Source organism: Sphingobacterium paucimobilis HER1398 (assembly GCF_000416985.1).
GTDB lineage: Bacteria > Bacteroidota > Bacteroidia > Sphingobacteriales > Sphingobacteriaceae > Sphingobacterium > Sphingobacterium paucimobilis.
The window spans coordinates 57,672-111,803 of sequence record NZ_ATDL01000005.1 but is presented as its reverse complement, the minus strand read 5'-3'; the positions used below and the strand labels follow the sequence as shown (position 1 = coordinate 111,803).

51 protein-coding genes and 2 rRNA genes (1 of these 53 cut by a window edge) are annotated in these 54,132 nt (G+C 40.7%); 24 read left to right on the top strand and 29 right to left on the bottom strand.

The genetic code is table 11. From position 1 onward, the window contains the following. The 3 genes from M472_RS28345 to putP form a co-directional block, all read left to right on the top strand. A 23S ribosomal RNA gene (locus M472_RS28345) occupies positions 1 to 266 on the top strand; the annotation flags it as partial. A gap of 96 nt (positions 267 to 362) precedes the next feature. Next, positions 363 to 474, top strand: a 5S ribosomal RNA gene (rrf, locus tag M472_RS28340). Between the two features lie 118 nt (positions 475 to 592). Continuing rightward, positions 593 to 2,089: a sodium/proline symporter PutP gene (gene putP / locus M472_RS28335; protein ID WP_021069227.1), complete on the top strand. Its 1,497-nt coding sequence runs from the start codon at positions 593 to 595 to the stop codon at positions 2,087 to 2,089. A 30-nt stretch (positions 2,090 to 2,119) separates the two neighbouring features. Here putP and M472_RS28330 read toward each other — a convergent pair whose 3' ends face one another. Next, complete coding sequence (locus M472_RS28330; RefSeq protein ID WP_021069226.1) at positions 2,120 to 3,979, bottom strand: CocE/NonD family hydrolase; 1,860 nt, start codon at positions 3,977 to 3,979, stop codon at positions 2,120 to 2,122. An 81-nt stretch (positions 3,980 to 4,060) separates the two neighbouring features. Here M472_RS28330 and M472_RS28325 point away from each other — a divergent pair, with 81 nt between their 5' ends. Continuing rightward, entirely contained in the window at positions 4,061 to 4,561 is a 501-nt protein-coding gene (locus M472_RS28325; protein WP_021069225.1) for a DinB family protein, read from the top strand. 53 nt (positions 4,562 to 4,614) lie between these two features. Here M472_RS28325 and sucD read toward each other — a convergent pair whose 3' ends face one another. Both sucD and M472_RS28315 read right to left on the bottom strand, forming a co-directional pair. After that, positions 4,615 to 5,487: a succinate--CoA ligase subunit alpha gene (sucD, locus tag M472_RS28320; RefSeq protein ID WP_021069224.1), complete on the bottom strand. Its 873-nt coding sequence runs from the start codon at positions 5,485 to 5,487 to the stop codon at positions 4,615 to 4,617. 63 nt (positions 5,488 to 5,550) lie between these two features. Continuing rightward, positions 5,551 to 6,099 (bottom strand): RNA methyltransferase, encoded by a 549-nt coding sequence (locus M472_RS28315; RefSeq protein ID WP_022829278.1) that lies wholly within the window; start codon positions 6,097 to 6,099, stop codon positions 5,551 to 5,553. Positions 6,100 to 6,273: 174 nt separating this feature from the next. Here M472_RS28315 and rpsT point away from each other — a divergent pair, with 174 nt between their 5' ends. Further along, the gene (gene rpsT, locus M472_RS28310) at positions 6,274 to 6,528 is read left to right on the top strand and encodes a 30S ribosomal protein S20 (protein WP_021069222.1); all 255 of its coding nucleotides are present in this window, start codon (positions 6,274 to 6,276) and stop codon (positions 6,526 to 6,528) included. A gap of 67 nt (positions 6,529 to 6,595) precedes the next feature. On the opposite strand, the gene M472_RS28305 is transcribed toward rpsT, so the two are convergent. Both M472_RS28305 and M472_RS28300 read right to left on the bottom strand, forming a co-directional pair. Next, complete coding sequence (locus tag M472_RS28305) at positions 6,596 to 7,471, bottom strand: 3-keto-disaccharide hydrolase (protein ID WP_021069221.1); 876 nt, start codon at positions 7,469 to 7,471, stop codon at positions 6,596 to 6,598. Positions 7,472 to 7,485: 14 nt separating this feature from the next. Then, positions 7,486 to 8,298, bottom strand: a complete 813-nt coding sequence (locus M472_RS28300; protein WP_021069220.1) for a helix-turn-helix transcriptional regulator — start codon at positions 8,296 to 8,298, stop codon at positions 7,486 to 7,488. Between the two features lie 341 nt (positions 8,299 to 8,639). Here M472_RS28300 and M472_RS28295 point away from each other — a divergent pair, with 341 nt between their 5' ends. Then, positions 8,640 to 10,130 carry a succinate CoA transferase gene (locus tag M472_RS28295; RefSeq protein ID WP_021069219.1) on the top strand — a complete coding sequence of 497 codons (1,491 nt, stop codon included), beginning with the start codon at positions 8,640 to 8,642 and terminating at the stop codon, positions 10,128 to 10,130. 42 nt (positions 10,131 to 10,172) lie between these two features. Here the strand turns inward: M472_RS28295 and gldG are convergent, their stop codons facing one another. The 7 genes from gldG to M472_RS28260 all read right to left on the bottom strand — a co-directional run bounded on the left by gldG (position 10,173) and on the right by M472_RS28260 (position 17,287). Continuing rightward, the gene (gldG, locus tag M472_RS28290) at positions 10,173 to 12,575 is read right to left on the bottom strand and encodes a gliding motility-associated ABC transporter substrate-binding protein GldG (protein ID WP_021069218.1); all 2,403 of its coding nucleotides are present in this window, start codon (positions 12,573 to 12,575) and stop codon (positions 10,173 to 10,175) included. A gap of 105 nt (positions 12,576 to 12,680) precedes the next feature. Next, on the bottom strand, positions 12,681 to 13,262 hold the full coding sequence (locus tag M472_RS28285) for a porin family protein (RefSeq protein WP_021069217.1): 582 nt from the start codon (positions 13,260 to 13,262) through the stop codon (positions 12,681 to 12,683). A 63-nt stretch (positions 13,263 to 13,325) separates the two neighbouring features. Further along, positions 13,326 to 14,036, bottom strand: a complete 711-nt coding sequence (locus tag M472_RS28280; RefSeq protein WP_021069216.1) for an ATP-binding cassette domain-containing protein — start codon at positions 14,034 to 14,036, stop codon at positions 13,326 to 13,328. A gap of 3 nt (positions 14,037 to 14,039) precedes the next feature. Continuing rightward, on the bottom strand, positions 14,040 to 15,005 hold the full coding sequence (locus M472_RS28275) for a glycerophosphodiester phosphodiesterase family protein (RefSeq protein WP_021069215.1): 966 nt from the start codon (positions 15,003 to 15,005) through the stop codon (positions 14,040 to 14,042). Continuing rightward, positions 15,005 to 15,529: a shikimate kinase gene (locus M472_RS28270; protein WP_021069214.1), complete on the bottom strand. Its 525-nt coding sequence runs from the start codon at positions 15,527 to 15,529 to the stop codon at positions 15,005 to 15,007. The genes M472_RS28275 and M472_RS28270 overlap by 1 nt, the downstream gene beginning before the upstream one ends. Next, positions 15,529 to 16,737, bottom strand: coding sequence for a BT_3928 family protein (locus M472_RS28265; protein ID WP_021069213.1), 1,209 nt, complete (start codon positions 16,735 to 16,737; stop codon positions 15,529 to 15,531). Before M472_RS28265 ends, M472_RS28270 begins: the two co-directional genes overlap by 1 nt. 1 nt (position 16,738) lies before the next feature. Beyond that, a complete protein-coding gene (locus tag M472_RS28260) occupies positions 16,739 to 17,287 on the bottom strand; it encodes a DUF1599 domain-containing protein (RefSeq protein WP_021069212.1) in 549 nt (182 codons plus the stop codon). Between the two features lie 167 nt (positions 17,288 to 17,454). Here M472_RS28260 and M472_RS28255 point away from each other — a divergent pair, with 167 nt between their 5' ends. From M472_RS28255 to cysM, 4 genes are read left to right on the top strand one after another with little or no spacing between them, the layout of a single operon-like run. Next, positions 17,455 to 18,252, top strand: a complete 798-nt coding sequence (locus M472_RS28255) for a HipA family kinase (protein ID WP_021069211.1) — start codon at positions 17,455 to 17,457, stop codon at positions 18,250 to 18,252. Beyond that, positions 18,230 to 18,613, top strand: coding sequence for a DUF3037 domain-containing protein (locus tag M472_RS28250; protein WP_021069210.1), 384 nt, complete (start codon positions 18,230 to 18,232; stop codon positions 18,611 to 18,613). Before M472_RS28255 ends, M472_RS28250 begins: the two co-directional genes overlap by 23 nt. Positions 18,614 to 18,644: 31 nt before the next feature. Further along, the gene (locus M472_RS28245) at positions 18,645 to 19,469 is read left to right on the top strand and encodes a serine O-acetyltransferase (RefSeq protein WP_021069209.1); all 825 of its coding nucleotides are present in this window, start codon (positions 18,645 to 18,647) and stop codon (positions 19,467 to 19,469) included. After that, positions 19,469 to 20,341: a cysteine synthase CysM gene (gene cysM, locus M472_RS28240; RefSeq protein WP_021069208.1), complete on the top strand. Its 873-nt coding sequence runs from the start codon at positions 19,469 to 19,471 to the stop codon at positions 20,339 to 20,341. The genes M472_RS28245 and cysM overlap by 1 nt, the downstream gene beginning before the upstream one ends. Before the next feature lie 66 nt (positions 20,342 to 20,407). Here cysM and M472_RS28235 read toward each other — a convergent pair whose 3' ends face one another. From M472_RS28235 to M472_RS28200, 8 genes are all read right to left on the bottom strand, one after another. Further along, positions 20,408 to 21,214, bottom strand: a complete 807-nt coding sequence (locus tag M472_RS28235) for an META domain-containing protein (protein ID WP_022829277.1) — start codon at positions 21,212 to 21,214, stop codon at positions 20,408 to 20,410. Between the two features lie 178 nt (positions 21,215 to 21,392). Then, entirely contained in the window at positions 21,393 to 22,574 is a 1,182-nt protein-coding gene (locus M472_RS28230; protein WP_021069206.1) for a C1 family peptidase, read from the bottom strand. A gap of 81 nt (positions 22,575 to 22,655) precedes the next feature. Continuing rightward, positions 22,656 to 26,399, bottom strand: a complete 3,744-nt coding sequence (locus M472_RS28225) for an ATP-binding protein (protein ID WP_021069205.1) — start codon at positions 26,397 to 26,399, stop codon at positions 22,656 to 22,658. 176 nt (positions 26,400 to 26,575) lie between these two features. Beyond that, positions 26,576 to 28,510 carry a 30S ribosomal protein S1 gene (rpsA, locus tag M472_RS28220; RefSeq protein WP_021069204.1) on the bottom strand — a complete coding sequence of 645 codons (1,935 nt, stop codon included), beginning with the start codon at positions 28,508 to 28,510 and terminating at the stop codon, positions 26,576 to 26,578. Positions 28,511 to 28,630: 120 nt separating this feature from the next. Next, positions 28,631 to 29,608 (bottom strand): YihY/virulence factor BrkB family protein, encoded by a 978-nt coding sequence (locus M472_RS28215; RefSeq protein WP_021069203.1) that lies wholly within the window; start codon positions 29,606 to 29,608, stop codon positions 28,631 to 28,633. Positions 29,609 to 29,619: 11 nt separating this feature from the next. Further along, positions 29,620 to 30,027, bottom strand: coding sequence for an acyl-CoA thioesterase (locus tag M472_RS28210; protein ID WP_021069202.1), 408 nt, complete (start codon positions 30,025 to 30,027; stop codon positions 29,620 to 29,622). A gap of 7 nt (positions 30,028 to 30,034) precedes the next feature. Next, positions 30,035 to 31,075, bottom strand: a complete 1,041-nt coding sequence (mltG, locus tag M472_RS28205) for an endolytic transglycosylase MltG (RefSeq protein ID WP_021069201.1) — start codon at positions 31,073 to 31,075, stop codon at positions 30,035 to 30,037. A 2-nt stretch (positions 31,076 to 31,077) separates the two neighbouring features. After that, a complete protein-coding gene (locus tag M472_RS28200) occupies positions 31,078 to 31,830 on the bottom strand; it encodes a PASTA domain-containing protein (protein WP_021069200.1) in 753 nt (250 codons plus the stop codon). A gap of 331 nt (positions 31,831 to 32,161) precedes the next feature. On the opposite strand from M472_RS28200, the gene M472_RS28195 reads away from it, so the two are divergent. Beyond that, positions 32,162 to 33,163 carry a D-alanine--D-alanine ligase family protein gene (locus M472_RS28195; protein WP_021069199.1) on the top strand — a complete coding sequence of 334 codons (1,002 nt, stop codon included), beginning with the start codon at positions 32,162 to 32,164 and terminating at the stop codon, positions 33,161 to 33,163. Positions 33,164 to 33,235: 72 nt separating this feature from the next. On the opposite strand, the gene M472_RS28190 is transcribed toward M472_RS28195, so the two are convergent. The 6 genes from M472_RS28190 to M472_RS28165 form a co-directional block, all read right to left on the bottom strand. Further along, on the bottom strand, positions 33,236 to 34,480 hold the full coding sequence (locus M472_RS28190; protein ID WP_031301417.1) for a serine hydrolase: 1,245 nt from the start codon (positions 34,478 to 34,480) through the stop codon (positions 33,236 to 33,238). 43 nt (positions 34,481 to 34,523) lie between these two features. Beyond that, entirely contained in the window at positions 34,524 to 35,123 is a 600-nt protein-coding gene (locus M472_RS28185; RefSeq protein WP_021069197.1) for an alpha-ketoglutarate-dependent dioxygenase AlkB family protein, read from the bottom strand. 10 nt (positions 35,124 to 35,133) lie between these two features. Continuing rightward, a complete protein-coding gene (locus tag M472_RS28180; protein WP_021069196.1) occupies positions 35,134 to 35,976 on the bottom strand; it encodes a bifunctional transcriptional activator/DNA repair enzyme AdaA in 843 nt (280 codons plus the stop codon). Positions 35,977 to 36,041: 65 nt separating this feature from the next. Next, positions 36,042 to 36,743: a class I SAM-dependent methyltransferase gene (locus M472_RS28175; protein ID WP_021069195.1), complete on the bottom strand. Its 702-nt coding sequence runs from the start codon at positions 36,741 to 36,743 to the stop codon at positions 36,042 to 36,044. Further along, positions 36,736 to 37,914, bottom strand: a complete 1,179-nt coding sequence (gene pncB / locus M472_RS28170; RefSeq protein ID WP_031301416.1) for a nicotinate phosphoribosyltransferase — start codon at positions 37,912 to 37,914, stop codon at positions 36,736 to 36,738. Before pncB ends, M472_RS28175 begins: the two co-directional genes overlap by 8 nt. Before the next feature lie 220 nt (positions 37,915 to 38,134). Next, entirely contained in the window at positions 38,135 to 39,514 is a 1,380-nt protein-coding gene (locus tag M472_RS28165; RefSeq protein ID WP_021069192.1) for a DUF6600 domain-containing protein, read from the bottom strand. Between the two features lie 241 nt (positions 39,515 to 39,755). On the opposite strand from M472_RS28165, the gene M472_RS28160 reads away from it, so the two are divergent. From M472_RS28160 to M472_RS28145, 4 genes are read left to right on the top strand one after another with little or no spacing between them, the layout of a single operon-like run. After that, the gene (locus M472_RS28160; RefSeq protein WP_021069191.1) at positions 39,756 to 40,514 is read left to right on the top strand and encodes an MlaE family ABC transporter permease; all 759 of its coding nucleotides are present in this window, start codon (positions 39,756 to 39,758) and stop codon (positions 40,512 to 40,514) included. Positions 40,515 to 40,517: 3 nt separating this feature from the next. Next, entirely contained in the window at positions 40,518 to 41,291 is a 774-nt protein-coding gene (locus M472_RS28155) for an ABC transporter ATP-binding protein (RefSeq protein ID WP_021069190.1), read from the top strand. Positions 41,292 to 41,301: 10 nt separating this feature from the next. Continuing rightward, positions 41,302 to 42,297 (top strand): MlaD family protein, encoded by a 996-nt coding sequence (locus M472_RS28150; RefSeq protein WP_021069189.1) that lies wholly within the window; start codon positions 41,302 to 41,304, stop codon positions 42,295 to 42,297. Between the two features lie 25 nt (positions 42,298 to 42,322). After that, positions 42,323 to 43,021, top strand: coding sequence for an RluA family pseudouridine synthase (locus M472_RS28145; RefSeq protein WP_021069188.1), 699 nt, complete (start codon positions 42,323 to 42,325; stop codon positions 43,019 to 43,021). Between the two features lie 345 nt (positions 43,022 to 43,366). On the opposite strand, the gene M472_RS28135 is transcribed toward M472_RS28145, so the two are convergent. Then, positions 43,367 to 43,651, bottom strand: coding sequence for a DUF4286 family protein (locus tag M472_RS28135; protein ID WP_021069186.1), 285 nt, complete (start codon positions 43,649 to 43,651; stop codon positions 43,367 to 43,369). 104 nt (positions 43,652 to 43,755) lie between these two features. On the opposite strand from M472_RS28135, the gene M472_RS28130 reads away from it, so the two are divergent. The 9 genes from M472_RS28130 (at position 43,756) to M472_RS28090 (ending at position 52,537) form a co-directional block, all read left to right on the top strand. Then, the gene (locus M472_RS28130; protein ID WP_021069185.1) at positions 43,756 to 45,636 is read left to right on the top strand and encodes a S9 family peptidase; all 1,881 of its coding nucleotides are present in this window, start codon (positions 43,756 to 43,758) and stop codon (positions 45,634 to 45,636) included. Between the two features lie 3 nt (positions 45,637 to 45,639). Beyond that, positions 45,640 to 47,313 (top strand): sensor histidine kinase, encoded by a 1,674-nt coding sequence (locus M472_RS28125; RefSeq protein ID WP_021069184.1) that lies wholly within the window; start codon positions 45,640 to 45,642, stop codon positions 47,311 to 47,313. A gap of 3 nt (positions 47,314 to 47,316) precedes the next feature. Continuing rightward, positions 47,317 to 48,012: a response regulator transcription factor gene (locus M472_RS28120; protein WP_021069183.1), complete on the top strand. Its 696-nt coding sequence runs from the start codon at positions 47,317 to 47,319 to the stop codon at positions 48,010 to 48,012. Between the two features lie 142 nt (positions 48,013 to 48,154). Next, a complete protein-coding gene (greA, locus tag M472_RS28115; protein WP_021069182.1) occupies positions 48,155 to 48,628 on the top strand; it encodes a transcription elongation factor GreA in 474 nt (157 codons plus the stop codon). A gap of 216 nt (positions 48,629 to 48,844) precedes the next feature. Continuing rightward, positions 48,845 to 49,258 carry an HIT family protein gene (locus tag M472_RS28110; protein ID WP_021069181.1) on the top strand — a complete coding sequence of 138 codons (414 nt, stop codon included), beginning with the start codon at positions 48,845 to 48,847 and terminating at the stop codon, positions 49,256 to 49,258. Positions 49,259 to 49,292: 34 nt separating this feature from the next. Continuing rightward, the gene (locus tag M472_RS28105; RefSeq protein ID WP_022829275.1) at positions 49,293 to 49,949 is read left to right on the top strand and encodes a DedA family protein; all 657 of its coding nucleotides are present in this window, start codon (positions 49,293 to 49,295) and stop codon (positions 49,947 to 49,949) included. An 8-nt stretch (positions 49,950 to 49,957) separates the two neighbouring features. Then, positions 49,958 to 50,500 carry an inorganic diphosphatase gene (locus tag M472_RS28100; protein WP_021069179.1) on the top strand — a complete coding sequence of 181 codons (543 nt, stop codon included), beginning with the start codon at positions 49,958 to 49,960 and terminating at the stop codon, positions 50,498 to 50,500. 6 nt (positions 50,501 to 50,506) lie between these two features. Continuing rightward, positions 50,507 to 51,820 (top strand): hemolysin family protein, encoded by a 1,314-nt coding sequence (locus M472_RS28095; RefSeq protein ID WP_021069178.1) that lies wholly within the window; start codon positions 50,507 to 50,509, stop codon positions 51,818 to 51,820. 3 nt (positions 51,821 to 51,823) lie between these two features. Next, positions 51,824 to 52,537: a 16S rRNA (uracil(1498)-N(3))-methyltransferase gene (locus tag M472_RS28090; RefSeq protein ID WP_021069177.1), complete on the top strand. Its 714-nt coding sequence runs from the start codon at positions 51,824 to 51,826 to the stop codon at positions 52,535 to 52,537. Here M472_RS28090 and M472_RS28085 read toward each other — a convergent pair. Both M472_RS28085 and M472_RS28080 read right to left on the bottom strand, forming a co-directional pair. Then, positions 52,534 to 53,016 carry a hypothetical protein gene (locus M472_RS28085; RefSeq protein WP_021069176.1) on the bottom strand — a complete coding sequence of 161 codons (483 nt, stop codon included), beginning with the start codon at positions 53,014 to 53,016 and terminating at the stop codon, positions 52,534 to 52,536. The two genes, M472_RS28090 and M472_RS28085, sit on opposite strands and share 4 nt — an antisense overlap. A 29-nt stretch (positions 53,017 to 53,045) precedes the next feature. After that, positions 53,046 to 54,132 carry the 3' portion of an ABC transporter permease gene (locus M472_RS28080; protein WP_021069175.1) on the bottom strand. Its footprint extends 359 nt past the window's final position, so the window shows 1,087 of its 1,446 coding nt (coding positions 360–1,446); its start codon lies beyond the right edge, outside the window; it ends in the stop codon at positions 53,046 to 53,048.

Below are 54,132 nucleotides of genomic sequence, written 5' to 3'. Positions count from 1 at the left end.
TGTGGGCGTTGGAAGTTTGAGTGGATCTGTCCTTAGTACGAGAGGACCGGGATGGACTGACCGCTGGTGAACCAGTTATGCCGCCAGGTGTACGGCTGGGTAGCTACGTCGGGAATAGATAAGCGCTGAAAGCATCTAAGTGCGAAACTAGCCACGAGATGAGACTTCCTTACAGGGTCGTTGCAGATGACAACGTTGATAGGCTACAGGTGTAAAGGTTGAGAGACCAAAGCCGAGTAGTACTAATAGCCCGAAGCTTTCCAAGCAGATAGACCTGTTGTCTTCTCTGACTGTTCTTTTTCTTTCAATAACATGTCAATCAGGCTATAGCTGTTATGCAACAGCGATGAGCTTAAGATATTTCAGGTGCCTATATCGGCGGTGTCTACCTCTTCCCATTCCGAACAGAGAAGTCAAGCCCGCCAGAGCCGATGGTATTGCCGTAACAGGTGGGAGAGTAGGTCGGTGCCTTTTTTTATACAAAGCCCCTTCAGGAAACTGGAGGGGCTTTTCTGTTTATTTGAAAATAACTAGCCGTTAAATTGCAATTTAAGTCGTTTTTATTCCATCTTTACAGTATAAAAATAAATATATGAATGTATACGAACTAATATCTATTGGATTATATATGGCGCTGATGGTAGGAATAGGTATCTATTCTTGGAGAAAATCGACAAGCAATTCGGATGAATTTCTGATAGGTGGACGAAAAATGGGCGCCGCCGTAACGGCTTTGTCTGCTGGCGCTGCTGATATGAGTGGCTGGTTACTGATGGGACTGCCAGGTGCGATGTATCTTTCTGGATTGTCTAGCGCATGGATAGCTATTGGACTAACTACAGGCGCTTTTTTAAACTATGTGATAGTAGCCCCTCGATTACGCGTGTATACGGAGGTGGCCAAGAATGCGATTACACTACCTGTTTATTTTGAGAACCGTTTTCGTGATAAGACACAGTTATTGAAAATTGTATCTTCTATTCTTATCTTGGTATTCTTCACCTTATATACTTCAGCAGGAATGGTCTCGGGGGGGCGACTTTTCGAATCTGCTTTCGGGATAGATTATTATACAGGTTTGTTCGTTACAACCTCAGTGGTGGTTCTATATACTTTTTTAGGCGGTTTTCTAGCCGTGAGCCTAACGGATTTTGTACAAGGAACAATTATGGTTACCGCATTGGTTATTATCCCTATAGTTGTTGTTTCTCAGATAGGCGGATTGGGTACTACGCTAGAGATCATTGAGAGCAAAGGAAGCCATTATCTGGACCTTTTGGAAGGCACTACCGCTGTTTCTGTAGCTTCTTTGTTGGCTTGGGGATTAGGTTATTGTGGTCAACCACATATTCTTGTGCGCTTCATGGCGATAGACAATATGAAGGATCTCACTAAAGCAAGACGTATAGGAATAAGCTGGATGATATTTACAGTCGGAGGAGCAATGTTGGTTGGGCTGTTTGGTATTGCTTACCTCTATCAGTTTGATCAGAATCGTATGCTTGCATTCGACGGTTCTAAAGAAATGGCGGAAACGATTTTTATACATCTATCTCGTGTACTCTTCCATCCATTGATCGGAGGCTTCCTGTTATCAGCTATTCTAGCGGCCGTGATGAGTACGATCTCTTCCCAACTTTTAGTTACGTCGAGTTCAATGACAGAAGATATCTATAAAGCTTTTTTTAATAAGAATGCTTCGGCTAAAAGTATGTTGCTTATGAGCAGACTGTCGGTGCTCATTGTCGCGATAGTAGCCCTGCTATTGTCTTTAAATCCGCAGGATAGTATTTTGAATCTTGTTGGTAACGCTTGGGCTGGTTTTGGAGCAGCATTTGGACCATTGATCGTCTTGTCTTTGCTATGGAAGCGTACTACAGCGCTCGCAGGCTTACTGGGGATGTTAGTTGGTGGATCAGTAGTCTTATTATGGGTATATGTTCCCCATAGTTATAAAGCTGTTTATGAAATTATTCCAGGATTTGTTCTGAGCTTTTTGACGATAGTTGCTGTGTCTTTATTAAGTAAGCCGGTATCGAAAGAGGTTCAAGATGAGTTTGATGAAGTGAAGAGAATTATTCAGTCGTAAAAAAGGGAGCTTATTTCAAGCTCCCTTTTTTTATAAGGTCGAAAATTTGATGCGACTTGGCTTTGATTGATCGAAATACAGGCGATGTGTATTCTTGATATAATCCTCTGCTTTAGCTTTGTAGATATCCATGAATTGATTTGGATTGCGGTCGGCTAAAGGGAACCAACTGTGTTGTATCTGTACCATGATCTTGTGCCCTTTTTTAAACGTATGGGCGACATCAGGGAGGTTGACTTTTACATTGGTCACTTGTCCTGGAATGAAGGGTTCAGGGGTACTAAAACTATTTCTAAACTTGCCTCGTAGGATTTCTCCGCGGACAAGCATTTGATAGTTTTGCATCACAGTCTCTTTATTGATGGCAGATATGGCGGTCGAGCTATCGGGGTAAACGTCGATTACTTTTACAATAAAATCTGCATCAGTACCTGTCATTGATACATGTAGATCCGCTTGTATTGGACCCGCCATAGTGATATCCGTCGATAGAACTTCGGTCTCAAAAACGATGACATCCGGTCTATTCGCAGCAAAACGTTGATCAGCAATCATATATTCTCGGGTACGATTTGTGATTATGCCTTCTTGTGAAGGAACTGGCTTTAAGGGATCGCTTACGTATTCAATGTAGTTATCTTGCCCCTGGTTTGGTGTCGGAGTTAACCTGTTGTTTTCGTTTAGATAAAGGGACTGTTCTTTACTTTCCTGTGGTGGCCATTGCGTAAATGTTTTCCACTGGTTGCTTCCGGTGACAAAGATATTAGCTTCCGCAGGATTGAAGGCCCCTTTTCCCTTTAAGTAGTATTCAAAAAAAGGTAGTTCGAATGTCTCTTGGTAGTGTGTGCTTGTGTTCTGATCGAATTTAATATCTCCAAATGAATCGCCTTTGCCACGGACCCATCCTCCATGAAACCAAGGACCCATTACTAGAATGCTATTGTTATTTGGATTTCGTCTTTCAATCTGTTTATAGGTTTCAAAAGCACCATAGGTATCTTCGGCATCAAAGAGACCGCCGACGACCATGACGGCTGGTTTGACTGCATTTAGATGATGGGTAATGGTACGGCTAGTCCAAAACGTGTCTAAGGTGCTGTGTTTCGCTAAATTGTTCCAAAATTTGACTGTGTGACCTAGATAGTTTGTCTTTAACTCTCCTAGTGTAGGGTTATCAAGAAAGAACTTATACCAATCTTTGGACTCTAGGTTGAATCCTTTGGGCCCATTTTCATTCGTGATGGGGCGCGGGCGTGGAGCGTCAAACGTGTACATGAAACGGAAAGCGTCAATAAGAAATAAAGCACCTCCATGGTGAAAATCATCACCAATAAACCAGTCGGTCACAGGAGCCTGCGGTGATACGGCCTTAAGCGCCGGGTGAGAGCCGACTAGCGAAGTCGTAGCGTAAAACCCAGGATAAGAAATACCATACATACCTACTTTTCCATTGTTGTTCTTGATGTTTTTAATCAGCCAGTCTATAGTATCATAGGTGTCGGTACTTTCGTCGATTTGGAGTTTGTTTTCCTTTGTTCTGGTAGGTCTAATATCTTCAAATGTGCCTTCACTCATCCATTTGCCACGTACATCTTGATATACAAAGATATAGGAAGCGGTAGCCATTTTTTCGAAGTTACCCAAGCTACTTTTATATTTATCCTGTCCATAAGGGGCTACGGTATAAGGGGTCCTATTCAGTAATATAGGATGTTTTAGTGTTTTGTCTTTGGGAATGTAGATTGCTGTGAAGAGTTTGGTTCCATCTCGCATGGGGATGTATTCTTCGATCTTGTCGTAATGTGCTCTGATATAGGCCTCGTTTACTTCTTGGGCACAGAGATGGCCGATAAGTGGAAACAGTAAAAGCAGAAGTAGTATTTTTTTCATGGTAACTTGGTTCAAATGAGAATTCAATATAAGTATTAATACTATTTTTTCTAAATTAGAGGAAACAAAATTTGAAATATTATGAGTTTGAAACAAGGCTTTTTGATTGAATTAGAAAGAGAAACCGAAAATACAAGACGTATCGTTAGCAGACTAAAGGATGAGCATCTCGATTGGAGACCGCATGTTAAATCGATGACCGCGGGAGAGTTGGCTGCCCATGTCGTAGAGCTGCACAACTGGGTACACAAGGCTTTGGGGCAAAGTGTGTTTGACTTTAAGAAACATTATACCCCATTCAAACCAACGAATATGAATGAAATTAGCGAAGTGTTGGAACAAGGATATGCTAAGAATGTAGAGATGATTAATTCATTGACAGACGAAGATTGGTCGTCGATGTGGACGCTATGTGCTGGTGATCACGTTATTGCGGAAATGCCAAAAGTTGGGGCGATGCGTTTTATCATACAAAATCACCTCATTCACCATAGAGGACAATTGTCTCTTTATCTACGGTTATTAGATATTCCTGTACCTGGGATATATGGTCCTTCTGCTGATGATTTGAGTAATGGATAGAAAAAAGGCCTCTTGTTATAAAGAGGCCTTTTTCTATATAAAATTACGGAAGCTTATTTTGCTAATTCTTCCGCAATAGCTTTTCCGATTTCTGCTGGAGATTCTACAACACGAATACCACACTCACGCATGATTTTCATTTTAGCTTCTGCAGTATCATCTGCACCACCAACGATAGCACCAGCGTGTCCCATACGGCGTCCCGGAGGCGCTGTTTGACCTGCTATAAAGCCAACAACTGGCTTAGTACCATTTTCTTTGATCCAATGTGCTGCTTCAGCTTCCATTCCACCACCGATTTCACCAATCATAATGATTGCCTCAGTCTCAGGGTCATTCATTAATAACTCAACAGCTTCTTTTGTAGTTGTTCCAATGATTGGGTCTCCACCGATTCCGATGGCTGTAGTGATGCCTAAACCTGCTTTTACAGTTTGGTCTACTGCTTCATATGTTAAAGTTCCTGATTTAGAAACTACACCCACTTTACCTTTTTTGAAGATAAATCCTGGCATGATACCGATTTTAGCTTCTTCCGCTGTGATGATACCAGGACAGTTAGGTCCGATCAAACGAGAGTTTTTGTCGCTCAAGTATGATTTTACTTGGATCATATCTTTCGTAGGAATACCTTCAGTAATACAAACGATTAAAGCAATTCCTGCCGCTGCTGCTTCCATAATGGCATCTGCTGCAAATGCAGGAGGTACAAAAATGATGGAAACATTAGCACCAGTAGCATCTACTGCATCTTGTACGGTATTGAATACAGGACGGTCCAAGTGTGATTGACCACCTTTACCTGGTGTAACACCACCTACTAACTGAGTACCATACTCAATCATTTGAGAAGCATGGTAAGTACCTTCTGTTCCAGTAAATCCTTGAACGATAACTTTTGAATCTTTATTTACTAATACACTCATTGTTCTATTTTTTTGCAGAGCAAATCTACTATTTTGTAATGACTTCCCGAAATAAAGGGCGGGCTAATCCATTTTTTTATAAGAATATTTCATCTTGGTGAGCAAATCCCAGGATACTACACCAACAGTAACCGATACGTTGAAGGAATGCTTTGTGCCAAACTGGGGAACTTCGATGCATCCATCGACATGGGGCAAGAGCTGTTCATCCACGCCATGGACTTCATTTCCAAAAATTAAAGCATATTTTTCATCTTCAGATGTGGTAAAATCCGGAAGTGATATCGAACTGGAAACCTGTTCTATGGCATAAATTTTATAGCCTTCCTCTTTAAGGGATTGTATAGCTTCTAGATTACTTTGAAAGTGTTTCCACTCCACAGACTGAGTCGCACCAAGTGCTGTTTTTTCAATTTCCCGGTGTGGAGGACAGGCCGTAATACCACAAAGTATGATTTTTTCTAATGCGAAACCGTCTGCTGTTCTGAAGGTCGAACCTACATTATGCATACTGCGCACATTGTCTAGAACCAAGACAATAGGTGTTTTTTCTTGCGCTTTGAAGGCCGTTATATCAGTACGGTTCAATTGATCCATTGATAGTTTTTGCATGGCCAAAATTAAGGAGTAAAATATGAAAAATGAAGCGTTTTGCTAATAATGTCTTAATAGCCGATGGACAGGTGGAAATAAAACTTTAAAATAGATTTTGAATATTGAATAATACTGGTTATTTTTGCAATCCGAATTTAGTATAAAAAATATAATAAAATATAGCTAAGAGAAATGGCAAATCATAAATCAGCGATTAAAAGAATTAGAGCTAACGCTGCGAAGCGTCTAAGAAACCGTTACCAAGCAAAAACTACACGTAACGCAATTAAAAAATTACGTAATACAACTTCTGCTGAGGAAGCTAAAGCGTTATTACCACGCGTAGTTTCTATGCTAGATCGTTTGGCTAAGAAAAATGTTATCCACAAGAAAAAAGCTTCAAATAACAAATCTAAGTTGACAAAGTTTGTTAACAAGTTAGCGTAATTTTTCTTACTAAGAATATAAAAAAGGATGCCAAAAGCATCCTTTTTTTATTGCGATAAACCTAGGTTTATTCCCTCTCCTTCATTTTAAGGATAGTGTTTGTTATAGTTTCTAGTGCCTTTGGATTGTCTTTGTAGCTTTCCAAGTCATATAGTTCTACTTTTCGAAAATCGATTGGGTGGCTTTCTGATTGCAGATAGATATATCCCGATTTAAGCAATTGCCCATCTTTTTTCTGCGTTTCATCATACCCGCTTACATTTCCGCCTCCGATTTGAGGTTTGGCGTATTCTAGAACAGTTGTTCCTTCCAGTACATGTCTTATTAAAGAATCTCCGAATACAACGAAATCGGCTGTAACCCATTGGTCTCCATGATAAGTCTTGGATGTTGAACTCACACAGTGTGGAGTATAAAGTTCATTGCGGTAGAATACATTCGTGCCAGGAGTACAAAGGTTGGAAGTGGTACGCTCTGAAGTCGGGGTGGTGTCTCCGCCTAAGAGTTGACCTTCAATAGATATTGGGAAATCCTGATTTCTCAACATGCTCTCTGGAGATTGTCCATGTAACATAGCGCCACTATTGCGCCAGGCCCATCCTTCACCTCCCTTGACTTGATCTCCTACAAAACGATATTCGACACGTAGTATATAGTAACCAAATGGTTTGTTATAGGCTAGGTGTCCGTATTGTTTGTTGAAGTCTTCGTAGCCATCGTAGCGTACTTTCAACAGGCCATCTTCAACACGGAATGTGTTTTTATAGTTTTCACCGACTTCATGAAAGCGGATCTTTGCCGTCCAGTCGTTAATGTCCTTCCCATTGAACAACTGTATAGGAGCAGGAGTTTTTACAGTCTCATCGGCTTGTTTGTTTTGGGCATTGCACGATAGGAGCGTAGCCGAGGCTAGGGCTATAGTCAAGAAATGTTTTAGGTTCATTGAATAGAGGTTATTTAGAGTAATGTATTTTGATGTTTGACATAATCGCTGGGCCTTATCCCAATTACCTTATTGAAGGTATTGCTAAAGGTCGGTAGGCTGCTGTAGCCCACTCGGAGTGCCACTTCGTTGACACTTATCTTTTCATCTAGTAATAATCGCAGTGCTGTTAGCATTCTCAATATGGTATAATATTGGATAAATGACATGTTAAGTTCTTTTTGGAAAAGACGTGCCAAAGTCCGTTCGCTGATATCAAACCGTTGTGAGAGATCCTTAAAGCCTACATTTTCAGATATATTCTTTTCAAGGAATGATACGATATTTTTCAACTTTTCATGTTGAGGATAGGGCAGAGCTAAAGGTAGTTCCGATTGGGACAACTCTGGTAGGATTAATTTGAAAGCCTTTGCGATGGAATATTTCGGCTCTTCTACAGGAAAAATATTGCCGTTCCAGCGATTGGTGAACATGATTAATTCGATCAATAAGTCATTGACCGGATAGATGTTGATTTTGTCAAAAAAATCCGTGTCAGTTTCATATTTTGGAAAATAGAGATTTCTCATGACGACATGAGAAGAGCTGGGATGAATACTGTGCTTGACGCCAGAAGGAATCCAAATGTAGTGTCTCGCAGGTAGAAAATACGACTTGTCAGAAGTCTTAAGAAATACTACACCGCCTTCCGTATACAGAAACTGGCCTTTTTTATGTTGATGTTCTTCGATATGATTGTCACCCATTAATGCGTGATGACAATATATACTATCTTCAAATGCATCCACATCGGTCATATAATACTTATCGACGTATTCCTTTTCCATAACTTGTTGATTGAGCTATAAATTTCCATTTTTTTGGTTACAATACCAAAAAGTAAGTGTTGGCTTACTTAAAAAGTGTGCTCGTGCACAGTAATAGGGCGCTTTATCAACATTGTTAGCGATGCTAATAGCTTGTTAGTTAATTGTTTAATTCTTTGGTTTCTTCCTCGTAGAGGCTGTTTGTATTCTTTTTTATTGTTGATTATTAAGGGGTTATATGTCTTTGGATAGGAATCAATAATTTAGTGGCAGAATGTAATAATTTAGGTCGATATTTAATTTATATTATTGTAAATTGTTTGATTGATAGAAAGATATAAAAAATCATATTATTATAAATAATGAGTGTTGAAAGAATACGTTTAGAAACTTTACGTCATAAAGTGATGACCGCCGAACAGGCAGCCTCCTTTATCCAGAATGGCATGGTTGTCGGATCTAGTGGATTTACCAAAGCGGGTGATAGTAAGGTTGTATTGCCAGCATTTGCTGAGCGAGCCAAAAAAGAAGATATAAAAATTACCTTAATGACTGGTGCCTCCTTGGGGCACGATACAGATGGCAAGTTGGCAGAGGCTGGTGCATTGAGCAAGCGTATGCCTTTTCAAGTGGACAGGACATTACGAAATAAAATAAATGCCGGAGAGGTCTTGTTTATCGATCAACACTTGAGTGAAAGTGCTGAGCTCCTACATAACGAAAACCTTCCTCCAGTGGATATCGCTATTATAGAAGTAGCGTACATCGATAGGGATGGAAGTATTGTTCCGACTACTTCAGTAGGTAACTCGGTTACATTTGCCGGATTGGCAAAGCAGGTGATCTTGGAAATTAATACTGCGGTTCCTGAAGAAGTATACGGAATCCATGATATTTATCAAGCGGAGAATTATCCCCATCGAAATGTGATTCCCATCGTAGCTCCTTGGAATAAAATTGGACGTAAGACTATACCCTTGGATCCTGCAAAGGTCATTGGTATTGTATTTACTGATATAACAGATAGTCCTGCAGATATAGCAGCGCCCGATCAAAAGACCTCTTCCATTGCGCGGCATATTTTACAGTTTTTTGAGAATGAGGTAAAGTTAGGTCATCTGACTGATCGTCTACTTCCAATTCAAGCAGGAATAGGAAAAGTGGCAAATGCCGTATTGATGGGATTTAAGGATAGTAACTTCTATGATCTGACCATGTTTTCAGAAGTATTACAGGATAGTACATTCGACCTTATTGATTCTGGAAAACTGAGCTTTGCATCAGCGTCATCGATAACAGTCTCTGAAGATTGTTATCATCGTGTTTTTGATAATCTCCAACGTTACCGTGATAAGTTTGTACTTCGACCGCAAAATATTTCCAATACCCCTGGTCTTATCCGCCGTCTAGGAGTTATAGCAATCAACACAGCCATTGAGTTCGATATTTATGGCAACGTTAACTCGACACACATCTCCGGAACCAAAATCATGAATGGAATAGGAGGATCGGGAGACTTTGCTCGTAATGCCTATCTGAGTATATTTGTGACCCAGGCGGCCTCTAAAGACAATGCCATATCGCATGTACTTCCTATGGTATCCCATGTGGATCATACCGAGCATGATGTTGATATTCTGGTAACCGATATTGGTCTGGCTGATCTAAGAGGATTGGCTCCAAGGGAGCGGGCTCAGCAGATTATAGACAACTGTGTACATCCTGATTATAGAGAAGAACTACAATCCTATTTTGACCGGGCATGTATACGAGGTGGACATACGCCTCACCTTCTGGAAGAAGCCTTTAGTTGGCATCTGCGACTGGGGCAGACAGGTAGTATGAAGAAGTAAAGTAAAGAAGAGAGCTAAGATAACCCACCTCTTAGCTCTTCTTTACTTTGTATAGCGCCGTTTGCGGGCATAACTCTGTAATAGCCCAACCAATAACAGGATCATTATTGGAAGAACAACATTAATCAGTTGCCATTTTAACTTGTCGTTCTTCACCGCGGCCTGATCCAATAAACGCAGTTTCACCTCTCTGTTCCGAAGTTTAATTAGTCGTTCATCATTCATCAGATAATCCACGATATTCTCTAAGAAGACCTTATTTGCGTACTGTTGTTCGGTATATCGGTCCCAACCTAATGGGTATGGAGACTGATCTTTCCCATTCACTTGATTGATTAGCCAATCACCATCAGCAATAACCAGCATACGCGCTTCTTTTGACAGATGTGACAGATCTATAGTCTCTGTTACTCCAGACGGTACAGGTCTATTTTCAAAAATATAAGGGAAATGACCACTCAGGAGTGCTGCGACCGGCTTAGGTGTGGTCCTGAATTTAGCAGGATCAGGTTGCTCTTCCACCATCTGTAAGGAAATTGGACCTGGTGTATTGACGATCCGACTAAAGGGTGAAGAGTGTAAAAGTAGCTCTTTCTTGATGCCTTCCGCTGCGATAGTGTCTAGCGTACCGACAAATTCTGTACGTATGCCATCTAGGTTTTTTAGAATAGCATTATTGCTCGTCGGCATCAAGATCGGAAAGAAATACCAAGGCACCATCTCTATCTGAGATTGTCCGCCAATACTTCCTACAGAGAGCGGCAACTGTGAACAGTTCAGATCCGCAACAAGATTATAATTTAGACGTACGCCATAGAGAAAGAGTTGATCATCCAAGTTCAGTGCTCTCCCGATAAGCGGCTGTGTACCCGTCTTTTTGAGATGATCCAAACTCGCATCGACTTGGTCTATGGCCCAGATCACCGAACCACCATTTCGGACAAAATAATCTAATTTATATTTCTCACTTTCTGAAAAGGAAGTTTGTGGCTTTGCTATAATAATAAGAGCAATATCTTTTAAATTATCCAATCGGATCGAATCAAGGTGGAGACGTCCCACTTGCCCCGTAGCACCCAATGTCTGCATCGCATCATATAGTTCCAAATCCGAAGGTTCGCCATGACCTTCTGTAAAAGCAATATAAGAAGCTTTAGGACTGTTGATTTTCGCTACGGCAGAGACAAGCGCATATTCTAGATTTTGAATCGAATTGTTGAGAACATGTTCCGGAGTTTGTCCTATCTTATTCTGAAGCAGGCTGACATTGATTTCCTGTTCCCCATGGCTGACAATCGCCGCCGGAAATATTAATTTCTGACTGAAGCCACTTCCTGTTTTTACACTGAGATTAGTCGGGTACAATCCGCGTGCAATCAGTGCTTCTGCATATTCCTTTTGTTCTTCTTCACTTCCAGCACTTGGATCGATGACATTGACTTTTAGTTTGCCTTTTGAATAGCCTTTCAGGTCGTACGCCATATCTATAGCAGCTTGTCGTAATCTTTTAAAGCCTGCCGGAAGTTGACCATCGAGAAAGATGGTAATGTAAGTGTCGTCTTTAAGTTGCTTAACCATGTCCTTTGACGTCTCCGTGAGTGTAAACCGTCTGTCGGAAGTAAGGTCTATTCTGCCGAACATCTGCTGTACCAAAGATTGATTCACTATGGTTATTAAAATCAAAAAACTGAAATATACTAAAAATGTCTTTTTTCGAGCTCGGAAACGACGTCCTAGATGACCTACTGAAAACAGTAAGAACAGGGCCTGTAAACTAAAAAAATAGACCAAGTCAGCAGCTGTGATCACTCCTCGACTCATCGAATCATAGTGTTTTAAGATTCCAACATTCTTGACCGAGTCTTCTATAAAAGCTAAAATTTGGAGTTGGCCGAGTGCATCAAATCCGTAAAAGAAAAAAAAGCACAGGGAGATAGCCAACAGAAAAGCAATAATTGGATTGTCCGTCAAAGAAGAGCAAAAGATCGAAATGGCTGCAAATGCTGCCGCCAATAGAAACAATCCAATATAAGAACCCATGACTCCGCCAAGATCCATATTGCCTATAGGATAGGCCAATAAGTAGATGGTTGCAGCATATACTAAGGTCGGTAAGATAGCTAAGAAGACAATTGTTACTGCGCCTAGAAACTTGCCTACAACAATCTGTTTTAAAGTGATTGGGCGACTTTGTAAAAGTTCAAATGTGCCGTCTGATTTTTCGCCAGCTATACTGCGCATACAAACAGCAGGGACTAAAAAAAGGAGAAGATAGGGGGTTAAAGCGAAAAAGCTGTCTAACGAAGCATAGCCAGCGTCCAATATAGAGGTTTCGGGGAAAACCCATACTAATAATCCCGTGATCAACAAAAATAGCCCTATCCCTAGGTAGCCAATCAATGAGTTAAAATAGCTGGCTATTTCTTTTATATATATACTTAACAACTTGCTCTCGATTAATTTGTTCCGAAATTAGGAAAATGTATGTTAGAAAGCAAGACAGCATGAGTCAGAGACCCATGCTGTTTATATGATACCTAATCTTTAAGATTATCTGCTTTTACCTGGTAGGTAAATCTGGAATCCAAGGCTGACTCCTAATCCTGTTGCTTTGTCCCCGAGGTTGACATTTGCTTTAGTATAGTTGTAGCCCGCCATTGCTTCAAGAGCCACCGTCTGTGTGATAAAGTGTGCATAACCTGCATTAACACCGAAAGCAAAAGCTGTTCCTTTACCTTGTGATCCTCCAGCTATGCCGACATCACCTTGACCAAAGAAACGGCCTGTAGCACTTGCTCCTCTGGGGATATAGTAGCGTACAAAAGGTGCAATACCATAACTCCATTCCGTCTTTTCATTCTTAGCAGCACCTACGCCTAAAGTAGCTTGAGCTCCTAATGCTAGACCATCTGCAATAAAGTATCCTGCACGAGGATTTAATGCAATGTTAAAGGCATCTGATTCAAAGTTGTAACCAAGATTTCCAACAGATCCACCTATCATCCAATTTCCTTCTTTGATGGGGGTGAGTCCTACATTCGCCGAATGTTGAGGTACTGTTTTAATTTCTTGTGCGTTAGTATACCCAAAAACGCCAAGCAATAATGCGGCTGTAAGTAGTTTTTTCTTCATATCTAATAGTTTTTAATTATAGAAAACTTCATACCTCTAGAACAATCTAAAGGCAATCTTGTTTTACGAGTTTGTTAGTTTTACAAAAATATCTTCCATATGGAGGCCTGGGTATTTGTCCTCTCTGTCCACGGACAAAAAATGATCTTTTATTTGCCCTTTATGGATAATGATAATTTCTTGGCACAAGACTTCTACTTCTTGCATAATATGTGTCGATAAGAACACCGTCTTGTTTGTTGACAATTGTTGGATTAAAGTACGAATCTCGATAATCTGATTGGGGTCGAGTCCAGTCGTTGGTTCATCAAGAATCAAGACTTCAGGGTCATGTATTATTGCTAGTGCTAGTCCGACACGCTGCTTGAAGCCTTTGGACAGTTGACCTATTCTCTTGTGCTGCTCAGCCTGTAAGCCTGTCAAGGCAATTACTTCCTGTACCCTCTGTGCGCTGTTGGAAAGATTATGGAGACGAGCTTCAAAGTGTAATATTTCTTGTACGTACATGTCACTATAGAGTGGATTACTTTCTGGTAGATAGCCAATCGATCTTTTGGTCGGCAAAGGATTTTCTTGGATATCCAGGCCGTTGATTTTACAGGATCCCTGTTCGACCGGAATGATGCCCGTAAGGATTTTCATCGTGGTCGATTTCCCGGCTCCATTAGGACCTAAAAATCCGATAATGTGATTACTCCCCGTGGTAAATGAGATGGCATCTAAAGCTTTTTGTTGCTTATAGCTTTTTGTGAGTTCCCTGACTTCAATCGACATGATTTAATGACGTATATAAGGCGAAGTGATATTTCGCTTTCGGATATAATAATCTAATGCTTTATGCGCTTCAAAGGGACGGTCAGTACTTAACACATCTGCTCCTTTTTCAATATATTCTGCATAGGTTTGGTAGCCTCGCTGTTCCGCTTGTCGATCAAGGTTGCCCAATGTACCCAATATTGTTTTGATGCCATGTTGGTGTAAGGTCGTTACCAGCTCTTCTTTAGGTTGTTGTATCCCTATAAAAGCAATAATTCTATTGTCGGGAATTCCCTGAGCAGCTAGTCGAGTTAAGTCATCTACCGACTTAATACTGGCAGAAATCATCAGATCGGGGTTGATACGATACAATGCTTTAGCTTGTTTGCTGCTATAGGTGATTACTACGCTGTAAGATTGTGCATTGGTCTTGGTAATTACGTCGGAGAGCAGTTGGTAGGGGATGTCATTTTTTGCATCTAGGGTAAAGATAACCTTTCCTCTGCCCCATACCAAAGCTTCTTCCAGAGTCGGGATACGATAAGAGGTGACCTTTCCCTCTGAGTCTTTAAGTTTCAGTTCTTTAAGGTCTGTCAGGTTCAACTTATTGATACGGCCTTTACCTGTTGTCGTTCTTTCTAAAGTCTCATCATGCATGAGTACCAAAATAGAATCTTTCGAAAGGCGGATATCACATTCAATAATAGCAGGCATCTTGTTGGCGATGCGGCTGAATGTTTCTATAGCGTTCTCGGGATATCCGGCGCTAGGTCCACCGCGGTGTGCACTGACCAACGGATAGGCCGATTCAGTATACGTTAGAAATTGATAGAGATCCTCTACTGTATTCAGCTCAAAGGTGCTCTTGCTGAATAAGCTGTTTTCCTGTTCCCTAATCTTCGTCTCTGTTGTGCTGCTATTACGAAAACAACCCGTCGCGAAAATCACGAATGAGATGGACAAAAGATATAGGGAGTTGAATTTCATCAGTCAGTATAAATTTGGTAATGTTTTAGCTGTTGCACAACCTCCTCTAACGAGGTTTGTATCTGATCCACGCTGACTTGCGCTTGACTATAGAACGGAATCCGTTCTTCCAACTTCGTCTCTATAAATGTGAGCAACTCATCTCCATTCAGCCCCTTTAGAACAGGTCTTTTGTTGACATCGGATTTGCTGAGCCGAGACCAGAGCGATTTTGGACTGTGTTGTAAATACAAGGCTATCCCATTTTCGACAATCCATTGCATATTGTCAAAAAAACAAGGTGTCCCTCCTCCAGTAGAAATAATAGCGTTTTTTCCTTTTTGCTTCTTCAGAAATTCACTTTCCAGTACTCTAAAGTGAGTTTCACCGTGCATGTTAAAGTACTCGGGGATACTCATGCCTATATGAGCTACAATTTCGTGGTCGAGATCAACAAATGGTCTCCCCATGGCAGCAGCAATCTTTTTCCCTAGCGTAGTTTTTCCACTCCCCATGAAGCCAACAATGAAAATTGGTCTAACCATTACTGCGTTTTTAAATAGGTTTCTATTAACTTTTCTTTGCTAGGGAAAGCATGCTTAGACCATTTCTTTATAACGGTGCCGTTTTGCAGCAACATAATGCCTGGGTTAGAGCGGACCATACTTTTCAGTGGCACTGCGTCTGCATAAAATGTTTCTAACACCAGGTCGAGTTGATCATCAAGGTAGCTGACGTCATTGGCGGAACTAGCTGTTAATAAGATCGCTCGGATATTAAAATCAGTAGACAGCGCACGAATAGTCTGATTGATTCTATCTAATGCCACTAGATCCGTAGGCGAAAGCTTGGTAACGTCGACACTGGTAACCACAAAGTTGTAATAGGGGTTGTTGATGACTTCTTGCGTTAGGTCATTTCCTTCAGCGTCTGAGATGATCAGATCCCGAATAGCTACTTGATAACCTTTTTTGATCAGTTTTGATTCGGGTTCACCAATGACTTCCCAATTCTCATCTTCCCAAATTTTTTGGTCCATATACTCCTTGTCTGTCATCTTTTTCTCTTCATTCGTCGTCTTGTTCTTCAGCGCGTAGATGTGTTCATATTCATCTTGTTCCGCACCCTCAGGTATTTCCATGAGCTTAGGAATGTTATTCCCCTCTTTATAAGGCAAGAAATCTACAAAAGGTAAGTAGCTGATGGTATAGATTCCGATACCAAAAGATAGAATGATAACAAAGAAGCTCAGCAGATTGTTCGTAAAAGAACTCGCTATCAAAGGGGCGATGTTTTTTCTTTTAACAAAGATTACCAATATAAAAACGAGTAACACAAGGTCTTTGATAAAGGATTGCCATGGAGTCAGAGGAATAGCATCTCCGAAGCATCCACAAGAACTCACTACCTCAAAAAAGGCAGAGTAAAACGTCAGGAAGGTAAAAAAGATAATCAAAAGTAGTAATCCCCAAGCGACTTTTCGACCTGCAATACCGAGTACAAGTAAAGCACCTAGAATAATCTCAAAAGCACAGATAGCGACCGCAATCCAAGTAGCATAGTCATTTAGGAAATTAAGATGGAGTACATGGAAGTACTCTTGCAATTTGAAGCCAAATCCCATAGGATCATTGGCTTTTATTAATCCGGAAAATATAAATAGCAGTCCAACGAACAATCGTGATACCCATAACAGGATATCAGGTGAAGACTTGTCGTTTTTCAACGGAGCATAGTAGGAAGTATTAGACATTTTAGTTGTTTTTATCGGCAAAACCCAGTTTTATTAACGCAAAGACAGCATAGTTCAACATGTCTTGATAGTTGGCCTTTAGGCCTTCGGAGACGAGTGTCTGCCCATGGTTGTCCTCAATTTGTTTCACTCGGTGTAGTTTCATAAGGATAAGGTCTGTCATCGAGGAGATGCGCATATCGCGCCACGCCTCACCATAATCATGATTTTTTGCAAACATCAGGTCACGTGTCTCATCTACTTTTTCTGTATATTTTTGGTCTACAAAAGCGGTTTGAAGATTTTCTTCTCCTTCTTCACCCAATTCTAATTGCAAAAGTGCGATGACACAGTAATTCACAATCCCGATATACTCGTCCGAAATATCCTCACCAACTTTAGAAACCTGTTTGATTTCGAGCGTTCGGATACGTTTTGCTTTGATGTAAATCTGATCGGTGATTGATTGTAGACGCATGATTCGCCATGCGGTACCATAATCCTTCGTTTTTTTTATAAAAAGATCCTTGCAATATTGTATTACGGCATTGTATTCTGCGGTTGTATCCATATCCTCTAATTCGTATTACTTTTCAATAAAGACAAATATAGCTAGAAATATGGTTGTTTGTTAGTCACAAAACTGTATGTTTTGCTTTTTTCTATCGATAAGTCAAGATTTTTGAACTAGATTAGAGTGATGAATTTGAGTTTTATACAAGATATATAAGTGTGCCGATGGGGACGAGTAAAATAGAAATACGGGATGTAAATATCATCCGTTATATACAACCTTTTAGAGAAGGAGGTTCATTACCTGGGCTGGTCGATGCAGACGATGGATTTAGTTACGTTATTAAGTTTAGAGGAGCCGGACAAGGTAAGAAAGCGCTAGTGGCCGAGTTTATAGGAGGGGAGCTGGCACGTCTATTGGGGCTTCGTATGCCCGAGATGGTATTTGCAGAGTTGGACGAATCATTTGCGCGGATGGAACCGGATGAAGAGATTCAGGATTTGTTACGTTTCTCTGTCGGGAAAAATCTAGGTGTACACTTTCTTAACGGTGCCATTACGTTTGATGCTAATGTTGATGTTGTCAATGAAGAGGAGGCTTCTAAAATTGTTTGGTTGGATGCCTTATTGATGAATGTGGACCGCACTGCACGTAATACAAACATGTTGATCTGGCATAAGGAACTTTGGTTGATTGATCACGGTGCTTCGCTCTATTTTCATCATTCTTGGGACAATTGGGAAGAGCAGATGACCAAGCCTTTTGTACAGATCAAAGATCACGTGCTGTTGAATAGGGCAACACAGGTTCGGGAGGTCGATAGCAAGTATAGGTCGAGTTTTGATGTTGATACAATCACTGCTGTTTTGGATGCTATTCCTGACGAATGGTTGGCGGAAGAAGGAAGAATGCTCGGTCCAGAGGAAGTGCGTGAGGTCTACAGAAAGTTTTTATTGGGAAGACTAGCACAGTCTGATGTATTTCTTAATCAAATAGAAAATGAGCGAAAGAACAGTATATGAGTATGCCGTAGTACGGGTCGTACCTCGTGTCGAACGGGAGGAGTTTGTGAATGTGGGGGTAGCGCTCTATTGTAGAAAGCAACGCTATGCCGATGTCAAGATATATGTAGATGAGATGAAAATAAAAGCACTATATGCTGATATAGATGTGTCGATGATCAACGAACATTTAGATTCGTTTCGTCGAATTTGTATCGGTGATAAGCAAGCCGGACGTATTGCATCTCTTGATCAACCTGAGCGATTTAGATGGCTTACCGCAAATAGAAGTACACTGATACAATGCTCGGCTACACATCCTGGGATGTGCGTTTCTGCAGAACAGACTCATGACGAGTTGTTTAATAAATTAATTCTATAATGTTGGTAGTATTAATAGTATATTTGAACCGATGAAGGGAAATGAGGTTACGATGTTTTATCAACAACTGTTTTTAAAGCAAGTCGAGGTACAGGATATGCCATCAAATGAGCGTATTGCTGGCTGGGCTAAGGATTTGTTAGATCTGTTATTTCCAGAACGTAACTCCAAGGGTTTTGGTAGCATAGAGGAAATGATTTTGGCTTTTGGACAATCTGAATCCGAGCTTTTTGAGCTTCTACTGAAAACCAAAGCCTGTTCACACTGTGATAACCAGGCTATAGCTAAACGTTTTTTTGCGTTGCTACCTAGTATCTACGAGGTGATGAATACTGATGCACAAGCAATTATGGATGGTGATCCTGCGGCACAGAGCCTCCGCGAAGTCATTCGTACCTATCCTGGATTTATGGCTATTAGTATTTACCGCTTGGCTCATCAGTTGCTTCAGCTAGGGGTACCCTTGATACCAAGGATACTGACCGAGTATGCTCATTCAAAAACAGGGATTGATATTCATCCCGGTGCTCAGATAGGCCCCTATTTATACATAGATCACGGGACGGGGTTAGTTATTGGCGAGACCTGTATCATAGGTAGTCATGTCAAGCTATATCAGGGGGTGACCCTGGGAGCGCTCAGTGTAGAGAAATCCTTAGCCAACGTACAGCGACATCCCATCATAGGAGATCATGTTATCATTTATGCTGGAGCTACCATTCTTGGAGGAGAAACCAAGATTGGCGATCACTCGATCATTGGTGGAAATGTGTGGCTGACGAGCAGTGTTGAACCCTACACGACGGTATATCACCAGCCCAACTCAAAATTTATAGAAACCAAACCGACTGTATAATGGGAAATATTATCGATACAATAGGAAGTACCCCTCTGGTAGAAATCACACAATTCCATACCAATCCAAACGTGAAGATTTATGCCAAGTTGGAGGGGAATAACCCTGCAGGTTCTGTTAAAGACCGACCTGCGCTGAACATGATTCGTTCAGCGATGGAGCGTGGCGACATAAAAAAAGGCGATAAACTGATTGAAGCCACTAGTGGTAACACCGGCATCGCTTTGGCTATGATTGCCAGTATGTATGGATTAGACCTCGAGCTGGTCATGCCTGTTACCTCCACCAGGGAACGTACGCTTACGATGGAAGCTTTCGGGGCAAGAGTCACCTTGTTGGAATCTATGGAGATATGTCGAGATTACGCGGAGGAAAAAGCGGCCAAAGAGGGCGTGTTTATATTGAATCAATTTGCTAACCCCGATAATTATCTCGCTCACGTAAAGACAACGGGTCCCGAGATCTGGCAGGGTACAAAGGGAGAGATTACCCATTTTGTGAGTGCTATGGGGACTACAGGTACCATTATGGGCTGTTCAATGTTTCTCAAAGACAAAAATCCAGCTATTCAGATTGTAGGCTGTCAACCTACAGAAGAATCCTCCATTCCAGGTATTCGACGGTGGCCAAAGGCTTATCTACCTAAGATTTTCGACCCCTCGCGTGTCGATCGAGTCATTGATGTAGACGAAAAAGATGCCGTTCAGCGCTCTAGAGAGCTTGCGCGTCTCGAAGGTGTTTTTGCAGGTATGAGTACCGGTGGTGCGATGCAGGCGGCCTTACAGGTGGCGAGTGAATTGGAGCATGGCGTGATTGTATTTATTGCTTGTGACCGTGGAGATCGTTATTTAAGCTCTAGTTTATTTGGATAGGGATGATGATCAATTATAACTAAAAAGAGCCTGTATCAATACAGGCTCTTTTTAGTTATAATAGTCTTATTTCTTTTTGAAACGCATTACGACGATATCATCACTGATACAGGTCAATATACCTTCCGATACCGAATAGCGGGTTACCTTTTCTAGATTCTTTACGAATACAGACTCGCCATTACCTGGACAAAACATCCGTGTCATACCCAGCGCTCCGAATTTTATACGGTTACCTTCGCTTGTTTTATAGTCTCCAAAGAAGTTATTGCAGCTACTGTTGCCATTTACTTTGTGTTCAGCCGTTGTGAAGGTGATTGTAGGTTTTCGCTCCGGGTATAGGGCTTGAAAGGATTCACTGGTATGCAGAACATAGTCCATCTCCCAGGTTCCTTCTAGCTCAGTACTAGCCGAAGTTGCTTTAGACGCTTTCATCTTCGCTACAGGGGTAGTCCCCTGTTTTAAAATCAATAAATCTCCTGTTAATTCAAAATTATCTGCTTTACCCAACATTTGATTAATCCCTTGCTCAACACTCATATCTGGACAAGCCATCATGGTGGACATACCTTGCGAAAATTTTATCTTTTTCGTCGATTTTAATTCGAATGTACCACCAATACCATTACACCCTCCACTTGCGGAGTAGCGATTCTCATTTTTTTCAAAAGACATAAAAGGCTGTTTTCCATTTACCTCATTTGGAACAGGCTTGCCATTTAGTTCTGTCAATTGCCATTTCGTGTCGAATAGTGCCGCATTCATATTCTTATCTGCTCCTGATTTTTTTATTGCACAGCTACTCATGCCTAAACTGATCACTGTAGCGAGAACGATAAAGCTCCTGTTTATTTTAATAAATGATAATTTCATATGTTTTTAATTATTGTATACTCTTTGTTATCACAACGAACAGAATCCTTTATTTGCTACAGCCCGTCATCGATGTTTTAAGAGAAAAACATAATTTTAGCGAAAATGTTTTGTTGGACAGTACTTTAACAAAAAAAGCCTGCTAATATTTATTAGCAGGCTTTTCCTTATACGGGGTTTAGATTCCCAATTTCGACTTGATTTCTTTTTGAATTCCATCTTTATGTAGTAAGATAGAGATGGTTTTGTAGCGTACATATTCCTTTGTTACATAAAGGTAACCTTTGTAATCATTGGATTCGCCCCAAGAGTTTTTAACAATGTAGTACTCTTTACCGTTTTGGTCTTTTACCATACCTACGATATGCATGCCGTGGTCATCTGTTGTAGAATAATCATCGTATGCGGCTTGGCGTTGGTCTTCCGTAATTTTTGCTTCTGCTTTTGGACCGTTGAATAGATCGCCAAGTTCTTCTTTGCTCATCATATCCATGTCTTTTTCAGGAACAAATGCGACACCATTTTTCCAGCTGAAGTATTTTTCAGAAACATCACTTGCCCATGCTACGGTATACCCGTTTTGTAATGCGTTATCAATGATGCTTGTTAGATCATTCATTTTCACATTATAGAAGCTCTCGAACGACCAGTTATCTTGGATCAATAGTACGAATGGCTTGTAATAAGTATGCTCTTTGAATGAACTGATGCCAACATAGTCGTCTGGGTTGATACCGACAACTTGATCAGCCCAAGTGCGTGGTGTGTAAGTCTTACCTTTGTACTGGAATGATTGAGGCGGAACACCCAAATAGGAATCCATTACTCCAGTAATTGCTTTTTGCCAAGTAGGAGTCAGTTTCTTGCTCTTAACGATGTTTTCATTCATGCCCTGGATCAGTGTAGACATTTCAGAGAAATTATTGCGTGTCTGTCCTTCACGTAGGCCAGTGTATACCTCGCGAGGTACCGCGCCATATTTACGGAAAATAGTCAATACATCATGTAGCTGACCTCCTTCACCTTGAGCTTGGTCACCATGCAGTCTTACATAGGTTTTTGCTTTTTCCAAATAGGTATAATACGCTGTGTATATCTGGGAAATTTCTACTGGTTGTTTTCCTTGACGAATCATTTCGGACTCTAAGAATGAGTTACCTGAGTAAGACCAGCACGTGCCTGAAGAACCTTGATCTTTGATAGACGTATTTCCTAAGTTGATTAACTGTGTAAAGACAAATCCATCTTTGCTTTTGTCACTTACATTATTTTTAAGGGCATTGATTAAATTATCTTGAGCAAATGTATGCGTTGTAGCAAACATCGCTGCGGCGATAAATAGAGATTTTCTCCAATTCATATTACGAGTATATTAATTTAATGCTAATATAGATGTTTATTATAAGTGTTGAGAACCCTGTTGTGTAAAAATATTATGATGCTATAGTGGAGCTTTATACAAAGGGATTTCTATAAAAAAAGAAGTACCAACATTAATCTCTGTTTGAAAAGTTATTTTTCCTCCCATTCCATCAATCGTCTGCTTGACAAAGGCAAGCCCTAACCCCGTTCCGGAGCTCTTCGTGGTGAAGTTGGGGCTAAAAATATTTGGAATCACCTCTCGGGATATACCATCACCATTGTCATGGACAATGATCTGAACCCAATCGTCTTGCAATAAATGAGCCTGTATGTTTATTTTGTGTCTCTTGCGGCGTGAAGTCGCTTCGATAGCATTCTTCAATAGGTTATTGAATGAACGTAGCAGCTGATCTCTATCACCTAACACAATTATCTTTTTCATATTTGTGTGATTTTCAAAAACAATAGCCGTGTTTTGGTTGTTGTTGTAGACATCCAAAGATTTATTGATTTTGGCAATTAGATCTATTGGCACTAAGTTGGTGTCAGGGAGCTTGGCAAATGCCGAAAACTCAGAAGCAATATGGGAAAGGGCATCAATTTGTTGGATAAATGAAGTTGATATCTTTTGAAACCGTTCTGTAAGACGTGGATCGTTTTCATAAAATGAACGACTTAATTGTTGGATGCCAAGTTTCATTGGTGTCAGTGGATTTTTGATCTCGTGAGCGACCTGTTTAGCCATTTCACGCCAAGCACTTTCCCGCTCTGCATTCCGTAGTTGTTTGGCATTCTCTTCCAATTTTACCAACATGAAATTATATTCTTTGACCAGTACACCGATCTCATCATTTTTCTCCCAGTACAATGGTTCATTTTGTTTGCCACCAAGGTTGGTCTGTGAAAGTTTTTTGCGGATAATCTGCAACGGTTCAGTAATCTTATTGGAAATATAAACCGATAGGAATACAAAGACTATGATGATAATCGTATACACGTTAAGGATCGTATTCAGAAGTATACTTCTGCTTTCGGAGTCATTTGCATTAGAGTCGAAATAAGGAATTCCTAGATAGGCAACCGTATGGTAATTGGAGTTGCGTATGGTAGCATAAGAAGAAGCGTAGCTAAAATCTCCGATCAACTCATTATTTTGTGTCTCCGTTTTTTTTAATACATTAAGTGTTATAAACGCATCGGGGTTGATATATTCAGAAACCAATTTTTGGTCATATATCTTAGGTTGCGTTGTGAAGAAAAGCTTTCCGTTTTTGTCATAGAGATTGAAGTCACTGATCAAGACGTCGGACATCGAAGTCATCAACGCTTTTAGGTCTTCCGTAGCATCTCCAACAGTATCTATCAATGCTCGGGTTTCTAATTTTGTGACAAGTTCTGAAATATAATTTAATCGTTGGCTTTCTATGTTTTTTTGTGATTGGTAGCTGATGCTAAAAAAAGTAATTAGACCAGAAATAACAATTGCAATTAAGACCGACGATATGACCAAGGTTTGGATTCGCGTACTATATCTTATTCGAGAAAAGATAACTCGCAATTGATAACTAATATTCCGTAATTTAAAATCTTGACGTGCGTATTTAGGTACAATAACCAATAGAAATTTAGAAATAGCAAGCGCTAGATATAGCGTTAGAAAAGCCAACGAAGCTACTGCAATATATTGCCAGTACGAATGGTAAGGCTTACTGACCATGATGGTTGTTTCGTTATTGGGCTTATAGATAATATGGTAATAGCCATTATTGTCATCTAGATATACGAATTCATGTACTGTCTGAGGGTAGCTACTATCTGAGTTTGGGTAGGTGTATTTTCCGTTTTGTGTGACTAGTGTGCCATTTTTATAGAGGGCAAAACTATCTTTGATAACCCGTTGTGGGCTGAAACCCTCTGCGGACTGGGATTCTGTCAGTACTGGAAAGGGAAAGTTTGGATTGAATGCTTTGCTCTTAAAGTCCAAAATTAAAGAGACGCTTTGTTCATTACCTACAGGGAAATTGATTACGCAGAAATATTCATATGTTCCGATTTCTGTTTGTACCTTATAAAAGAGATTAGTTTCGTTTACTTTTACCGATTTGTTGATCACTTTTTCGCGGTATTCCTCTATTTTGTTGCTGTTATATTTTCCTAGAGGTACATCGTTAAAGTAATAGTAACCACGAAACTCGTATTTTGAAAGATATCCTCCGAGATACTTCTGTTTGATGTATTCGTTAATCATCTTCGTATTCGGATTGGGAAGAGATATCTCAATGAGATGCCTTAGCTGTTGATCATTAGACAGGTTGTATTCGATATCGGAAAAGCGTGAGATAGCCTCTACATCATCATCGGATTCAAGCGTAGTCAAAGTAATCTTCATGTGTTCCTGCTGAGTTTCCTTAACCGCTTCAGCGTATTTGATTGTCGTTATCAAAGCCAAGGCGACAAGAGAGACCACATGAGTGGAAAGGTTATTGTCTTTGAACATCGAATAGTCAAAGGACCGTACCATAATAAGGATACCGACCAAGACATTGAATAGACTAAAGTCTTGATTGACTGCTCCTAGTATCAGGAACTGCACAATGGTTATCAGCTGTATGTTAATGTTCAGGGTTGCTCTGCCACAGACCGATTTTCCAAATGTAAGTACCAGATCTGTCAGATAGATAAGGGAAAGTACACTTAGACAATAGATCACAACATGGGTCAATGTTTGTGGATTAAGATGGAATATCTGCACAAAATCCTTATCCGTAATTGGAGAGTGGGTAATCAAGGTCGTAACCTGATTAAAACCCCAATGGAACGCCAGGTATAAGGCAGATAACAAAAGATAGTAGAGTAATACACCGATGTTTTTTTCTTTCAGTTTGACTGGTGTACGCCAATGGTCTTTTATATTCTTAACAAAGCAGAGTACCCAGAAAATAGCAATATTGTTAATCAGAAAAGACCATAGGTTAGGAGAGAGGTAGCTATAGGCATAATATCTCGGATCAAATATATCTAGGCTGGAATATTGAGTGAACCAGTTGGTTTCAATATCTACAATGCGGACGAGAAAAAAGGTCAGTATTAAAATAATAACAGATAGTGAAGGATAGCCCTTGCGTGCCAACTGTAGGCAGGTGCCATTCACCCAGATGACAAAACATAAGGTGCCTAGAATCCAACAGATCAACTGTATCTTAAGGAAGATACTGTTGTGCTTGCCTTCCTTGAGTTTGACAGAGAATAAGAAGCTGTTGTCCTGGGCATAGATATTTCGAATATTTTCAGAATCTCCAAAGTTGGCGAGCCGAAGGTTGTCAGTCTTTAGAAATCTGAAAAATTGAGTTGTCTTAAGGTAACCACTAGAAGCATTGAAACTTCGTTCTATCGGAATTAGAGCCAATACGCTGATTTCTTCGCTTATTATCTTTTTCTTGACAACAAAAGAAAAATTCTCAGTTTTTATGAAACTAATATTGTTTTTCAGACCGGCCTCCGTCTCTGGAACATACATGTTCGAAGACCAAAAAACTGGCTTTTTATTTTTATACAGATACAGGTAGACATCGTCTTCTTCATAACGTTGCGATATTTCCTTAAGTTGTAGAGGGTATCGGTCACTATTGAGGAAAGTTTTGAGATATAAGGGGTCTGCAAAAATGTCATCTATTAATTTTTCTCTTGACCTTAAGTTTTCAGTAAGGTACTTGGTGTCTAGATCCAAGATGTCTGTCTCGGATATAGACTTCCGGATTGAAAAAGCTGTTGCGATAAACAACAGCGTCAATACCAATAAGAGAATACGAAGGTTATTCTTCATTACAATGGACTATATGCAGATCAGTGCTTAGTAGCTCTGCCTTTAGATTATTGAGGTTAAAAATAATGTATTAAAGACTAGGATACAAATGTGACGAAGAGATAATAATAGGATAAGATTTAATGAAATAAAAAAAGGCCCCATTTGGGGCCTTTATATAGATCTAAAGAATGTTATTATTTAGATTTTTTTTCGTCACCTTCCATTTGCTCTTTCAATTGAGCTAATACATCAAGGTCACCTAAAGTAGATTTCTCAACAGAGTCTTTTACTTTCTTAACAGCTGTTGATGCAGCTTTTGCATCTTTTTTGCGGCTGTTAACATCCTCTTTGCGAGCTTCTTCTTTAGCATCTTCCCAGATACGAGAGTGAGAGATAACTAGACGCTTGTTCTCTTTGTTGAATTCGATGATTTTGAATTCTGTTACGTCATCAACTTTTAAAGCGTTACCGTCTTCTTTAACAGAGTGTTTAGATGGACAGAATCCTTCAACACCGTACTGTAAAGCTACGATATCTCCTTTTTCGCCTACTTTGATAACAGTTCCTTCGTGAATTGAACCTTCCGTAAAGATTGTTTCAAAAGTATCCCAAGGGTTTTCTTCTAATTGTTTGTGACCTAAAGATAACTTGCGGTTTTCTTCGTCCAATTCCAATACAACTACCTCTAATGTTTCACCAACTTTAGTGAATTCGTTAGGGTGATTGATTTTCTTAGACCAAGAAAGATCAGAGATATGGATCAAACCATCGATACCGTCTTCCAGTTCAACAAAAACACCGAAGTTAGTCATGTTTTTAACAACAGCTGATTGTTTAGAACCTACAGGGTAACGCTCTGTAATGTTTTGCCATGGATCTGGAGTCAATTGTTTGATACCTAGGCTCATTTTGCGGTCTTCACGGTCTAACGTTAAGATTTGAGCTTCGATTTCATCACCTACTTTCAAGAACTCTTGAGGAGAACGTAGGTTTTGAGACCATGACATCTCTGATACGTGGATCAATCCTTCTACGCCTGGGATGATTTCTAAGAAAGCACCGTAGTCAGCAACAGTAACGATTTTACCTTTTACTTTAGAACCGATTTCTAAAGCTGTATCTAAAGATTCCCAAGGATGTTGAGAAAGTTGTTTTAAACCTAATGCGATACGTTTTTTCTCGTCATCAAAGTCTAATACAACCACGTTGATAGTTTGGTCTAAAGCCAATACTTCTTTTGGATGCTCGATACGGCCCCAAGAGATGTCTGTAATGTGAAGTAAACCGTCTACACCACCTAAGTCGATGAACACACCGAAATCAGTAATGTTTTTAACCGTACCTTCCAATACTTGACCTTTTTCTAATTTAGCAACGATTTCTGATTTTTGGTTTTCTAAATCGTCTTCGATTAACACTTTGTGAGAAACAACTACGTTTTTGAATTCATGGTTGATTTTAACAACTTTGAACTCCATAGTTTTTCCTACATAGATGTCGTAGTCACGAATAGGTTTAATGTCGATCTGTGATCCAGGTAAGAAAGCTTCTACACCTTTGATGTCTACGATCAAACCACCTTTTGTACGTGATTTTACGAAACCATCGATGATCGCATCATTTTCTAATGCCTCGTTGATAGCTTCCCATGATTTTTGAGTTTTTGCACGCTTACGTGACAATACTAATTGACCATTTGCATCTTCTTGTGATTCAACAAATACGTCAACAGTATCCCCGATTTTTAAATCAGGTAGATCACGAAACTCAGTTTTTGCTACAAGACCATCTGACTTGAAACCGACGTTCAAAACAACATCTTTGTTATTGATAGATACCACGATACCTTCAATGATTTCGCCTTGGTTGATTTGATTGAAAGTGCCAGCGTATTGCTCTTCCAATTTAGCACGTTCAGCTTCGCTGTAGTTACCGAAAGCTTTCTCGTCTGCATCCCAATCAAAATCTCCAGCTGGAGTAATCCAAGTGTTGGATTTGATTTCGTCCATCAAGTTTGAATCTGCTTCAGACTCGATCTTTTCAGTGTCTTTCACTACTTTAGTGTCAGCACCTTGTAGCTCTGCGTTTTTCGCCGCTAACTCTTTTTCTGCTTCTTGTTTTTTTGCCATTAATTAATTATCTCCTTTTCCCTACTTTGTAGGAAGTGCAAAGATACGAAAAACTTTTATTTACAATATTTTATGTGAAAAAAAATGTTTTTGCGTCGCTAAGGAATTACAAGAAGGAATTTAAGCCTGATTTGACGAGGGTTTAAAGGAATTATAAACTTTAGGCTTTACTATTTTAATGCTTTGTTTGGACAGCGTGATGCTCGCATTCAACTCAAAGCCTATCAGTAGAATCAGCGAATTAAGGTACATCCATATCATGATCACGATAATAGTACCGATAGAGCCGTACAGCTTGTTATAAGCATTGAAATTATTAATATAGAACACAAATCCAGAGAAAGTAAGGATAGCCAGTATCGTAGCCAAGGTCGCCCCAGGGCTGAAAAGCTTCCACCGTCTTGAAGCCGATGGCCCAAATTTGTATAGCATACTGACTGTGCTGAAATAAATGGCAAAGAGTATAATCCATCGCGCAGCCTTGATCACGAACGTCCAAAACCAGGACATATCATAGTTGATGTGGTTTTTCAAGTAACTGATGATCATGCCCGCTCCTGTAAATACAGCAATGCCAATTGTCAAAGCTGTGATAATGGCAAATGATAGTCCTAATGCGATAAGTCGTCGATGGCCCCAACTTCTTTTTTCCCGAGTCAGAGATGACTTATTGAATGCCATCATTAGATTAGTGACCCCATTGGTAGAGAAGAACGTAGCTAATAGAAAACCGAAGGAGAGTAATCCACCATTTTGGTTCTTTATAATGTCTTCTAGAGTAGACTCTATGGCAGCAAAGGCCTCCAAAGGAATCACGATTGCTAAGAAGTCCATCAGTCCTTCTTGGAAATTATTGATCGGAATATAGGGAATCAACGTAAATAAGAAAATGATTCCCGGAAATATCGCCAACATAAAGTTGTAGGCGAGAGAAGACGCCTTATTGAGAATAGCCTCTCGTTTGATTTCCTGAAAGAAGAAAATAGCTACAGTGTACAGCGGCAGATTGCTAAAACCCGGCAAGACAGCTGTTTTGGTCCATTCGACAAATCGGTCATAAGGTTTTAGATGCAGTAGGCTGTCATGTAGTTTTTTCATATTCCCCCTGTCTAACTAAAGTAGGGTGCCATTTTCTCCATAAATACCTGAGGCGGTCGGCACGGCCTATTTCTTTTCATATCTACAAATACCAATTGGGTACTGCCTGTATGGAGTAGGATATCCTGTTCGTTGTATATTTCGTATTCAAACTTGATACGTACATTGGGTTTTTCACGGACGGTAGTCCTTATCGTAATAAGCTCATCGTATTTTGCTGGCTGTAGATACTTGCTGTCCATCTCTAGGACAGGCATCATGACGCCCATATCCTCCAATTCTTTATAGGAAATCCCGGTCTGACGTAACATTTCCGTACGAGCCACCTCATAAAAAGCAGCATAGTTGCCATAATAGACATATCCCATCTGGTCTGTTTCGGCGTAGCGTACACGTAGTTGATGTTCGTATATAAACATTTTACTCTTACTTTTTAATATTTCTATCGTCCAATGCCTTTTGAAATTTACGAGCATTCACCAGATGTTCAGCTACCGTTGTTGCAAAGGCATGGTAGCCCGAAAAGTCTTCCTTGGCACACATGTAGATATAGTCATGTTGTGCAGGGTTCAACACAGCATCTATAGCTACAATAGGAGCCATTGTAATCGGACCTGGAGGCAATCCCTTGTATCGATAGGTGTTATAGGGATTGTCGATAGTAAGGTGTCTGTTCAATACTCGGCGTATCGTAAAATCATTGTTGGCAAAGATTACCGTAGGGTCCGCTTGTAAAAGCATACCTTTTTTTAACCTATTGAGGTATAGTTCAGCGATCATAGGCATTTCGTCATTGTGCAGAGCCTCTCCACGTACGATAGAAGCGAGGATAGATACTTCTACAGGACTGAGGTTTTGTTGTTTCGCCTTTTCCTTTCTTTCTGCCGTCCAGAATTTCTGATACTCTTCGTGCAATCGTTCGATCACCTTGTCGGGAGAGGTATTCCAATAGATATTGTATGTGTTGGGGATAAACATTGCAAAGAAGTTATCCTTTGTGAATCCGTATTGTTCAGCCACCGCCTCATTGTTTAAGATAGCGCTAAACTGTGCAGAATCTGCTTCAAAACTTTTACCAAGTAGGCCCGCTAGGTTTTCTTTTAAGCGTATGTTCGCAAAGCGCAACTTGACAGGATCCTGTAAGCCTGCTCGGAGGTTGCCAATCAATTTGCGGTTGCTCATTCCCGGGGTGAGCTTATACCGACCAGCCTTTACGCTCTCTGGGTAATCCATAGCTTTGGCAGCCATATGGAAAGCTTCGGGATCCCGTACGATGTTTTCTTGTCTGACGCGGCGGAGTACACTTTCATAACTGTCATTGGTATGCACATACAAGTATTGTTGTGAATCCGATACAGAGGCCCCCCAAAAAACTTGATAGGCTTTCCAACCTATGAAAGCTCCGACGAGCAGGGCTACGATTAAAACTCCCTTTAACCAATTGGGAAAAGATTTTTTTGCTGTCATGTTTAGTCGTTTGATAAAGTCAGGTTGATGGGAGTGCCGATACTGATAAATCGAGCGGTCGAATCAGGAGACTGTCCGATGACACGAGCGGTCGTCGAGTCTGTGATCGTGCCGGAAATAGCGCCAAGGTGAAGGCCAAGTCCCTGTAGGGCGAATTTAGCTTCCGACAGTGTAAGGTTTAGTAACATTGGAACCTCTACTTCATTAGCCCCTTTTCCATTTCCGAGTACAACCGTAATTGAAGAACCTTTTGAAATCATTCTTCCAGGTTTTATTTTTTGGCCAGCGAATTGAATGTCTAAAACGACATCACGCGCAATGTCGTTAACGTAGATGGTATCACCGATTTTCAGATTATGGTTTTTAAGAATTGCTGTAGCCTCAATAAGGTTTTTTTCGATGACATCTGGGAGAGCAATTTCAGGAGCCACCTGTGTGATGATCGTTAGGTAGATGGTCCGTCCGCCTTTAACAAGTGCTGATGCCTCTGGGTCTTGTTCAATGACCAAACCTGGTTTAGCATCCATTTGGTAGACTGAGTCTATCTTGTATTCCAGCCCTGCTTTATCCAAGATCTTGGTGGCCTCCGATATGGTTAGTCCCTTTAACACAGGGACCTCTTGGGCATCGCCATGTTTCGTGTAAACTTTAAGGCCGAAGTATACTACGAGAAATAGAACAATAAGTGTGATCAAAGCGTAAATCAAATTTTTTCTGAACACATCAGTTCTTAGATAGAGCAATAGTTTGGACATGAAATGAAATTTTTATAAATCCTTTTAATCTACTATAACGTAGATTTTTTTTTAACATTGTAGTTTTCTTAAGCAAAAATATTCGTTTTTCCCCGTATCACAAATTATATTTCCGCTAATCGAGTAACTCCAAAAGAAAGAGAGGGTTAATAATGTATGTGGAGACGAATCTAAGGGGCAAATCGAGAATTATTCTAATGTTTTAAATTAAAAAATAAGTATTCGTGAATGATGGACATTTTTTTTAGGTTTGTGGGAGTTAAACCAGCTAATAACAATTTGGTGAGCCTCAAGTAGGGTAGAGCCGGTTCTTAAATATAATTATGAACATATGAATATAAAAGTCGCATTAGTTACCGGTGGATTTACGGGGGAAGCCGAGATCTCCTATAAAAGTTCAGCTTTTGTCTACAGTCAATTGGATAAAAGTAAATATGATGTGTATGTCATTGATATCACCAACCAAGGCTGGTACGGCAGTCTGGGAGAAGGAGAAAAAGTAGCCGTTGACAAAGAAGATTTCTCTCTTCATCTTAATGGCGAAAAGATCCGTTTTGATGTGGCATTGATCATTTTGCACGGTACTCCAGGAGAGGATGGACGTCTACAGGGGTATTTTGATATGATTGGATTGCCTTATACCTCCTGTGGTGCATTGACATCTGCACTGACCATGAATAAAGGCTATACCAAATCAATCCTTGCCGATATACCCGAAATTAATGTGGCCAAATCCGTCCTTTTATTTGAAAATCACCGCAAAGATGGCGTTCGTCTCGTAGAGGAAAAATTGGCGCTGCCTTACTTTGTAAAGCCTAATGCTGGCGGATCCAGCATAGGTATGACGAAGGTAAAAGAGTCCGCACAGCTACAAGAGGCACTGGACAAGGCCTTCGATGCCGAGAATACTGGACAGCAAGTATTGGTTGAAGAGTTTGTCCAAGGACGAGAGTTCTCACAAGGGATCTTTAGAAATGCTAAAGGTGAGCTGATTGTATTGCCAGCTACGGAAGTACGGACCACACGCGAGTTTTTCGATTTTGAAGCTAAATATGTACCTGGGTTGACAGAGGAAATAACACCAGCTGATCTCCATGTCGAGCAGCGCGATCGTGCCGCACGCATTATCAAGGAGATCTACGTACGACTGGACTGTAAAGGGATGGTTCGTGTAGATTTCTTCTTGGAGAGCACAACAGACAAATTCTATTTTATCGAGATCAATACGATACCCGGACAGACTGCGCAAAGTTTTATACCACAGCAGGTGCGTGCGTATGGAATGAAAGAAGGTGACTTCTATGCCGAATTGATAGCGGCCGCATTAAAATAATACCAAAAGGAGTCCAATAGGACTCCTTTCTTTTTGGATTAAAGTATGTTTTAGCATCCACGAGATTTTATGTTAAAATGAAAATCGTTTTAAATCAGGACGAATTGCTCTTGGCCTCTTTAGTTCTTCCTGATAGAGGATCTCTCCAAGGTTCTTTAAAAAAGGATAAGTGACTGTCTCATATTCATAGATTCCATCATTATATATTCCATTCTCATTGGATTGTACTACTACAGAAACCAGAAATTCAATACCTTTCTCAAAATCTACGATATAGGCATTGTCAATATTATAGCCGTAAGAATCCCCATATTTATTAAAGCTTCTGATATTTTGAAAGGATTTTACCGACTTGTCCCGTCCAAAATATACGAACTTACTATAAGTAGGCCAGAATTCATTCGTGTTATACTTGGGGTAGGAGACTTCCTGAGGACCTCTTGACATATAGAAATACAGAAAACGATAATCGTCTTCCGTAAGGCTGAAGCGTTGTTTCACGGGAAAAGCTTCAGGAAAAAGCAGTTTTCTTAAGATTAATTGCTGATCCTCCAAAGCATATACATTGAGTCCCTCAAAAGACCAAGGTTCGTGAACCAGTTCGTCCACAGCATTCATATAGCCAATGCCTTGTACTGTGTTTTTGAGCCAAGGCATCTCATAATCCTGAGGGTCATATTGAGCCACTTGTTTGTAGATGATCTGATCATCCTTGTAAAACGTAAATGGGTTGGTATGTTTAGCCCAAATGCCCTTGTCTCCAATAGCCAGCCTATTTACAATGCGGCTGTATTTGGCTCCGTGTTTTTTGAGTTTTTTGTTGACCTCTGCTCTGCCCACAAACTCAAAAAGTCTGTTGTGTCCATCGTTGTCTGAAGTCAGTAGAACTTTTTTGATATAATGTGCAATACTTGGAAGAGTATTTTCTGAAGAAGAGTCTCTGTATACTGAAGTCTGTCTGTCATAGGCAGAATCTATTTGCAAAGGAGTATCCCGACCAAGCCCTCTGATCTTTAGCTCGTTTATCTTTTCTAAAGCAAAAATAGCTGTAGGTAACTTGACTGTACTTGCTGGATAAAAATACCAGGTCGGATCAAGTCGGTAACCGAAAGAGGTAAAGTGAGGGATGTTGTCTTTGTCTCTGTCAATTTGAGTGTAGAGTATCTGGACTTCGTTGTGTGTTGGATGATGGAGTATTTGGCCAAATAGATCCGGATTTTTCTGCAGTAGTGACGAGAGGTAGATGCTGTCAATCTGTTGTGCCATACCGGTTGAAATACTTGTAATGATAAAGTACGAAAATATTAAAATGCGCATTGTAGAAATATTAACGCATGGAAGTTACGAAAATTTAAAGCATTTACCTTTCTATAGTTCTAAAAGTTAGATTAATCCGCGGTCCGTGTGTTTTTTTTGTTGGGGGCAGGCGGTGCATCCAATGCGTTTGTGTAGTGTCTTTCATGATCAATAAGGAGCCATGCTCCAGTACCAGATCTACTTTTTCTTTACTCTCCTTGTGCTTAAAACTGAATTTTCGTTCGGCTCCAAAAGTCAAAGAGGCTATTGCACCATCTTTCTTTAAATATTTTTCGCCGTCACTGTGCCAGGCCATACCCTCCGAACCGTCGTTATACAGGTTCAATAAACAGGAGTTGAACGTTTCATTAGACTGCTTTTCTACCAAGTCTTTCAGTTCTAGCAGACAGTCAACCCAGGGAAGGGCTGTTTTTTGAATTCCCGAATAGGTATATTCAAATGGGAGGTCGCCATACCAGGCCACCATCCGTTTCGTAAAGATGTGTTTTCCGAAAATTACCGCCTCATCGTGGCGCCATGCAATATCGTTATGTAACACACGGAAATAATGCTCCGGATTGGACAGGATAACGCCATAGTAGTTGACCGTACCATCGTAAGGTAACCAGTTTTTGTTCGGTTCATCGAACGAAAATAATTTCATAGGCAAGGGGTTAAGGTATTATTTGTGCATTTTCCCAGCCTATTATAGCTGTTTTTCGGGTAGGCCCCCACATGTATCCTCCTACTATCCCTGAGGCCTGTATTACACGATGGCAGGGAATGAGGTAAGCAATCGGATTGCTGCCAATGGCAGTCCCTACAGCTCTGGAAGCTTTTGGGGTGCCGATATGTTCTGCGATTCTTCCATAGGTCTCTAGCTCACCCAAAGGAATCTGAAGTAGAGCTTCCCAGACTTTTAGCTGAAAGGCCGTTCCTTTCACGTGTAGTTTTATCGGTTCCCTGGAATTTTTTTCGCCATTCATAAAGTTGCGGACCTGCTGATGAAAAGGAGAGGAGGACTCTTTAAACGAAGCGTTAGGAAATCGTCCTTCTAAATTTTTTACCCCATTGTCCCGATCGGTTATGAATGCGATATGGCAAATTCCTTTTTCTGTTGCAGCAATAATGATCTCTCCAAAAGAAGTGTCTGCATAGTCGTATGTTATCACCAAACCTTCGCCTCCATTACGATATTCATGGGGAGTCATGCCCTCTAGTTTGACGAAAAGTTCATGGAGACGACTGCTGCTGCTGAGTCCCGTCTTAAACGTTGTTTCAGAAATTGATTCCGATTTCTGAAGCAACGATTTTGCGTGGCTCAGACTGATGTATTGCAAGAATTTTTTAGGCGTAGTGCCCGCCCATTCGTGAAATAACCGCTGGCAGTGAAATGGGCTTAGATGGATATGTGCTGCGATATCTTCCAAGCTGGGTTGCCTATCGAAATTGTCTTTGATAAAAGCTATTGCTTGCGCTATACGCTCGTAGTTCCAATGTCTCTCTTTCTCATTCATACACAAATTTGACTTTTAAAAATCGGGTGTGCAATCCGAAAATTGCTCAAATGCATTCCACTTTCCTATTTTCTCGGTTCCATTCGAACCAAATATTGATCGTTGTCATCTTCATAGAGGACCTGTACCACCCAATTTTCTTCATGAGCGATACGTATCAATGTGGCCTGATCCATATAGAGCCATTTGAAAGGAGCCCCTTTCTGGCCTTGAAACTCGTATTGATAGCCTATCTCGCCAAAGTAGTATTCCGGTCTTGTGATACGGTATTCTTCATAGAGGTAGGAGATGTCCGAACTGTCAAATAGGAGCTGTCCTCGGTCCGTCAATAGTGTTTTTGCATGATGCAGCAAGCGACGAAAGCCTTCGAGGTCGCCCGCTAATCCGATGCCATTCATCAGAAACAGTAGGGTGTCATATTTTCCTTCGGAATAATCCCAAAAGCTATGTTGGGCAATATGCAATACACCCCGCTCGCGCATAATGTTGCAGGCTGAAGCTGATATTTCTAAAGCAGTGGTTTCAAAACCTTTTTCCTGTAAGTACAATGCATGCGACCCTACTCCAGCGCCAACATCCAATACCGTACCATCACATAGGGACAGTGCGATCAGTTCGAGCTCGGGAAAATCCTCTTCTGTACGGAAAAAGACTTCAACAGGCATTTCTTCAATATCGCCGTAGGTGCTGTGTAACAATAAAGGGTGGCTTAGCTCCCCATTCCGATGGAATTGGTTTAACGCTTCACCATAAATATCTCTATGCATGTTCGTCAAGTTGTAGGTACCGTATGGCCATTTCTATTTCGGCTTGGTCCCCGGTGTGTTTTAAAGGTTCGTCAGAAAGTTTTATTACAGGTGTCCATTCGCCATCTTCGGGAAGGCTTTCGGTCATTTTTAATACAATATTCATGCGTTCTAGGCCGACATCGTTGGTAAAGTCTGTGCCTATACCAAAGGAATAGCCTATTCTGCCATTACAGTAATTGGTGATTTTCTCTACCTTATCATAGTCGAGACCATCTGAAAAAATGATGGTTTTTGATAAGGGGTCAATTCCTTTGGATTCGTAATGCTTAATGGTTTTTTTTGCAAATTCAATTGCATCCCCACTGTCATGACGTACCCCGTCAAATAACTTGGTGAGTTTTTTGTCAAATTGCCTAAAAAATGCTTCAGTCGTATAAGTGTCTGAAAGGGCGATTCCCAAGTCGCCCCGATATACGTCCGACCAGTTTTCTAACCCCAAAAGATTGGCCATTTTATAACCGTATTTTGCAGCATGAAACATAAACCATTCATGGGCATGTGTGCCAATTGGTTTGGTCTTGTATTTCATGGCCAGATGTACATTGCTAGTTCCTATAAAAGTTTTTGAAGGGTGCGCTTTTAGCGTTTTGATGACCAGGTCGTGTACTGCATAGGAGTGTCTTCGGCGCGTGCCAAAGTCTGCAATGGTGATTTTTAACTTATCGTACTTGTCCATCTTACGGTCTACGATGTCCATCACCTGTTGATCATCGACCCGTTTTGCATCACTCATTTCATAATACAGTTCACAGATTAGAGACATGATCGGTACCTCCCATAGGATGGTACGGTACCAGAATCCCTCTATTTTGACCGACAGTTCTCCAGCATGTTGTGTAATGCTGACTTCTTCCGGGTTGTAGCGGTACCCTTGTAGAAAATCAAAGTAGGTGGGGTCGATATAAGGACAGGTCTCTGCAAAGAATTGCTTTTCGGCATTGCTGAGCTTAAGCGTTGCCATCGCTCCGATTGCTTCGGTAAGCCTTTCAGCGAAGCCTTCCGGAAAAACGTGCTTACCCCTATTGATGAATTGATACTTTGCTTTTGCTTTTGGGAAGAGTTTGACAACGGCGTACTGCATTGTGAACTTGTAAAAGTCGTTGTCTAGAAGAGATTCAAGTCTTGCCATATCAGAGTCTGTCTTTTTTTTGATTGCTGCATCGCCTATTGCTGTGTTATGAACCGACACAGACCATGCTAAGCGTGAACGAAAATACCAAAAATAATTTAGCGTTGGACTGTATTTCAACAGTCATCGAACCCTTTTTGCAAAAAGAGCGAGCAGAATCTCTTCTGCTCGCTCCATATTTGTTTCAATTTAATAGCTGTTTTTTTTTGTTTACGATGGACTAGCGTCTACTGCCGCTGCTGCCGCGTGTGCTGGAAGCGCCTTGTTCCGAACGACTGCCCGACGATCGGGAGGTAGTAGTACCTGCGGAGCTTTCTCTGTTTGAAGCCTGAAATACAGGTTGTGAATCTCTACGTTGTTGCGTGCGACTTTCTGGTTGACGGCTCCTTTGTTCCGATTGGGGTTGTGCAGGAGACTGTCTACGGCTTTCTGACGATCCGCGATTTGTTTCGGCTCCACGTTGCGTGCGCGATGTTCCTTCATTACTGCGTTGGACCTCCCTAGAGCGATTGTTGTGTTCCTGCTGTGGTTGACGTTGTGTGTTACTCTCCGTTCCCCTTACAGGTTGTTGATCTCGGGATGTTGCTCTGCGCGAACTATTTTGGCTCTCCGATTGCGACTGGCGTTCTGTGCCTCTTTCTGTCCCCCTTGAAGACTGCTGCTCTCTTGATGTGGTAGCACCACCGCGTATGCTGGAGTTTCCACTTCTGTCGATACTTGTTCCTCCTCTACTGCTTTCGGTTCTTGATGAACCGGTTTCTGAACGACGGCTTCCAGTTGAGCTCGTCGCATTACGGTCGGTTCTGCTGGAAGTACTTTCTCCTCTTGAGCTGTTTCGGTCTGTACGCGTAGATTCGGTCTCCCTGCGGGAGCTGGTCGCTCTACCATCTGGACGGTACATGGATACCGAGTTGCGGTCTGAACGAGAGGTACCTGGTCTTGATGATTCTCTGAATTCGCGTACTTCTACCCGACGCCCGGTACTGCGTTCCATATCTCTGCGGGAAGGACCACCATAGTAGTTATGGTTGTTTACAACATATGTGTTATTGATAATCGTTGTGTTGTTGTATATGGCAGGACGGTCATAGTAGCTATATCTGTACACATTTCTAGAATGGATATGCCTTACCGGTGTAAAAATCCAGATATCCATAGGTAGTCCTATCGATACGTGCACACCGATACGGGGAGCCATAGGCGCCCAGCCGTAATAACCATTTCCAGAACGCCAATCGACCCATGCAGGCCCCCATTCGTAACCAGGTACCCACGCCCATCCTCTATAGCTGTTGTGTACCCACCGGCCATAATGGAATGGCGCCCATCCCCAGGAATAGCCCGAAACCCAAGTGTTGCCATATTCGGTCATTGCCCAATAACCGTTCGTGCCATAAGGTCTGAAGTCCCGATTTACCCGAGGATACCAGATCTCTCCATAAGTCGGGTCGTTTTCCCAATAACCATAGGGAGAAAGCTCGTCGTAGAATACGTCCAAGGATACTCCTCCATAAAATTGAGCCTGTGCCGTAGACGGCTGAAAAAGATTTGTGAAAACACAAACCAATGTTACGACTAATACTGTTATCCCCCTTTTCATAAGCTTTCTTTCTTAAAACTTTATTATTCTGTTTTTTTCTTTGTTGGTAGGACGTGCTAACGATAGAGAAGGTTTAATCGAGATAATATAACATAAACTAAAATAAAAAAAAATGGTAGTTTTATAGCTACATTTTAAGGTTCACCTATTTTGTGGCCTCAATAAAACTTAAAAATGTGTACCTTTGGCCAGTTTTTTGATGAATACATAGTTGTTTTTTTATTTACTTCTAAAAATATAAATGGGAAGGAAATTTAATAATCTGCTCCTCGAGTTTGCTCGGTTACATCGTTTTCTGATGCGGGTTTTGCGTGAGGCAGTAAGTCCACCGTATGAGTTTAAGGAAATTGTTCGACAGTGTTACGAAATAGGCTGGAAATCCTTTCCTCTTATTGGATTAACGGGATTTATTGTGGGATTTGTGTTCACGAAGCAATCTAGGCCGTCATTGGAGGATTTTGGTGCTACTTCTTGGTTGCCAGCATTGATTTCCATTGCCATAGTTCGTGCATTGGCACCTTTGGTCACGGCATTGATTGCATCCGGAAAAGTAGGGTCACAGATCGGTGCTGAATTGAGTTCGATGAATGTTACGGAGCAAATCGACGCCATGGAAGTTTCGGGTACTAATCCCTTCAAGTTTCTCGTCGTCAGTCGTATTGTTGCGACCACAATTATGATTCCTATTCTGTGTTTTTATATCGCAGGCATAGGTTTGTTTGGAGGGTATCTAAGTATTATCGGGAGTGACCAATTAAGTTTGTTGAGTTTCTTTACACAAGTATTTGATAAAATTGGCTTCGTAGACATATTTGCAATGACATTACGTGCTGTTGTATTTGGATTTACCATAGGGTTTGCAAGCTGTTACGTAGGGTATTATTCATCTAAAGGAACCGAAGGGGTAGGGAAGGCTGCCAATAGTGCAGTAGTGGCCTCTATGTTTACTGTATTCATTGAAGAGTTGCTTATAGTTCAGGTATTATCTTTAATTTCTTAAAAGATGGCAAAGGTAGGAAACGTAATTAACTATGAAGACTGCGTGATCCACGTGGATAATGTCAGTAAATCTTTTGGAAATCTGCATGTCTTACGGAATGTCGATCTCAAATTATACAACGGGGAGAACCTGGTCGTTTTAGGGAGGTCTGGTACAGGGAAATCAGTGCTTATTAAACTGATATCGGGACTGTTAAAACCAGATGCCGGTGATATCACTGTTCTGGGACAACGTGTCAATGATCTGACGGAGAAAGAACTGATGCAACTGCGGTTACGGATCGGGTTTTCTTTTCAGAACTCTGCATTGTATGATAGTATGACGGTAAGAGAAAACCTTGAATTCCCTTTGGTGCGTAACAAAAGAAATTTGACAAGAGCAGAGATCAATCGCGAAGTGGAGGATGTGTTGGACGGTGTTGGTCTTTTGCAGGCATTGAACCAGATGCCTTCGGAGCTCTCTGGAGGGCAGAAGAAGCGTATCGGTATAGCACGTACATTGATTTTACGCCCTGATATTATGTTGTATGATGAGCCGACAGCAGGGTTAGATCCAATCACATGTTTAGATATAAACGGCCTTATCAATGAAGTCCAAGAGCGGTATAAAACATCCTCTATTATTATCACACACGATTTGGCCTGCGCCAAAATGGTAGGAGACAGGATGGTCATGTTGTTGGATGGTAAGTTTGAAAGACAGGGAACCTTTGAGGAAATATTCGATACAGACGATACTCGGGTAAAACCTTTTTATGATTATAATTTTATAGTATAATAGATTAAGAATGAGCGCAGCAGAAAATAAACGATCACTAATTGTAGGACTTTTTGCACTAATAGGTCTAGTGATTTTAGTTGCAGGTATTTTAGTGTTAGGTACGCAACAGAATAAGTTTAGTAAGAACCTTGTCGTGAAAACTTATTTTCATGACGTAAAAGGATTGAAAGTAGGTAACAATGTTTGGTTTTCTGGGGTAAAAGTCGGAATTATCAAAGAAATTGCTTTCGAAGATGTTGAAAATGTCCGGGTGCTGATGAGTATACAGGAGAAGGACAGCCAATTCATTCGCAAAGATGTGGTAGCAACACTAGGTTCTGATGGATTAATCGGTAATGCTATTATCAGTTTGGTAGGGGGGACAGCTTCGAATCCACAGATAGCAGATGGCGACGTGATCAAGTCTGGTGCTAGTGGTGGAATGGATCAGATGGTCGGTCTTTTACAGGAAAATGGTGCAAATTTGACTGTTATTACCGAAAACTTCGCAAAGCTTTCGCAACAGTTGGTAGAGGGAAAAGGGACTGTCGGAGCCTTGCTTGCTGATGATGCTATCGCGACTAATTTGAAAACTTCGGTTGTTGCATTAAATAAAGTGATGTTAAGCGCTGATAAGGCGGTAAATAATCTTGTTGGATTGACTGAAAAGTTGAATGGAAATCAAGGGTTGATTCATGATCTAACCACAGATACAGAGGTGTTTGCTAGTCTTAGAGAGTCTGCAGCACAGCTCCAGGGGGTGACACAGACTGCGAGTGCATTAATGGAAAATCTGAACAAGACTTCTGCCCGATTGAATGATAAAGACAATGCACTGGGCGTACTGACCAATGATCCAGCAGCAGCGGAAGAAATACGTCAGATACTTAAAAATTTAAATACGAGTACAGAAAAGCTGGATGTAAATATGGAAGCATTACAAAGTAATTTTTTGTTGCGCGGATATTTTAAGAAAAAGGCTAAAGAAGCAGCAAAGGAGGCTGCCGATTCTGTATCGAAGTAAGTCCGAGTTGAGGGAAGCGTATAATATGGGAGAGATAACAGACAGTGATGTCATTTATGAAGATAATCACCTGATAGCTATTAATAAACGAGGAGGGGATATTGTGCAGGTGGATCCATCGGGGGACAAGTCTTTGGAAGAAATGCTTTCCGATTATCTGGCCAAGAAATATAACAAACCTAATCGTGCCTTTGTAGGGGTGATCCATCGCTTGGATAGACCTGTCAGTGGTATGATCCTGCTGGCCAAGACAAGCAAAGGCTTGGATCGGATGAATAGGTTGTTTCACGATAGAGCAGTACAAAAAACTTATTTGGCAGTAGTCAAGGAACGCCCCGCTGAGATCAAAGGGAAATTGACCAATTGGTTGCTGAGAGATCGTAAAAAGATGGTTACCAAAGCCTATGATCGAGAGGTCAAGAATGGAAGTTATGCCGAGCTGGATTATGAGGTTGTGGGACACTTGGATGGATTCTATCTTTTAAAGGTTACTCCTCTGACGGGACGGACGCATCAGATCCGTTGTCAATTAGCCTATATGGGCTGTCCTATTGTGGGCGATAATAAGTACGGTTACCCGAGAGGATCTATACGTAGGACTATCTGTTTGCATTCTCGTTCTTTGGCTTTCAAACACCCCGTAACCGAAGAGGATATGTGTATTGAAGCACCATTGCCTGAAGATGGATTTTGGGAAAAATTTAATAGACTCCTCCGTAAGTAGAATATTACCTAGGTTTCTGTTTTTAATTCTGTAACTTTGTGACATGAAAGCAGTTCGCTATACATTTGTTTTTGGAATCTTGTTGGGTTTTTCTTTATTGACACCCAAGACAACGTTGTCACAATGTGCTATGTGTTCGTTAAATGCTGAAAATAGTACACAACACGGAAACACTCAGGGTAAAGGGCTAAATAACGGAATATTTTTTCTGCTAGGAGCACCCTTCTTAATAGGTGCTGGAATAGGGATTCTATGGTATAAAAAATACCGTGTGAAAACCCCTAAAGTCGCAGCGTTGTCTCGTCATTAGTACGGATCTGCTCTTTTTGCTAATCCATCATTATTTTATAGATATTGCATCACACTGTCGAAAATAAATGCTTTTTCGTTATGATGCTGTGCTATATGTGCTTGCAATGATACGATGTGTTCGGATTGAAATTGTTGGATCTGTCTTTCATCGCTTACGATTAGCTGTACACAATACGTATGTCCTTCATGGGGCGTGTTGAGCATTTTTAGAAACTTAATGTCGCTGGGTAAAGTGGGAGTCCAAGACTGTTGGAGCCATGAAAGAAGAGTCTCATGTTGACTTTCTTCGATGATGATAGAAACGTTGTAAAGATACATGTTACAAAGGTACAAAATCTAAATTTTGTACCTGTAAAAAAAAGGTTGCAATATAGGTTAAGTCTGGGAAAATTATAATATTTGGGAGAACGAGAGATAGTTGGATGAGATTTTTAATAGTAGTTTTTTGTTTTCTATTTGGTATATCTATTCTGGGCGGTTGTAACGGTCAACAGAAAGTAGAATACATACCTGTACAAGACTTTTTCAGTAAGCCGGATCGTTTCAACTTTAGGGTGTCACCTAATGGACGATATATCGCCTATCTGGGACTAGAAGACCATTGCCGTAATATTTTTGTGCTCGATATTGATGAACCTGATTCTTCGAAACAATTGACCTATCAGGATAATATGAATGTCCAATACTTCTTTTGGATCAGTCCGGATAGTATCGTTTTTTCCAATACTCAATCTCCAGAGGATAGTTTGCGAATCTTCGCTATTGATATTCATACCGAGAAACCACAGTCCCTGTTAGCCCCAGCAAAGCATGAATTGGGGTGGTTGAGCCCACTTCGTGCCAAGGAAGGAAACCTCCTTGCCGAAATGAATGTTAGAGATTCTGCTGTATTTGATTTGTATCGTATACCACTCGACGGATCAGGACCTAGATTAGTGGAGATTAATCCCGGCAATATCAGTTCATGGTATGCTTCGTCTGATGGCAAGGTGAGACTTGCATTGACAAGCGACAGCGTCGAAGACCAATTGTTGTATCGCGAGCAGGAGGAAGAACCGTATAAGAAGGTTGTAGAAACTGATTTTGCGACTACAGTACTGCCTCTCGGACCTGTCAAGGACAATAGTTCAGCTATTTTCGCTATGTCCAACGTCGGCAGAGATAAACTTGCTATTGTCAAGCTTGACCTGCGTTCGGGTAAAGAAGAAGTCGTGGCAGAGAATGATAATGTAGATATGAACAGAGAAGGATACTCATTCTCCAGGCAAGAGATGATCTACACAGCGGGTATGTTGGATAAAAAAGAAACAAAAATCCTCAATAAGGATTTCAAAAAGATATACGCCAAAATAAACAACAAGTTTGATGGTTACAATGTTGATGTCCTAGATATGGATAGCGCCTTTAATATTGTCCTGTTCAAGACATATACCGATGTGAATCCGGGAGGTGTGTATTATTATTCTAAGAAAAAAGACAAAATAGTAGAGCTGTCTTCGATCAATCCAGCGTTAGCAGATAAGAGTTTGGCTCCGATGAAGGAGGTGACTTTCAATTCCAGGGATGGAAAGGCAATCAAAGGGTATCTCACCCGGCCCTTAGTTAAAAAAGATACTTATCCTGTTGTCGTATTGATTCATGATGGGCCTAATAGGAGAGATGTTTGGGGATTCAATTCTGAAGTTCAATTTTTGGCAAACAGAGGATATGCGGTTTTTCAAATCAATTATAGGGGATCTGTAGGGTATGGGAAAGAGTTTTATACGGCAGGATTCAAACAATGGGGAGGAGAGATACAGAATGATATCAGCGATGGTGTAGCCTGGCTGATCCATCAGGGGATAGCAGACAAAGACAAGATAGCTATCATGGGGACTGGTTTTGGAGGATATTCTGCTTTATATGCAGCTTGCTTTAACCCGACGCTGTACAAATGTGCCATTTCTTCTTCAGGCTATACTAATTTGTTTACTTATCTCAAGGAAATACCGCCTTATTATCAACCTTATTTACAGCTTTACTATAATATTATCGGCGATCCGACCAAGGAATACGAATTATTTAAAGCTATTTCACCCTTATTTCATGCGGAGAAAGTTAGAATGCCTATCTTGATGTTTCATGGAGGGAGAGATCGGTTTAACAGCTTGACCGATGTCAATCAATTTGTGCAGAAGGTAAAGAATAATAATGTGCCTATACGCTATGTGCTTAAGGAAGAGGAAGGGCGCCGGTTCAAAAAAGATGAAAACGTAATTGAGTATTACCAAATGATAGAACAATTCCTTAAAGAACAGCTATAGTTAATGGCAAATTTTGGTTTACAATATCGAAAGAACTTTGGTCTTTTAATCACATTCCTGGTTTTGGTCACGGTGTTATTCGTTACATCGGCTTTTTTTGCACGGACTATGACTACCAATTTTGTGGAAACCGAGTTTAACAATAAGAAAGTAGAAGTTTTCGATGAGTTCATCAAACCATTTAATGAATTCTTTACCACCAAAGTACCCGAAATATCCTACTATCAGGGATATATTGACTCGGCACAGGGGGCCGAGTTTTCCAATACAGTACTTCGTCGATATCCGTTTGTCGATAATGTGAATTTTTTTGATATCGTGTTTACCAACAGGGACGAGTTGGGGAAAGGGTTGCGTTTTAATAATTTGGGGATATCTTCGCGTAACTCGTACAACTTTAAACTGGATAAAGACAATCGTTTTATCGCTGTACATCAAAGCTCGGATGATTATAAGAATCATGCAGAAGACTTTAATAATGTAATGATCAAGTTGGCCGGCTTTCTGGACAGGGTGTCCGATTCTACCCGATTGACGGACAACGATATTTATAAGGTTTTTTATACCCTACAGCCCGGCAAGATCTCCTATTTGAATATACCGCGTATGTCCGACATCATGGCCTATAAGACTATGATGCGCTTTGCTGATCTTCCAAAAAGTGACTATGAGCAGGATCTGTTTGTGTTTGCCATAGAACCACGAAAGATGACCATTACGAACAAGTATCCCAATCTCTATGAAGGAATTACAATTAAACCAGTGGTCGATCAGTATGTCGTGAAGAATGCTGCTTATCTCCATACGGAGCTTGCCCTTCCTGGAGCACTGTCGGATTATAAGCTGCAGTTTGAAGCATCAAGAGAATTTATACAGAGCGATATCAACAGACGTTTTTTTCCGGTGATGATTGCTCTTTCTGTTATTTACCTGATTCTTTTGATGGTAGGCTATTTGGTGTACCGCAATGTGATGATCAATAGTAGATTATATCAGCTTCAGTACGATTTTATCAATAATTTGACCCATGAGTTCAAGACTCCGGTAAGTGTTATCAAGATCGCCGGCAATAATATAAAAAGTGCAGAAAAGATATCCGATACGGAGCGTCATATGTACGGACGCATCTTAGATCAAGAAGCAGACAAACTCAATGCTTTGATGAATAAGTTGTTGTCTTTTGCTCAGATTGAGAACAAATCTATCAAGTTTAATGGCGAATATATCGAGCTGGAAGAATTCTGTCAGCACATATTCGATGCAAGCCATCTCAAGTATCCAGATCTCCAATTGAGTTACGAGATTGATGTCAAAAATGAGATGTATGCAGATCCCGTTTTATTGACCAGTGTATTTCAGAACCTAATTGACAATGCCTATAAATACGCAGCCCCCGATCGGAAAATTTTGGATATCCGAGTCCAACAAAATAAGAAGAATTTTGTTATTTTGTTTAAAGATCAGGGAATCGGTATAGATAGGAAAGAATATAATAGTATTTTTAAGAAGTTTTACCGAGTTAAAAACCAGTTTAATCAGCAAGGAAGTATCGGTTTGGGATTAGCCTTCTGTAAAGAAATTACAGAATTCATGGGCGGAGAGATTAAAGTTGATAGTCAATTAAATGTTGGTACGGTTTTTACACTTACTTTCCCTGTAGAAGTTAAAAAAGCATAAATTATGGAAAAAGATATTACTGTAGCAGTTGTAGAAGACGATGAAAACTTACGTTTCTTAGTAAGTCATCGTTTACAGACTGAGAATTATAAAGTAATTCAAGTCGGAAACGGTTTGGAAGCAGAGCAAATAATCTTAGAGGCACAGCCGGATATTGTACTGTTGGATTGGATGCTTCCAGGAAAAGAGGGAATTGAGGTGTGTGAGGCTGTGCGTAAAGGGGGCTTTGAAAATACCATCATTATGATGACGGCGAAGTCTCAGGATGTTGATAAAATAGATGCCTATAGCTACGGGATAACAGATTATATCACCAAGCCGTTCAATATGGACGTATTAGTCGCTATGATCGAAAATAAAGTACGTTTCTTTGTTCCTAAAAATAGCAATAAGGATGTGCATGTTTTTGGAAATACGGAGCACCACCCTCAGATCCACTCGTTGGTAAGGGATGGAAAGAAAATAGAGCTGACTATTTTAGAAAATCGGATTCTATTGCATTTTTTGCAGAATATGGGACGCGAGATTACAAGAGAGGAGCTGATGGAAGTAGTTTGGGGATACAGTTCCAATGTAAATACAAGGACGTTGGATATGCATGTGGTTCGTCTGCGTAAAAAAATCGAAAACAACCCCGATAAACCCAATTACCTGCAAACAGTCAGGGGTTTAGGGTATAAATTTGTGGATGAAGAATAATTTGATGAATTTGGATAATTAAATCGTTTTAATTATCTTCGTCAATATCGAACAAGACCACTCTTTCAAAATGAGGAAAGAGTGGTCTTGTTTCTTTTTTATTAAGAATTTAGTGTTTACTATTTAAGTTAATTGAATAATTATGGCAGAAGTAACTTATTACACAGAAGAAGGGTTAGCGAAGTTAAAAGAAGAACTACAGTACCTAAAAACAGAAGGAAGAACAAAAATAGCCAGCGCTATTGCTGAAGCTAGAGATAAAGGAGACTTATCTGAAAATGCAGAATACGATGCGGCTAAAGAAGCACAAGGGCTACATGAGGCAAAGATTGCCAAATTAGAAGATGTGTTGGCAAGTGCACGACTAATAGATGAATCCAAATTGGATCTATCCAAAGTGTTGGCACTCTCAATCGTAAAGATCAAAAACAAGAAAAACGGTGCAGAGATGACGTATCAGTTGGTCTCTGAGACGGAAGCTGACCTAAAGGCAGGCAAGATATCTGTAAAATCCCCGATTGCGCAGGGATTGTTAGGTAAGTCTGTAGGTGATATCGCTAAAGTCAATGTTCCTGCAGGTGAAATAGAACTTGAAATCTTGGACATTTCTAGATAATAGGATATAGGTTATGAGCGGATTGCCATAACCGCTCACATATAACTTTATACACCAAAGAGGACCACGGAAACGCTGGTCCTCTTTGCTTTTTACTGTTTTCTCTATGTACACATAATGTCAGAAAAGAATATCACTGCCAACTTTCGTGACAGTTTATGCAAATACTTCCTGAAGGTTTTGTTATATTTGTTCATTGATCAACTTGAAAGATAAATGTCTACAATATTTTCAAAGATTATTTCGGGAGAGATACCTGCTTATAAAGTTGCTGAAAGCAATGATTATTTAGCATTTCTGGATATTTCACCGCTTACTCCGGGACATGTGCTCGTGATTCCAAAAACGGAAACAGATTACATATTCGATATTAATGACGATGAGTACATGGGCATGTGGGTTTTCGCGAAGATCGTAGCACAAGGAATAAAGAAAGTGTTCCCGTGCCGTAAAGTAGGGATCGCAGTAGTTGGTTTAGAAGTTGCCCATGCGCATATCCATCTTATGCCGCTTAATGAAGTAGGCGATATGAATTTTGAAAAAGAAAAACTGTCTTTACCTGCCGAGGAAATGACGAAAATAGCGGATGAAATCCGTCACGCAGTGGTATCTATCACCAATGGCGAGTAATCTCAACCTCATACTCGTATCCTAACAAAGAAATATGCAAGATTTTTTAGTGTCATTTCAACAATTATTGGACGCTGAGTACTTATTAAGTCATGGCGGTTTTTATATTGTTTGTTTAATCGTATTTGCAGAAACAGGGCTCTTTTTTGGCTTCTTTTTGCCTGGTGATTATTTATTGTTTTTAGCGGGATTGTTCTGTGCGCTCAATAAGATTGATGTAGGTATCGCCACCATGTACTTCGGTATATTGGCCGCTGGCATATTAGGCAATTTTGCGGGCTATTGGTTTGGGCATCGAACGGGGCCCATGCTGTTCAAGAGAAAAGACTCCCTTATTTTCAAAAGGAAATATGTGGTCATGGCCGAAGAGTTTTATCAGAAATATGGAGGAACCGCATTGGTAATTGGGCGGTTTGTGCCAATTATTCGTACCTTTGCGCCAATATTTGCAGGAGTGGTTAAGTTGGACTTTAAGAAATTTGTACTTTATAATGTTGTAGGTGCATTTATCTGGGTGTCTGTCTTGACTCTTTCGGGCTATTATTTAGGGGAGCTTTTCCCTTCTATCATTAATTATGTAGAGTATATTATTGTCGGTATGATTGTTATTGCATTCTTACCTATAATCATTGCTTTATTGAAACGATGGATAAAAGGCCAAAAGGAAAAAAAGAAACAAAATAAACAGTAATTATATTAATGAGTACACAACACCCTTGGCACCAAGTTTCTCCTGGTGAGGACCTGCCAAATTCCGTAAATGCTATTATAGAAATACCTAAAGGTTCGAAAGCTAAATACGAAATCGATAAAGATAGCGGATTGCTAAAACTGGATAGAGTTTTATTCTCTTCCGTGATGTATCCTGCTAACTACGGTTTTATCCCCCAAACTTACTGTGATGACAAGGATCCATTAGATATACTGGTTCTTTGTTCTGTTGATGTAATCCCAATGAGTCTTATTGAGGCTAAGGTTATTGGCGTGATGCACATGATTGATGGAGGTGAGCAAGACGATAAAATTATTGCTGTAGCAAAAAATGATATGTCTGTCAATCACATCAACGACCTCTCTGAATTACCTCCGCACACGATGAAAGAGATTGTTCGTTTCTTCCAGGATTACAAAGCTCTAGAAGGTAAAAATGTAACCATTGAAAATTTATATGGCCGTACTTACGCTCAAAAGGTTATCTTGGAGAGTATTGAGCTGTATAACAAAGATATAAGAAACAAATAAACCCTGATGGCCCTCGATATTTTTTGGACAATTTTTTTAGTTTTTGCAAACGGTTTTTTTGTTGCTGCTGAGTTTGCTATAGTAAAAGTAAGAGCATCTCAGATCGAGTTGCAGGCAAAGTCGGGTAGCAATGTCGCTAAAATTGCAAAAAATATTACGGAGCATCTGGATAAATACCTAGCTGCGACGCAGCTAGGTATTACTTTAGCTTCTTTAGGCTTAGGGTGGAAGGGAGAGGCTGTCATGACACAGCTTGTAACCCAACTGTTTGCTTACCTACAAGTGGATGCGTCTCAAGGTTGGGCAAAATGGGCTGGATTTGCCATCGCATTCGGTACGATCACGTTTCTGCATGTTGTATTGGGGGAGCTCGCTCCAAAGTCTATTGCCATACAAAAACCCGTAGCGACAACCATGAAAGTTGCTATTCCTTTACGCATTTTTTCATGGGCTTTGATGCCTCTGATTTACGTTTTTAACGGCTTCGCTAATTTTCTATTGAGGTTGGTGGGTATACAGCCCAATCCGAATGATTCTACGCACTCTTCTGAAGAACTCCAATACCTATTGGAGAAAGGAAAAGAGTCCGGTGCGTTGAACACCTCCGAGCATGAACTTATCAAGAATGTCTTCGATTTTAACGAGCGTATCGTGAAAAACATCATGGTCCCTCGGACCAAGATTGTAGCAGTCGAAATTGACGATTCCGCCGAAGAGTTTATTAATACCGTGACCGAAGAAGGTTACTCCCGTATCCCGATCTATGATGACAACATCGATCAGATTGTAGGTGTAGTCCATACAAAAGATATTTTACCACTATTGGTGAAAGGCAAAGATGTGGTGTTGAAAAATATCATGCGTAAACCCTACTTTATTCCTGAAACCAAGAAGATCAATGATTTGATGACCGAGTTTCAGCTCAAACGTATACAGATTGCATTTGTATTGGATGAGTTCGGAGGGACTGCCGGAATGGTGACACTCGAAGACATCGTCGAAGAACTCGTCGGTGAGATACAAGATGAGTATGATGAGGAAACACCTGTTGTCGAACGTATTTCTGAAACAGAATATATGGTCGATGCGGGAGCATCCGTACACGATTCAAACGGATATCTGCCGTTAGAGCTTCCCGAAAGTTCGGACTATGATACGATCGCTGGATTAGTTAGTCATGTTTTTGAGAAAATACCAGATGTCGGTGAGTCTACAGAAGAATTTGGCTATGTCTTTACCATTATGAAAAAGACGCAGCAAAATATAGAATACGTGAAGCTCGATCTTGTCGAAACGGCAGATGATGATAACGACAATTAATTCATGCATTTATTTTACACTGCTGATATAGAGCCCCATCATACTGTTTTTTTGCTCCATGAAGAGGAAAGTAAACACGCCATTAGGGTATTGAGGCTACAGACTGGAGATGTTATCCACCTGGTTGATGGCCGTGGAGGATTGTATGAAACGGAAATCATAGACCCACATCCCAAGCGGACGAGTTTAAAAGTGTTGCATGTTCAAACTCAATTTGGTATACAGCCCTATCACCTACATATGGTTGTAGCTCCTACAAAAAATATGGATCGTCTCGAGTGGTTTTTGGAAAAAGCAACCGAAATCGGTGTACAGGAGTTTACCCCAATCATCTGCGAACATTCCGAACGGAAAGAAGTAAAAGTAGAAAGGCTGGAGAAGGTCGCCATATCCGCTATGAAGCAATCTTTAAAGGCTTATTTGCCTCAGGTGAATCCAGCAATCCCCTTCAATAGATTTTTGCAGCAGATCGCAGGAAAGGATTTCAGCAAGGGAATTGCACATTGCGTCGACTCCGAAAAAAAGTATATTTCCAACGCATTTCAGCCTAAAGCCAATTATCTGTTGCTTATAGGCCCCGAAGGTGATTTCTCTGAAAAAGAAATAAGCCAGGCACTAGATGCTGGCTTTATTCCTATTTCTTTGGGAGAAGCTCGCTTGCGAACCGAGACCGCTGCCCTTGCTGCAGTACTTGAAATCTCTTTATTGAACCGTTAATGGATCAGTTCTGCATCCACTATCTGTATCTCCGCATTTCCTTTGAGCGGTTCCGGATTGAACTTCATCTTACCTTTTATTTTTATAGGTTCTTCCGTATACTTGATACTTCCTTTCTTCATAAATATCTCCACCATAGGGGGAATACCATTGCTGCCACAGAATTGACATTGCGCTATAGGAAGAACCGATAGCATGAAAGTACTGTGATTGCGACCACTATTGAGCGGTACGATATAGCCAGGCAAGTCGACAACCTTGTTTTCTAATCTTTTGAGCTCGGGTGGATAGTGTGGTGTATATACTTTTTTATTTCCTTCTGTACTGACTTTATACATCATTTTGTCAATAATCTCCCATGTATTGTTCATCATGGGGGTGTGGTCAGGTACATTGAGGTTGGGGTAATCTTTTAACTGCGCCTGTGAAACCAACGTGCTCAGTAAAAGAAAGTTTAATATCAAGAATAGCTTGTTCATGTTTGAATTCTATAGTTATGTCTTTATTATTATTTGGATGCCAAGGTTTTTGAAATAGTTGTTTTATACGCTTTGAATGCGGGGATCAATGCGGCGATTATTCCCAGGGCCATGGCGGCAGATAGAATGAGCAATTCATTGGGGTATAGTCTGAAGGCCTCAATGAAATCTGCACTCTGGCTCGTTTGCGTGCCTATATAGTATAATATCGTATGCCCCATCAATAAACCGAATAGTCCTCCGATCAGAGTAATCACCAAACCTTCGACTACGACAAGAGTGAAGAGCTTGGTCTTGGTCGCTCCCATTGTTCGCATGATTGCCATGTCATACTTACGGTCCTTAAGTGCGTTGTACAGACTGATAAAGACACTCAACGCTGCGATCAGCATAATGACATAAGCAAGGATAGCTAAAGAGTCAAGACCTACACCCAACAGTGAAAAAATACGAGAACTCTCAATAGCAGGAGATGCCGCTTGCATATGGGTGCTCTGGTTGACCAGACGGGGCAATACGCCGATGGCAGCAGGGGAGCTGTATTTGACCAATAAAGCGGTGATTTCGACACCATGATCTTCGACCATACCTTGGCCGATGCTTTTTACCATGTCAGGTGATTCCATTCTGGGCTTTTCCTTGACAAGAACTTCTTCTGTGTCCGCATGGTCATGTGTATGTTCCTGTTCTGTTGCATGTTCATGATCTCCGTCTCCATGCTCATGTGTATGGCCGTCCGCCTTATGCTCATGTTTATGGTCGTCCGCTTTATGCTCGTGTGTCGAACCGCTATGATGTGCATGGTCGTGATCGTGGTCATGATCACAGTCAGGGCCATGTATATGTTCTCCATCATGTGCGATACCATGCACCTCCCAGACACTAGCTAGGTTGGATAGGATCAGATTGTCTACGACAGATCGTGCTGGCGCCAGTATACCAACTACTTTGAACGGGTGGTCATCATGCACATGCGCATCAGCGGACAAACCATGTGCACCGTGAATTTCATCACCGATTTTCAATTGGTGCTTACGGGCCACTTCTGCGCCCAATACGATTTCAAAACTCTTTGTCCACAATCTTCCTTCGGCCAGCTTCAGCTCATACATACTC

Coding starts and splice junctions, on each gene's coding strand:
- putP (WP_021069227.1), top strand. CDS start 593: ATGAATGTATACGAACTAATATCTATTGGATTATATATGGCGCTGATG.
- M472_RS28330 (WP_021069226.1), bottom strand. CDS start 3,979: ATGAAAAAAATACTACTTCTGCTTTTACTGTTTCCACTTATCGGCCAT.
- M472_RS28325 (WP_021069225.1), top strand. CDS start 4,061: ATGAGTTTGAAACAAGGCTTTTTGATTGAATTAGAAAGAGAAACCGAA.
- sucD (WP_021069224.1), bottom strand. CDS start 5,487: ATGAGTGTATTAGTAAATAAAGATTCAAAAGTTATCGTTCAAGGATTT.
- M472_RS28315 (WP_022829278.1), bottom strand. CDS start 6,099: ATGCAAAAACTATCAATGGATCAATTGAACCGTACTGATATAACGGCC.
- rpsT (WP_021069222.1), top strand. CDS start 6,274: ATGGCAAATCATAAATCAGCGATTAAAAGAATTAGAGCTAACGCTGCG.
- M472_RS28305 (WP_021069221.1), bottom strand. CDS start 7,471: ATGAACCTAAAACATTTCTTGACTATAGCCCTAGCCTCGGCTACGCTC.
- M472_RS28300 (WP_021069220.1), bottom strand. CDS start 8,298: ATGGAAAAGGAATACGTCGATAAGTATTATATGACCGATGTGGATGCA.
- M472_RS28295 (WP_021069219.1), top strand. CDS start 8,640: ATGAGTGTTGAAAGAATACGTTTAGAAACTTTACGTCATAAAGTGATG.
- M472_RS28285 (WP_021069217.1), bottom strand. CDS start 13,262: ATGAAGAAAAAACTACTTACAGCCGCATTATTGCTTGGCGTTTTTGGG.
- M472_RS28280 (WP_021069216.1), bottom strand. CDS start 14,036: ATGTCGATTGAAGTCAGGGAACTCACAAAAAGCTATAAGCAACAAAAA.
- M472_RS28275 (WP_021069215.1), bottom strand. CDS start 15,005: ATGAAATTCAACTCCCTATATCTTTTGTCCATCTCATTCGTGATTTTC.
- M472_RS28270 (WP_021069214.1), bottom strand. CDS start 15,529: ATGGTTAGACCAATTTTCATTGTTGGCTTCATGGGGAGTGGAAAAACT.
- M472_RS28265 (WP_021069213.1), bottom strand. CDS start 16,737: ATGTCTAATACTTCCTACTATGCTCCGTTGAAAAACGACAAGTCTTCA.
- M472_RS28260 (WP_021069212.1), bottom strand. CDS start 17,287: ATGGATACAACCGCAGAATACAATGCCGTAATACAATATTGCAAGGAT.
- M472_RS28255 (WP_021069211.1), top strand. CDS start 17,455: ATGGGGACGAGTAAAATAGAAATACGGGATGTAAATATCATCCGTTAT.
- M472_RS28250 (WP_021069210.1), top strand. CDS start 18,230: ATGAGCGAAAGAACAGTATATGAGTATGCCGTAGTACGGGTCGTACCT.
- M472_RS28245 (WP_021069209.1), top strand. CDS start 18,645: ATGAAGGGAAATGAGGTTACGATGTTTTATCAACAACTGTTTTTAAAG.
- cysM (WP_021069208.1), top strand. CDS start 19,469: ATGGGAAATATTATCGATACAATAGGAAGTACCCCTCTGGTAGAAATC.
- M472_RS28235 (WP_022829277.1), bottom strand. CDS start 21,214: ATGAAATTATCATTTATTAAAATAAACAGGAGCTTTATCGTTCTCGCT.
- M472_RS28230 (WP_021069206.1), bottom strand. CDS start 22,574: ATGAATTGGAGAAAATCTCTATTTATCGCCGCAGCGATGTTTGCTACA.
- M472_RS28225 (WP_021069205.1), bottom strand. CDS start 26,399: ATGAAGAATAACCTTCGTATTCTCTTATTGGTATTGACGCTGTTGTTT.
- rpsA (WP_021069204.1), bottom strand. CDS start 28,510: ATGGCAAAAAAACAAGAAGCAGAAAAAGAGTTAGCGGCGAAAAACGCA.
- M472_RS28215 (WP_021069203.1), bottom strand. CDS start 29,608: ATGAAAAAACTACATGACAGCCTACTGCATCTAAAACCTTATGACCGA.
- M472_RS28210 (WP_021069202.1), bottom strand. CDS start 30,027: ATGTTTATATACGAACATCAACTACGTGTACGCTACGCCGAAACAGAC.
- mltG (WP_021069201.1), bottom strand. CDS start 31,075: ATGACAGCAAAAAAATCTTTTCCCAATTGGTTAAAGGGAGTTTTAATC.
- M472_RS28200 (WP_021069200.1), bottom strand. CDS start 31,830: ATGTCCAAACTATTGCTCTATCTAAGAACTGATGTGTTCAGAAAAAAT.
- M472_RS28195 (WP_021069199.1), top strand. CDS start 32,162: ATGAATATAAAAGTCGCATTAGTTACCGGTGGATTTACGGGGGAAGCC.
- M472_RS28190 (WP_031301417.1), bottom strand. CDS start 34,480: ATGCGCATTTTAATATTTTCGTACTTTATCATTACAAGTATTTCAACC.
- M472_RS28185 (WP_021069197.1), bottom strand. CDS start 35,123: ATGAAATTATTTTCGTTCGATGAACCGAACAAAAACTGGTTACCTTAC.
- M472_RS28180 (WP_021069196.1), bottom strand. CDS start 35,976: ATGAATGAGAAAGAGAGACATTGGAACTACGAGCGTATAGCGCAAGCA.
- M472_RS28175 (WP_021069195.1), bottom strand. CDS start 36,743: ATGCATAGAGATATTTATGGTGAAGCGTTAAACCAATTCCATCGGAAT.
- pncB (WP_031301416.1), bottom strand. CDS start 37,914: ATGGCAAGACTTGAATCTCTTCTAGACAACGACTTTTACAAGTTCACA.
- M472_RS28165 (WP_021069192.1), bottom strand. CDS start 39,514: ATGAAAAGGGGGATAACAGTATTAGTCGTAACATTGGTTTGTGTTTTC.
- M472_RS28160 (WP_021069191.1), top strand. CDS start 39,756: ATGGGAAGGAAATTTAATAATCTGCTCCTCGAGTTTGCTCGGTTACAT.
- M472_RS28155 (WP_021069190.1), top strand. CDS start 40,518: ATGGCAAAGGTAGGAAACGTAATTAACTATGAAGACTGCGTGATCCAC.
- M472_RS28150 (WP_021069189.1), top strand. CDS start 41,302: ATGAGCGCAGCAGAAAATAAACGATCACTAATTGTAGGACTTTTTGCA.
- M472_RS28145 (WP_021069188.1), top strand. CDS start 42,323: ATGGGAGAGATAACAGACAGTGATGTCATTTATGAAGATAATCACCTG.
- M472_RS28135 (WP_021069186.1), bottom strand. CDS start 43,651: ATGTATCTTTACAACGTTTCTATCATCATCGAAGAAAGTCAACATGAG.
- M472_RS28130 (WP_021069185.1), top strand. CDS start 43,756: ATGAGATTTTTAATAGTAGTTTTTTGTTTTCTATTTGGTATATCTATT.
- M472_RS28125 (WP_021069184.1), top strand. CDS start 45,640: ATGGCAAATTTTGGTTTACAATATCGAAAGAACTTTGGTCTTTTAATC.
- M472_RS28120 (WP_021069183.1), top strand. CDS start 47,317: ATGGAAAAAGATATTACTGTAGCAGTTGTAGAAGACGATGAAAACTTA.
- greA (WP_021069182.1), top strand. CDS start 48,155: ATGGCAGAAGTAACTTATTACACAGAAGAAGGGTTAGCGAAGTTAAAA.
- M472_RS28110 (WP_021069181.1), top strand. CDS start 48,845: ATGTCTACAATATTTTCAAAGATTATTTCGGGAGAGATACCTGCTTAT.
- M472_RS28105 (WP_022829275.1), top strand. CDS start 49,293: ATGCAAGATTTTTTAGTGTCATTTCAACAATTATTGGACGCTGAGTAC.
- M472_RS28100 (WP_021069179.1), top strand. CDS start 49,958: ATGAGTACACAACACCCTTGGCACCAAGTTTCTCCTGGTGAGGACCTG.
- M472_RS28095 (WP_021069178.1), top strand. CDS start 50,507: ATGGCCCTCGATATTTTTTGGACAATTTTTTTAGTTTTTGCAAACGGT.
- M472_RS28090 (WP_021069177.1), top strand. CDS start 51,824: ATGCATTTATTTTACACTGCTGATATAGAGCCCCATCATACTGTTTTT.
- M472_RS28085 (WP_021069176.1), bottom strand. CDS start 53,016: ATGAACAAGCTATTCTTGATATTAAACTTTCTTTTACTGAGCACGTTG.